Source organism: Streptomyces sp. NPDC019224, from assembly GCF_040632605.1.
Classification (GTDB): Bacteria; Actinomycetota; Actinomycetes; order Streptomycetales; family Streptomycetaceae; genus Streptomyces.
In genome coordinates this window covers 114109-171779 of record NZ_JBEYCF010000008.1, presented here as the reverse complement: position 1 = coordinate 171779, position 57671 = coordinate 114109, and the positions used below count along the sequence as shown (strand labels likewise).

Here is a 57671-nt window from a genome sequence, read left to right as displayed (position 1 = left end):
TCGTCCGCCGCCTGGAACGCCACCCCGAAGTGGCGCCCCGCCGTGGCGAGGGCGTCGGCCTCCGTGCGCCCGGCCCCGCCGAGCAGGGCGCCCAGGCCGGCGGCGCAGCCCAGCAGCGCACCGGTCTTGTGCTCGGCCATCAGCCGGTACTCGTGCGGCTGCACGGCGTCCGGACCGGTCCAGGGCCGCGACTCGAAGAGCAGGTCGTCGGCCTGGCCGTGCACCAGGTCGGTGAGGGTGCCCGCGAGCAGCCGGACCGCCGGCACGCAGTGCCCGCCCGGCGCCTCGGCCAGCGTCCGCACCGCCTGCGCGAACAACGCGTCCCCCGCGAGGACGGCGGGGCCGGTCCCGTAGGCCTTCCAGGCGGTGGCGCGCCGTCTGCGTGTCTCGTCGCCGTCCATGATGTCGTCGTGGAGGAGGGAGAAGGTGTGGACGAGCTCGACGGCGACCGCGCCGGGGACCGCGCTGCGGGCCTCCGCTCCGACGGCCTCCGCGCCGAGTACGGCCAACGCCTGGCGCACTCCCTTGCCCTGGGCGCCGGGCACGTCCCCGCCGTCCACCCCGTCCCACCCCAGCGAGAAGGCGGCGATCTCGCCGTGCCACGGGTGCAGTCGGCGCACGGCCCGGTACAGGGCGGGCCGGACCAGGGCGCGGCAGCGGGCCAGTGTCCGCGGTGCGGTGGCCGGTGAGGCCGTGGGAGACGTCATCGGCGTCCGCCCGCACCCGGTGCCGTGTCCCCGGCCGGTTCCACGTCCAGCTCCCGGTACGCCCGGTCGACCATGTCCCGGGCGTTGAGCAGCCCGATCCGGTCGAGCGTGGCCCGCAGCGCGTCCAGGTCGGCGGCCGTCTCCCGGGCCTCGCGGCCGAGTCGGGCGAGCGACTTGACCAGACCCAGCCGCGCCAGCGCCTCGCCCCGGGGCTCCGCCATCGCCCGGAACTCCTCCAGCGCCCCCGCGTAGCCCTGCCCGGCCTCCTCGTAACGTCCGGTGCGGTAGAGCACATTGGCGCGCATCTTGTGGTTGTACGCCAGGGCACTCGACAAGTTCATCTCGCGGCACGTGACTTCGGCCTCCGCGAGCAGTTCCAGCGCCCGGTCCGGGTCGTTGTCGCGTACGGAGACGATGTCGGCCATGCCGCGCAGCGCCCAGGCGCGGCCCCGCCGGTCGTCGGCGGCACCGGCCAGCTCGGCCGCCTCCTCGAACATCGCCAGGGCGGTGTCGAAGGAACCGGTGTTGCGGTGGATCTGCGCGATGCCCTCCAGCGCCCAGACGGTGTGCCGTGCCTCGCCGCGTGCCCGGGCCTCGGCGAGCAGCTGCTCGTGCAGCGCCGCGGCCGTCCGGTAGTCGCCCTGGATGCGCCCGGTCTCCGCGAGCCCGGCGAGCGAGTAGCCCCGGGCGACCACGTCCCCGCCCTTCTTGCCCATGTCCGCCGCCAGCCCCAGCAGCCGGAACGCCAGCCGGAGCCGGCCGCGCTGCCGGGCGAGGGTGCCGCCGCTCCACAGTGCCCAGGCCATCGCCCCGGCGTCGTCCGCCGAGCGAGCCGCGCGGTAACTCGCCTTCCACGCGAGATCGGCCTCCCGCACCTGTCCGAGCCTGCGGTGTGCCTCGGCCACGGCGAGACCTGCCCGGGCCACCTCCTGGGGCGAGCCGGAGAGTTCGGCCTCCGCCAAGTGGCGTACGCCCTCGGCCAGTACGTCGGTGAGGGCGGCGTTCACGGACATCTTGGTGAGGGCGCCTTGATATTCGGGCGCCAGTGCCTTGCTGTGCATGGGAGCCTTTCGCGCGGGTGCGGGCCGGTTCGGCGGACAACTATACATTGCATGTATACACATAGCGCATAGTTGGTCGGTGTTCCGGCCCGCACTGAGGGGGATCATCGGGTGTGCGGCGTGCCGCCTTGCTGTGGATCAAGACCGCGTATCGGCGCCGCGGGTTGCTTCGCGACGGGAAAAGCGAACGGGACGACCGGGCGCCCTCGCGTCAGGCGGCCCCGCCGGCCAGATGGGCGACGAACCACGCGCGGGCCCGTTCGGCGACCTCGTCCAGCGTGCCCGGTTCCTCGAAGAGGTGCGTCGCGCCGGGGATGACGTCGAGCCGGCTCTCGCAGCGCAGCTCCGCCTGCGCCCGGCGGTTCAGCTCCAGCACCCGGGTGTCCCGGCTTCCCACGAGGAGCAGGGTCGGGGAGCGGACCTCGCCCAGGCGGGCACCCGCGAGGTCGGGCCGGCCGCCGCGCGAGACGACCGCGCCGATGCCCGTGTCCCGGTCCGCGCCGACGACGGCCGCCGCTTGCAGCGCCGCGGCGGCGCCCGTGCTGGCGCCGAACACGCCGAGGGGCCCGGGGGCGCGGCCCCGCACCCAGGCCGCGGCGTCCGCCAGGCGCCCGGCGAGGGCCGATACGTCGAAGACGTGGCCGCCCTCGGCCTCCTCGTCCGCGGTGAGCAGGTCGAACAGCAGCGTGCCGAGGCCGGCCCGGTTCAGCGTCGCCGCGACCGACCGGTTGCGCGGGCTGTGCCTGCTGCTCCCGGAGCCGTGGGCGAACACCACGAGCGCCCCGGAGCCACCGGCCGGGGTGAGGGTGCCCGGCAGCTCCACCCCGCCGGCCTCCACCAGCACATCGCTGGTCAGCCGGGGCCCGGCCCGGCGGGCCGCCCGGGCCAGGAGCGTGACGACTTCCTCGTCCGGAGTCTGGTCGAAGTCCCGGTACCACTCGCCCACCGCGGAGAACCCGGCCGGCGCGGACAGACACACCAGCTCGTCCGCCTCCTCCCGCAGCCGGGCCGCGGCGGCCGGCGGTGCGACCGGCACGGCCAGCACCACATGGGCGGCGCCCTGCGCCCGGGCCACCGCACAGGCGGCGAGTGCGGTCGCCCCGGTGGCGACGCCGTCGTCCACGAGCACCACCGTGCGCCCTTCGAGGGGGATGCGCGGCCGGTCGCCCCGGAACGCCTGGGCCCGGCGCAGGAGTTCGGTCTCCTCGGCCTGCTGGACGGAGGCGATGTCGGACTCCGGCACACCGGCCCGGCGCACGATGTCGTCGCTGATGATCCGGACCCCGCCCTCCCCGATGGCGCCGAAACCCAGCTCGGGTTGGCGCGGGACGCCCAGCTTGCGCACCACGATCACATCGAGCGGGGCGTCGAGCTCCCGCGCGACGTGGAAGGCCACCGGCACGCCGCCGCGTGGCAGGCCCAGCACCACGGGGTCGCTCTGCGCGAGGGGCCGGAGGGCTTCGGCGAGCCGCCTGCCCGCGTCGGCCCGGTCGGTGAACAGCACGGGAACACCCCCAGACCGGGGGAGGGGAGGAAGGAATCGTCCACCTCGTTCCAGTCAAGGCCACGCCCCGGCCGCCTGCAAGCCGGCACCGGGGGCCCGGCGCCGGCTTGCGGGCCGCACGGTCCGGACCCGGCCGGGGAGCGTGCACCGGTGGGGCGCGTCGCGTCAGCCGTCCCCGGTCTCCAGTGCCTTGATGAGGAGCAGCGCGATGTCGTCGCTGCCGGGCGTGGAGTCCTTCGCGTACCGGACGAGGCTGTCCGCGACGGCGTCCATGGGCCGGCCGGCGCTCCGGGTGAGCCGGCGGGCGAGCGCCGCGGTCGACTCGTCGGGATCGATGCCGGGCACTTCCACGAGCCCGTCCGTGTACAGCGCGAGCACGGCGTCCGGCGGCAGCGGGATCTCGGTCGTCGGGTAGCGCGCGTCCCGGTCGATGCCCAGCAGCAGCCCGGGAGGCAGCCGCAGCACCTCGGTGTGCCCGCCGGGGTGGCGCAGCAGCGGCGGCGGGTGGCCGGCGGTGGCCAGCAGGGCGCGGTGGCCGGCCAGGTCCAGATGGACGTAGAGACAGCTGGTGAAGAGGCCGGGGTCGAGATCGGCGAGCAGCCGGTTGGTGCGGGCCAGCACCTCGGCGGGCGGTGCGCCGGCCGTGGCGTGCACCGCCGTGCGTACCTGCCCCATCAGGGCGGCGGCCGTCACGTTGTGGCCCTGCACGTCGCCGATGGCCGCGGCGGCGGTGGTGGCGTCGAGCGGGATGACGTCGTAGAAGTCACCGCCGATGCCCATGCCGCGGGTGGCGGGCAGATAGCGGGCGGCCACGTCCAGGCCGCTGATCCGGGGCAGGGTGTGGGGCAGCAGATGGGCTTGGAGGCTGTGGGCGAGCTGTTCCTTCGTGTCGTACAGACGGGCCCGGTCCAGGGCCTGGGCGATGAGTCCGGCGATCGAGGTGAGAAGCGCCCGTTCCTCCGGTTCGAAGGGGCGCGTACGGTCGTAGCCGAACACCAGCGTGCCGACCGGGCGTCCGGAGGCGAAGAGCGGCAGGAAGGCCCACGCCGCCAGGCCTTCCTGGAGCGAGGCGGGCCAAAAGACACGCCGGAACTCCTCGAAGGTCCGGTAGAAGGCGGGCGCGCCGGTCGTCAGGACGTGGGTGACGGGGGCGCGTGAGGTCAGCGGTGCGCCCTCGAAGCACTCCATCAGTTCGTCGCTGAAACCGCGGTGTCCCTCGATGCGCAGCCGTCCCTCCGCCACCGTCAGCACGGCGAGCGCCTGGATGCGGAAGGCGGGGACCAGCTGCTCGGAGATCAGCTCGACCACGTCCTGGATCCCCACGGCCTCGGTGAGCGTCGCGGCCAGATGCATCAGGTGGTAGAGCGCGACGGCGCGACCCGGAGTGCTCGGCGAGGCGGGGGTACGGCCCGGAGTGCTCGGCGAGGCGACGGCGCCGGTGACCGTGGGAAGCGCAGGCGCGTGCGGCCCGCTGACGGGTGTGATGTACACGCTGATGCCGGACGCGTCGGGGCAGAGCCGGAAGCACAGCCACCGGTCCGGCGGCCGCAGGGCCACGAAGGACATCGGCTCCCGGCTGATCATCGCCCCCCGGTACTGGTCCTCGAAGAGCGGATCGGCCATCCAGCGCAGCGACTCCCAGGGCAGCGTCCCCACCAGCTCCTCCACGCTCCCCCCGAGCAGGGCGGCGGCGGTGTCCGTGAGGTAGGTGATCCTGCCGTGCGTGTTCAGCGTGCAGCAGCCGCCGGGCAGCCGGGCGACGAATTCCGCCGCGGCGGCCGCCGCGGCGCGGGAGGGCGGCGGCGCGATGACCGGAGGCAGCACCCGCGGCTCGGTGCCGGCGGTCACCGGCCGGCCCCGCTCCCGCGCCTCGTGCAGCACCCGCGCCGCGTCGTGACAGCAGTCCTCGACCGCCGCACGCTCCTGCGGCGTCAGCTGCGCGGGGTGGGAGCCGGGCCACAGCAGCACGAGGCCGCCGAGGACCTCGGCCGCGCCGACGAGAGGTGCGGCGGCGAGGGCGAAGCGGTACGGCAGGACGAGCGCGGGGCGCGGATACCGCCTGGCCAGCTCCTCCTGGCTGCCGAGCCACACCAGGTGCCGGTCCTTCACCGCGTCCGACACCGGCATGGGCGCGGACAACGGCACCCGGAGCCAGGGGTTGGCGATCTCCCCCGGGATCCCGGCGAGCACGGCGAGCCGGAGCGTCGATCCGCCGGGCGGCAGCAGGTACAGCATCGCCACGGTGGCGCCCGTCTCCCGCACCGCACACGCCACCGCCGCGTCCAGAAGGTCCTCCGCGGAGTCCATGGCGGGCCCGACATTGTCCATAACCGGACAATACGCCCGCACCTTGCTCGGTACCGCGAGGGCGGCCACCGTGACACGCTCCCCGGTGCGCCTTCCCGGCCGCGCTCCCACGCCCGGCCGGCCGCCTCCCCGGGTGCTTCCGGCCGGGCCGGCCTGCCGATGCCTCACCAGGGCCTGAACGCCACCGGGCCGGTGCGGACGACGTCCTCGGCCGGCGCCGCATCGACCGCCCGCCGCATCGTGTGCTCGACCGCCTTGCGAAAGGAGGGCATTCTGCGCGGCCGTGCGCAGCGGGTGGGGCCGACCAGCCGGTTCACCGTCGTCGTGGTGGTGGCCTGCCGCAGCCCGAAGGGCCTACCAGGTGACCGGTTTCCCCGGCGACCTCGAAGGACAGCTCGCCGACCGCGCTCGCGCAGTCCGGACAGACCTGCTCGACCCGGATCGTGCACTGCACGGCAGGAGCCGGACGCCCCGGGCGCACACGGGCCGCGACCGTCCGGGGAACACCGGTGTGCTGAACTGTCCGGGAACCGTCCGATCCAGGAGCACCCTTGAACAGCTACCGGCAGCCCGGCCTCGTCCTCACCGACCACCGATTCACCGTCCCGCTCGACCACGCCGACCCCGGCGGTGAGCAGATCGAGATCTTCGGCCGGGAGATCGTGGCCGCTTCCAAGGCCGGCCAGGAGCTGCCCTGGCTGCTCTATCTGGAGGGCGGCCCCGGCTTCGGCGCCCGGCGCTTCACCGGCGCGGAGGCATGGCTCGGACGGGCGGTGCGGGAATTCCGGGTCCTCCTGCTCGACCAGCGCGGCACAGGCCTGTCCACCCCGGCCAACCGGCAGACCCTGCCGTTGCGGGGCGGGCCGCGCGAACAGGCCGACTACCTCGCGCACTTCCGCGCGGACAGCATCGTGCGCGACTGCGAGTCCATCCGCCCGCGGCTGACCGGCGGTGCCCCCTGGACGGTCCTCGGCCAGTCCTTCGGCGGCTTCTGCGCCGTCCGCTACCTCTCGGCCGCACCCGAGGGGCTGAGCACCGTCCTGATCACCGGTGGCCTGCCCTCGCTGGACGCCCACGCGGACGATGTCTACCGGGCCGCGTACCCGCGGATCGAGCGCAAGGTGGCAGCGCACTACGCCCGCTACCCGCAGGACGTCGAACGGGCCCGGGAGATCACCGCTCACCTCGCGGAGCACCGCCCCGAGAGCGCCGGGCACCGGCTGACGCCCGAGGGCTTCCAGTCCCTCGGCATCATGCTCGGCGGCGGCAGCGGCAGCCACCAGCTGCACTACCTCCTGGAGAACGCCTTCGTGCGCACTCCGCACGGTCCCGACCTCTCCGACGCCTTCCAGGAGGCCATGCGCAACGCGACCTCCTTCGCCGGCCACCCGCTCTACGCCCTCATGCACGAGGCCATCTACGGCCAGGGCGGGCGTCCCACCGCCTGGGCGGCCGAGCGGGTCCGCGCCGAGTTCCCGCAGTTCGACGCCGCGACGGCGCTGAAGGGCGACGGCCCGGTCCTGTTCACGGGCGAGTCCATCCACCCCTGGCACTTCGAGATCGACCCCGCGCTGCGCCCGCTGCGCGAGACGGCCGTACTCCTCGCGGACCGCACCGACTGGGAGCCGCTGTACGACCCCGAGCGCCTGGCCTCCAACGAGGTCCCGGTGGCCGCCGCCGTCTACCACGACGACATGTACGTGGACACCGCCCACGCCCTGCGTACCGCGTCCGCGATCCGCGGGCTGCGCACCTGGGTGACCGACGAGTTCGAGCACGACGGGCTGCGCGCGGGCGGCCCGCGCGTGCTGGACCGGCTGCTCGCGGTGGTCCGCGACGAGGTCTGACACCTGGCGATACGCGCGCGGGGGCGGCCGCAGATCCGGGCGGCCGCTCCCGCGCGTCGTGCCGTCTCAGGCCTGGAGGGCGTCCAGCGTCGCGTCCAGGTCCGTCGCCGAGCGCGGCGCGCGGTTGTGCGGAAGCTTCGACAGGACCGCCGCCATGCCGCAGGTGTTGGTGACGGCGGAGAAGACGAGGCCCGACCCCACGCCGGCGGACAGCCAGCGCGCGGCGGGGTACTTGACACCCGCCAGCAGCCCGGCCACCACGAGCGACCCGGCGGCCAGCCGCACCTGGCGCTCCATGGGCCAGACGGCCCGCGCCCCCTCCGGGCGCTCCAGGCCGTGGCCCTCGCTCTCCCAGGCGGAGGTGCCGCCGCTCAGCGTCGCCGCGTCGATGTCGGCCGCCGAGAGGATGTCGCAGGCGCGCGTCGAGCGGACACCCGAGGCGCAGACCACGAGCAGCGCGCCGCGGGCGGAGGCGGACTTCAGGGCGGGCAGCGCCTCGTCGAGACGGTCGAGCGGGATGTTCAACGCCCCCGGCACATGGCCTGCGGCGTACTCACCGGGTCCCCGCACGTCGATCACGGTGAACTCCGCGAGCCGGGCGGCGGCCTGGGCGGGAGAGAGGGATACGGGGCTGGTCACGAGCTGTGGTCCTTTCGTTCACCGGGTACGGGGCAGGTCTCGCTCTCTCCTGCCCCGAACGGCCCAGGATACCCCCCTGGGTATCAAGGCCGTCGTGTCACGGGTCTCTCCGTCGCCTTGCCCGTTAGCCTGCGGACATGACCGAGCAGCTGAAGCCCATGCCCGAGGACTGGCGGCGCGCGCTCGCCGTGGTCGCACACCCCGACGACCTGGAGTACGGCTGCGCGGCAGCGGTGGCAGGCTGGACCGACGCCGGGCGCGAGGTCACTTATCTGCTCGCCACCAGGGGCGAGGCCGGCATCGACACGCTGGACCCGGAGACGTGCGGGCCGTTGCGCGAGCGGGAGCAGCGGGCGAGCGCGGCGGCCGTCGGCGTCTCCCGCGTCGAGTTCCTGGACCACCGCGACGGGGTGATCGAGTACGGCGTCCCGCTGCGCCGCGACATCGCGGCGGCGATCCGCCGGCACCGGCCCGAGCTGGTGATCACGCTCAACCACCGGGACACCTGGGGCGGGGCCGTCTGGAACACGCCCGACCACCGTGCCGTCGGCCGCGCCACCCTCGACGCGGCGGCCGACGCGGGCAACCGATGGATCTTCCCGGAGTTGACGGAGCAGGGGCTCCAGCCGTGGGACGGTGTGCGCTGGGTGGCCGTGGCGGGATCGTCCACCCCCACCCACGCGGTGGACGCGACCGCCGGTCTGGAACGGTCCGTGCAGTCCCTCCTGGCTCATCGCACCTACATCGAAGTCCTCACGGACGAGGACCCCGAGACGTACTGCCGGACCTTCCTCACCGGTAACGCCGAGGGGGCTGCGGAGCGCTTCGGCGGACGCCCGGCCGTCCCGTTCGAGCTCTTCGCCCGCTAGTCGCGCAGGGGGTCCGACGGTCCGCTCTCTTTGATGCAGGAGGGCGGTTCCTGGAGGCAAAACCGCAGGTCCACGCATTAATGTTGTCCAGACCATTGACATGTAAGCGCCATGATGTTGAATTCAGTCCCGTTGTGCTGCGCGACTCTGGTGACTTGAGTGACCAATGGAGGATCTGTGACGCCTCGCCCGCCCCGCATCACCGCACTTACCGCCGCGGCGACCCTGCTCGCAGGCGGCATGCTGGCCGCCGGACCGTCCGCCCAGGCGGCCGGCGCCCCGCCCGCACCGGTCAAGGCCCAGGACACACCGCCCATCACCCCCACCCCGCAGTCGGTCGAGAACCGCCAGGACCGGGTGATCGTCACCCCCACCGTCACCCTCATCGCCGGTGAGACCGCCGACGGACCCACGCTCGACGTGGTGGAGACGGCCCTGCGCAAAGCGGGCGCCCGGCAGGTGGTCCGCGCGAAGCGCCCTGCCCCCGGCAGACTCACGGTGTACGCCGGTGACGCCGCAGCGACGGCTGCGCAGAAGCTGGAAGGACCCGCCGCACTGCCCGCCGAGGGCTACGTCCTCGGGATCGGCGCCGGCCGTATCGTTCTCGCCGGCAAGGACACCACCGGCACCTACTACGCGGCACAGACCCTGCGCCAGGTGCTGCCGCACCGCGGACAGCCGGGCGGCGAGGTCGCCGGCCTCGCCGTACGCGACTGGCCCGGCACCGCGCTGCGCGGGGTCATCGAGGGGTTCTACGGAACCCCGTGGTCGCACGAGGCCCGTCTCGACCAGCTCGACTACTACGGCGAGCACAAGATGAACATCTACGTGTACTCGCCCAAGGACGACGACTACCTCCGGGCCAAGTGGCGCGATCCCTACCCCGCCGACCGGCTGGCCCAGATCAAGGACCTCGCCGACCGCGCGGCCCTGCGCCACGTCGAGTTCACCTACGCCCTCTCGCCCGGCCTCTCGGTGTGCTACAGCTCCGACGCGGACGTGAAGGCGCTCATCGACAAGTTCCAGACGATGTGGGACATCGGCGTCCGCACCTTCGCGGTCCCGCTCGACGACATCAGCTACACCAACTGGAACTGCGACGCCGACAAGGCGAAGTGGGGGACCGGCGGCGGCGCGGCAGGTGCCGCCCAGGCCCATCTGCTGAACCGGGTCAACCGGGAGTTCATCGCCACCCACCCCGGCGCCCAGCCGCTCCAGATGGTCCCCACCGAGTACTACAACGTCAACTCCTCGGCGTACAAGAAGGCCCTGTCCGAGCAACTCGACCCCAATGTGCTCGTCGAGTGGACCGGCGTCGGCGTCGTCGCCCCCACCATGACGGTGGCTCAGGCGGACGCGGCCCGGAAGGTGTTCGGGCACCCGATCCTGACCTGGGACAACTACCCGGTCAACGACTACGCCACCAACCGCCTCCTGCTCGGTCCGTTCAACGGCCGCGAGAAGGGGCTCCCGGGACGGCTCGCCGGGATCACCGCCAACCCGATGATCCAGTCGTACGCCTCCAAGCTCTCGCTGTACACCGTTGCCGACTACGCCTGGAACGACGCCGCCTACGACCCCCGCGAGTCCTGGGGCAAGGGCATCGAGGAGTACGCGGGCGGCGACGCCCGGACCGCGAAGGCGCTGCGGGCCTTCGCGGACGTCAACTACAGCTCCGCGCTCAACACCGACAAGGCGCCCGAGCTGTCCGCCGCATTCACCCGCTACTGGGAGTCCGGGGACGCGAGGCGGCTCGACTCCGCCCTGGCCTCGCTGGGCGCGGCCCCCGCCCGGCTGCGCGCGGCGCTCCCGGACCGGGGCTTCATCGAGGACTCGGGCCCCTGGCTGGACGCCACCGAGTCCTGGGCGACCGCCACGCGCACCGCCCTGCGCATGGTCGAGGCCGCCCGAGCCGGGGAGGGGGCCCAGGCATGGGAGCTCCGGCAGCAGCTGCCCGCACAGGTCGAGCGTGCCGCCTCGTTCACGTACACCGGGCTCGGCGGAGGCAAGGTGCCGGTCCTGGTCGGGGACGGGCAGCTGGACGGGTTCGTCGACGCGGCCACCGCCGAGTACGACCGGCTGCTCGGCGTGAGCGGCAGGCCCACGGCCTCGACGAGCCTCGGCACGTACCAGAGCAACACCGTCGCCCGGATGCTCGACGGCGACGACTCCACGTACTTCTGGAGCGACGGGGCGCCCGCGGCCGGTGACCAGCTGACCGTCGATCTCGGCGAGTCCCGGGCCATCGGCTCCATCACGCTCGCCATGGCCAAGCCCGGCAGTACCGACGACTACCTCCACGAGGGCGTCCTGGAGTACTCGGCCGACGGCAAGAGCTGGCAGAAGCTCGCGGACTTCTCCGGAAAACCCGATGTCACGGCGGCCCCGCCCGCCGGCACGAAGGCGCGCTATGTGCGGGCCCGGGCGACCGCCGGACAGAACAGCTGGCTCGTCGTCCGCGAGTTCCAGGTCGCGACCACGGACGGCGCGGTCACCGGCAATCCCCCCGCCGCCACCGGCTCCTCGCTGCGCGCCGCCGCCGACGGCGACCCGGGCACCGTGTACCGGGGGGCGCGTGCGGCCGCGAACGGGGAATCGCTCGAGGTGGACCTCGTCGCAGCGCGGGCGGTCGGGTCGGTGACGGTGCTGCGGCCGTCCGGCTCCGAGGGCGCCGCCGATGTCCAGCTGCGTACGGCGGACGGCACCTGGCACACCGTCGGTGCCCTGCACGGCGCGTACACCGCCATCGACACCGCCGGGCGCACCGCCGACGCGGTGCGGCTGGCCTGGCGGGCCGGGGCGGCAGCACCGCAGGTCGCCGAGGTGGTGGTGGGCGAGTAGTCCGGCCGTAGAACCGTGCGCCCGGCGCCCCCGCAGCCTCCGCGGGCGGAGCCGGGCGCACGGTCGTGTTCCGGGCGGTGCGGATCCGTCGCCCGAGGGTTGTTCCCACAGGGGCAAGCGACCGCTTAGTATGCGCCGGAGCAGTGGTAATGCCGACAGTGTTGTGGAGGCCCCTCATGCAGGCATGGCGAGTGCACCGGAACGGTGAGCCGAGCGAGGTGATGCGGCTGGAGGAGACGGACCGGCCGGTGCCCGGCGACGGGCAGGTGACCGTCGAGGTGCTCGCGGCGAACATCAACTTCCCCGAAGCGCTGCTCTGCCGCGGCCAGTACCAGGTGCGGCCCCCGCTCCCGTTCACCCCCGGCGTCGAGATCTGCGGGCGCACCGAGGACGGACGCCGGGTGCTCGCGACCCCCGCCCTGCCGCACGGCGGATTCGCCCAGTACGTCGTCGCCGACGAGGCGGCCCTGCTGCCGGCCCCGGAAGCCCTCGACGACGCGGAGGCCGCGGCCCTGCACATCGGCTACCAGACCGGCTGGTTCGGGCTCCACCGCCGCGCGCACCTGAAGGCGGGGGAGACCCTGCTCGTGCACGCCGCCGCCGGCGGGGTCGGCAGCGCCGCCGTCCAGCTCGGCAAGGCCGTCGGCGCCACCGTCATCGGCGTCGTCGGCGGACCGGAGAAGGCGAAGACCGCCACCGCGCTCGGCTGCGACCTCGTCATCGACCGGCGTACCGAGGACATCGTGGCGGCGGTCAAGGGGTTCACCGGCGGGCGGGGCGCCGACGTCGTCTACGACCCGGTCGGGGGCGACGCGTACGCCAAGTCCGTGAAGTGCATCGCCTTCGAGGGACGGATCGTCGTCGTCGGCTTCGCCTCCGGCACCATCCCCACGCCCGCGCTCAACCACGCCCTCGTGAAGAACTACTCCGTCCTCGGGCTCCACTGGGGCCTCTACAACACCAAGGACCCGCAGGCGGTACGTGACTGTCACCAGGAGCTGACCCGGCTCGCCGCCGAAGGCGTCGTCAAGCCGCTGATCAGCGAGCGGGTCGCGATGGAGGAGGCGGCCGCCGCCGTCCAGCGCGTCGCCGACGGCACCAGCACCGGCCGCATCGTCGTCCTCCCGTCAGGAGTCTCCCGATGACCGCACCCGACGCGGCCGAACTGCGCCGCCGCACCCGTGAACTGCTCGCCGCGCACCCGCCGGCGAGCACCGGGCGCACCGACTTCCTCAAGGCGCGCTTCGACGCCGGACTCGCCTGGGTGCACTACCCCGTGGGCCTCGGCGGCCTGGACGCCCCCCGCTCCCTCCAGCCCGTCGTCGACGCCGAACTCGCCGCCGCGAACGCCCCGGACAACGACCCCCGCCGCATCGGCATCGGTCTCGGCATGGCCGCTCCGACCATCCTCGGCTTCGGCACGGACGAGCAGAAGGAGCGGTTCCTGAGGCCCCTGTGGGTGGGCGAGGAGGTCTGGTGCCAGCTCTTCAGCGAACCGGGAGCCGGCTCCGACCTCGCCGCCCTCGGTACGCGCGCCGTGCGCGAAGGCGAGGACTGGGTGGTCGACGGACAGAAGGTGTGGACCTCCAGCGCCCACCTCGCGCGCTGGGCGATCCTCATCGCCCGCACCGACCCCGACGTGCCCAAGCACCGCGGCATCAGCTACTTCATCTGCGACATGACCGACCCCGGCGTCGAGGTCCGGCCGCTGCGCCAGATCACCGGCGAGGCCGAGTTCAACGAGGTCTTCCTCACCGGTGTGCGCATCCCCGACAGCCGCAGGCTGGGGCCCGTCGGCGACGGTTGGAAGGTCGCGCAGACCACCCTCATGAACGAACGCGTCTCCATCGGCGGCTCCCGCATCCCCCGCGAGGGCGGCATGATCGGCCCGGTCGCCAGGACCTGGCGCGAACGCCCCGAGCTGCGCACCCACGACCTGCACCAGCGCCTGCTGACCCTGTGGGTCGAGGCGGAGGTCGCCCGCCTCACCGGGGAGCGGCTGCGCCAGCAGCTCGTCGCCGGTCAGCCCGGCCCCGAGGGCTCCGGCATGAAGCTCGCCTTCGCCCGGCTCAACCAGGAGATCAGCGGCCTCGAAGTCGAACTCCTCGGCGACGAAGGCCTGCTCTACGGCGACTGGACCATGCGGCGGCCCGAACTCGTCGACTTCACCGGCCGCGACGCCGGCTACCGCTACCTCCGCTCCAAGGGCAACTCCATCGAGGGCGGGACCAGCGAGGTCCTGCTCAACATCGTCGCCGAACGCGTCCTCGGTCTGCCCGCCGAGCCGCGTAACGACAAGGACGTCGCCTGGAAGGACCTCTCCCGATGACCGAACGGACCGAAACGGGCCAGGCGCCCGACCTCCTCTACTCCGAGGCCGAGGAGGACCTGCGCGCCGCCGTCCGTTCCCTGCTGGCGGACCGGGCCGACGCGCCGTCGGTGATCGACCGCACCGAGTCCGGCACGCCGTACGACCCGCAGTTGTGGAAGGCGCTCGCCACCGGCATCGGGGCCGCCGGCCTCCTCGTGCCCGAGGAGCTGGGCGGCCAGGGCGCCACGCACCGCGAGGCCGCCGTCGTCCTGGAGGAGCTGGGCCGCAGCGTGGCGCCCGCGCCGTATCTGACCAGCTCCGTCGTCGCCACCGAGACGCTGTTGGCGCTCGGTGCGCAGGACGGGCCGGCCGCCGGGCTTCTCGCCGAACTCGCCGAGGGACGCAAGGTCGCGGTGCCGGCGGTTCCGTTCTCGGCGTCGTCGCTCTCCGGGCTTTCGTCGGACCCGCGGGCCGGGGCGGACGGCCTGGACGCGAGGCTCGGCCCGGTCGCCGACGCGGCAGCTGCCGACGTGCTGCTGGTGCCTGCCGCCGACGGTCTCTACGCCGTCGCCACCGACGCGCCCGGTGTGCGCGTCGAGCCGCTCGTCGCGCTCGACCTCACCCGCCCGCTGGCCACCGTCACGCTCGACGGCGCTCCCGGAACCCGCCTCGCCGATGCCGGGGCGGCGGCGCGTGCGGTGGACCGAGGACTGCTGGCCGGCGCCGGACTGCTCGCCTCGGAGCAACTGGGACTCGCCGAGTGGTGCCTCACCGAGACGGTGCGACACACCCGGGAGCGCCACCAGTTCAACAGGCCGGTCGGCTCCTTCCAGGCGCTCAAGCACCGCATGGCGCAGCTCTGGCTGGAGGTCGTCTCGGCCCGGGCCGCCGCGCGAAACGCCGCCGACTCCCTGGCCACGGGCAGCCCCGACACACCGTTGGCCGTGGCCGTCGCGCAGGCGTACTGCTCCAAGGTCGCGGTCCACGCCGCCGAGGAGTGCGTGCAGTTGCACGGCGGGATCGGGATGACGTGGGAGCACCCCGCACACCTCTACCTGAAGCGGGCCAAGGCCGATGCCACCGCGTACGGCACGGCGGGACGCCACCGCGAAACCGTCGCCGCCCTGATGGAGCTGCCGGCCCCCTGAGGTTTCGCCGCGGGGGGTGGGGGAACGGACCCGCGCCCCCACCCCCCGCGGTGTGAGCGGCGCCCCCTTTCCCCGCTTCGCGGGGCTCGACTCAAGGCTTACCCGTTTGGCGGACACGCCAGTGCGCCGAACGGCCCCCGGGCTACGCCACACTGACGCCGAATGCCGCAAATCAGACGCGGCGAAGGAGGTTGGTCATGGCTATTTCGATCTCAGTGGTGCTGCTTCTGCTGATTCTCGCGGTGGTCTTCCTCCGCAGCGGCGGACTGAAGCTCTCCCACGCGCTGGTGTGCGCACTGCTCGGGTTCTTCCTGGCGGGTACGAGCATGGCCCCCACCATCCAGGACGGCATCATGGCCACCGCCGACGTGGTGGGCAGCATCAGGCCCTGAGCCGGCGCGCACGGCTGTGCGGCGCGGGGCCCGTGTACGGGGACGGACCCGCGTCACTCCGCGGCGGCTTCGCCCGCAGGTTGCTCCGAGCCGGGTTGCACCAGGGGAACCGTGGCCCCCGAGCCCTGCCGTACGGCCTCCACCGCGGCCGCATGCAGCGCACGGCTCGCTTCCTCCGACGGACAGGGCACGGGACTGCCCGCCATGGTGAACCAGTCGGCCGCATCGGTGTACTGCACGGTGATCTGTGCCGTGCCCTCGGCCCAAGTGGTGTGGATGGTCAGGTCACCGGACAGCGGCCCGACCTCCTCGGTGAGCACGCCGCCGTGCCCCGAATACACTCCGCGTGTTGTCCAGGACGCCCAGGTCATGCATTCAGGCTCGCACCAAAGCAGCCGGATCGCGAGCCGCGTGAGCAGGGAATTCGGACTGTCGTCGCATCCTCGCCCGCAGTGCGTGAAATCCCCTGATCTCCCGGGGCCACGCAGGCCGGTGCGGGATGGCGGTCGATCGGGTGACACTGCCCGGTCATCCCACATGCCGGAGCCGTACGGCGGTTAAGCATGCGGGCATGACACGTGACTCCCACTCCAAGAACACCGGATTCCTCCGTGCTCACCGCCTGCGTGCCGCCGGCGTCGCGTGCGTCGCGCTCACCGCGGCCCTGCTGACCGGCTGCGGCCAGGACAGCGGCAGCACGTCCACGACCACGAAGACCTCGGAGGCGGCCCGCGCCGTGCCCGAGGCGACGAGCCCGTCCCCCAGCGGGAGCGAGAGCGCCTCGCCCGGCCAGATGACCGAGGACCAGAAGGAACGCAAGGAGCTGATCTCCGCCACCAAGGTCACCTACGACAAGGCCATCACCACGGCCGAGGGCGCGGTCAAGGGAAGCAAGCTCATCGAGCTCGAACTCATGAGCGCCGAGGACGCGGCCAATGAGGACGGCGCGAGCTCCAGCCCTTCGCCGACCGGCAGCCCTTCGCCGACCGGCAGCCCCTCGCCGACCGGCAGCGCTTCGCCGACCGGCAGCGCTTCGCCGACCGGCAGCGCCTCGCCCGGTTCCGGACCGCAGTGGGTCGCGACCGTCGCCGCCAAGACCGGGACGAAGCACAAGGTCCACATCGACGCCGTGTCGGGCAAGGTCGTCAGCTCCGCCGAGGACTCCGGCCAGGAGACCGCCGACAAGGCCAGGACGGTCAAGCAGATGACCGAGGCCAAGCAGACGCCGGAGCAGGCCGCGCAGGCCGCCACGGCGAAGAAGAAGGGCACGGTCACGTCCCTCGAGCTGGACGAGAACGACCAGGGCACCCTCGTCTGGAAGACCGATGTCGTGACCGAGGACTGGAAGAAGACGACCTTCGACATCGACGCGTCCAACGGCTCGGTCACCCACGAGGAGACCGACACCGACTGAAGCGGTTCCCGCTCCGAGCAGCCCCCGGTCCGCACGGACCGGGGGCTGCTCACGTCAGGCGGGCCGCACGGCCTCCTGCTGCTGCTCCGGCGCGTCCGGTGACGCGAACTGAGTCCGGTACAGCTCCTCGTACCGGCCGCCCGCCGCCAGCAGTTCGGTGTGCGTGCCCCGCTCGACCACCCTGCCCTCCTCGACGACCAGGATCAGATCGGCGGCCCGCACCGTCGACAGCCGGTGCGCGATCACCACGGCAGTGCGCCCCTCCAGCGCCTCGGCCAAGGCCTCCTGCACGACCGCCTCGGACGTGGAGTCGAGGTGTGCGGTCGCCTCGTCCAGGATGACCACGCGCTGCCGGGCCAGGAGCAGCCGGGCGATCGTCAGCCGCTGGCGCTCACCGCCGGAGAGCCGGTAGCCACGCTCGCCCACGACCGTGTCGAGACCGTCGGGCAGCGAGGCCACCAGACCGTCGAGGCGGGAGCGCCGCAGCGCGTCCCAGATCTCGTCCTCGGATGCGCCGGGCCTGGCCAGCAGAAGATTGGCGCGCACCGAATCGTGGAAGAGGTGCCCGTCCTGGGTGACCATGCCGAGCGTTTCACGGATCGACTCGGCGGTCAGATCGCGTACGTCGACGCCGTTCAGCCGCACCGCCCCTTCCTCGGTGTCGTAGAGCCGGGGCAGCAGTTGGGCGATCGTCGACTTGCCGGCCCCCGATGAACCGACCAGGGCGACCATCCGGCCGGGCTCGGCCCGGAAGGAGACGTCGTGCAGCACCCGCGTACCTCCCCGGGAGTCCAGCGTCGCGACCTCCTCCAGCGAGGCCAGCGAGACCTTGTCGGCGGAGGGATAACCGAAGGAGACCCCGTCGAACTCCACGGAGACGGGCCCCTCGGGCACCGGGCGGGCGTCCGGCTTCTCCGCGATCAGCGGCTTCAGGTCCAGGATCTCGAAGACCCGCTCGAAGCTCACCAGCGCGCTCATCACCTCGACCCGGGCACCGGCGAGCGCCGTCAGCGGGGCGTAGAGCCGGGTGAGGAGCAGAGCCAGCGTCACGACCGCACCCGGCTCCAGGCTCCCGCGCAGCGCGTAGTAGCCGCCCAGCCCGTAGACGAGCGCCAGGGCCAGCGCGGACACGAGGGTCAGCGCCGTGATGAACGTGGACTGCGCCATCGCCGTACGGATGCCGATGTCCCGTACCCGCCCGGCCCGCGCCGCGAACTCGGCGGACTCGTCCGCGGGCCGGCCGAAGAGCTTCACCAGCGTGGCACCGGGCGCCGAGAACCGCTCGGTCATCTGCGTGCTCATCGCCGCGTTGTGCGCGGCCGCCTCGCGCTGCATCCGCGCCATGCGCGAGCCCATCCGCCGGGCCGGCACGACGAACACCGGCAGCAGCACCAGCGCGAGCAGGGTGATCTGCCAGGAGATGGTCAGCATCACCGCGAGCGTCAGCACCAGTGTCACCACATTGGAGACCACCCCGGACAGGGTGTTGCTGAACGCCCGCTGCGCCCCGATGACATCGTTGTTGAGCCGGCTCACCAGTGCCCCGGTCCGGGTCCGGGTGAAGAACGCGACCGGCATCCGCTGGACGTGGTCGAACACCGCGGTGCGCAGGTCCAGGATCAGCCCTTCGCCGAGCGTCGCCGACAGCAGCCGGGTCAGCAGGCCGAGACCGGCCTCCGCCACGGCGATCACGGCGATCAGCAGGGCCAGCCGTACTACGGTGCCGCTCTCCTTCCCCTGCACGATCGCGTCGACGACCCGGCCGGCCAGCATCGGCGTCGCCACGGCCAGCAGTGCCGTGATCACGCTGAGCAGCAGGAACCGGTAGAGCTGCCGACGGCGCGGCCGGGCGAAGGAGGCGATCCGGCGCACAGTGGCCCGGGAGAACGGTCTGCGGTCCGCTTGTGCGTTGATCGCGCTGTGCAGCGACGACCAAGCGGTGACTTCCATGCTCATGCGGTGCCTCCGGGGCAGACGGGTCGATACGGCCCCGGGCGGCCGACTCGGACGACGGGGTGTGGAACAGAAGGCTAGGAGCTCAAGCGAACTTGAGGTCAATTCTTTCGGTGCCCGGTGCGGACCCGGCTTCGAACCTGCGTAGAATCGGCCCCTGTTTCCGGCCGGACGACGGCAGACACGACCGATTGAGGCAGTTCGACGTGAGTTTCACAGACAGTTCCGAAGCACCGATCTACGCCGGTCTCGTGAAGGAGCACGGGGACGTGCCGGCCGAGGTGCGCCGGGTGGCTGAAGAGACCATGCGCGAGGCCGACCGCGCCATCGACTTCAGCGATATTCGCAGGTCAGCGGCGTACCGGTAATCCCTGAAGCGTCCCCGTCAGGCTTCCTTCCCAGCTTCCGCCGAGCCCTCGGCACCCCCGGCCCCGGCCCGCGCGGACGGGCCTCCCGTGTCATGCCCGTATCCACCGTCCGACACAGGCCGGCGGCGGGGCGGTGACGTCTCGTCCTGCGGACCCGGCTCTCCCGTCGGAGCATGGAACGAACAGTCGCCGACGACTTCGGGACGAAGGGAAGCGGGATGGGTGGTGAACGGCATGAGCCACCGACCGACGCGTTCGAGGCCGAGCTGGATCAGATCGAGGCACTGAACCGGCTGCAGGCGCCGGGCCCCGACCCCGCGTCCCCTCCGGGGACGGCCGAGGGGACCCGGGCCGGTGGCACGTCGGAGGAGGCACGGCGCCGAGACTCCCTGCTGCTCTCGGCCGGACACGCGGTGGCCGCGGCCGACACCCTCGATGAGGCCCTGCGACTCGCCGCCGGCCTGTACGCCCCTGACTTCCCGCTCGACGGCCAGTGCGTCTTCGGCGTCGCCGACGGCAACCTGACGGCACTCGGGCAGTACGGATTCCGGCCCGGCGGAGCGGCCCGCGGCTTCCGCATGCCGATGAACACCGGCTACCCGGCGGCCGAAGTGGCCAGGACCGGGCGCGCCGTCTATCTCGGCTCCACCCAGGAGTACCGCCGCCGCTTCCCGGCGACCTGGCACATGTCCGCCCGCAAGAACCGCGAGGCCTGGGCCTTCCTGCCCCTGGTGACCGCAGGGCGGGTCGTCGGGGCCTGGCTGGCCGCCTTCCGCACGCCCATGGACTTCACGGCGAGCGAGCGCGCCCTGCTCACCGTCACCGGACGCATGATCGCCCAGGTGCTCGAACGGGCCCGGGCCAGCCGCGCCGAACTGGAACTCTCCCGGGGCCTGCGCCGCAGCATGCACACCGCCGGCGCGGCCCTGACCGGACTGACCGTCGCCACCCGCTACGTGCCGACCGGCGGGGGGCTCATGGTCGGCGGGGACTGGTACGACAGCATCGACCTGCCGAACGGCCGGTTGGCTGTCGTCATAGGAGACGTCCAGGGCCACGATGTGCACGCCGCCGGGCTGATGGCCCAGCTGCGCACCGCCGTGCACGCGTACGCCGCCGAAGGGCACGGCCCGGACGCCGTACTGGCACGGGCGTCCCGCTTCCTGACCACCCTCGACGAGGACCGCTTCGCGACCTGCCTCTACATCGAGGCCGACCCCTCCACCGGCAACCTGCACATCGCGCGCGCGGGGCACCCGCACCCCGTCCTGCGCATGCCCGACGGCACCTGCGTCCTCAAGCACGTCAGCGGCGGGCTGCCGCTCGGACTGATGCCCGGCGAGGAGGACTACCCCGTCGACACCGTGCGGCTGCACGAGGGCGAGATCCTCATGCTGTGCACCGACGGGCTGATCGAGAACGGCGGCCACGACATGTACACCGGCTGGGTGCGGGTGCGTGACGCGTTCTCGCCCGGACCCGACGACGACCTGGAGGGCATGGCCGACCGGATCATGGCGGCCGTCCTCAGCCCCCGCCCCGGCGCGCGGGAGGACGCCGTCGCACGCGACGGCGACGACATCGCACTCCTGCTGCTGCGGCGCGACGCCGTCCACGCCCGCGCCGAGGTCAGCCGGCGCCGGCTCGTGCTCACCGTCGACCAGGACCAGGGGGAGGGGCTGGCCGAGGCCCGCGCCGAGCTGAAGGCGCTGCTGCACGACTGGGCGCGCCCCGACCAGATCGACACCGCGGTGCTCCTGGCGACCGAACTCCTCGGCAACGTCCTCGTGCACACCGACCAGGACGGTGCCCTCAACGCCACCGTCTCCGGCGAGGCGGGCACGCGCCGGCTGCTCGTCGAGGTCATGGACCGCGGCGACGAACTGCCCCACCAGCGCACCCCGGGCGAACTCGCCTCCTCGGGCCGTGGCCTGCTCCTGCTGGACATCCTCGCCGACCAATGGGGCGTGCGGCCCGAACCCGAGGGGAAGACCGCCTGGTTCGCGCTGAACGAGGCCGCCCCGGACGACGCCGACGGCACGCCCGGCAGCTGAGACCGGGCCGCTGCGGCCCCGTCCCTCAGGCGCCGGCGCCGTCCGGCCGCTGCGCCAGGACCGCGCCCAGGAGCAGCCCGGTGCCGATCGCCGTCACGACGGTGACCAGTTCGGTCAGGTCACGGAAGCCCTCGATCGCGTACCCGCCCGCCAGGGCCGTCAGCCCGCGCATGCCCAGCGAACCCACCGTCAGGGTGAAGAAGCCCGGCAGCACCAGGACCAGCCGCGGCGGGCGGCCGGGCCGTCGCGCCAGCCAGGTGGCCGCGGCACCGAGCACGACCGCCGCCGTGAACGTACCCCCCACGTCACCGAGCAGCCGCGTGAAGCCCGTCTGCACACCCACTGTCAGATACACGAGAACCAGGAGCATGCCCAGCAGGCGTGCGGGAACGGCGAAGGCCAGCAGGGCGCCGACGGTGAAGACGACCCAGCTCGCGAAGAGCACCCAGCGCGGCAGATCAGCCCCGGCCGCCACGTCGAACAGGTCCTGGCGGGGGCGGCCGGTGATGACGAGACCCAGGACCACGCCCACGTAGAGCTGGACCAGGAGCGCGACCGCGTACACGAGGCGCACGGCGCCGGTCGTGAGGTAGCCGGCGGCGAGCTCGGCCGCCGCCGCACTGAGGTAGTCCCCGGGGACGAAGAAGAACAGGGCGGGAAGCATCAGCAGCACGGGGCCGCCGTGCGCGGGGGAGCGGGCGAACAGCTCCAGGGCGAGCAGCGAGACGGTGACCGCTGCGATCAGGGGGAGCACCTTCGCCAGCCGGGGCAGCCGGTCCGCCGCGACGGCCAGGCACGCCGCTACGGTGGCCAGCACCGCCGTACTCCCGACCTCGTACCAGGTCGGCTGTACCAGCGGGGCGAAACCCACCGAGAACAGCACGACCCCCACCAGTTTCGCCCACCAGGGATACGGGGGAGCGGCGCGGGCGATCGCGGCGAGCCGGCCGCCGGCCCGCCGGACGTCCAGCCGGCCCGCCGCCACCTCGTCCATGAGCGGCTTGAGCGCCACCACCCGGTCCATCCGGAAGACCTCGGGGGAGGCGCGCACGACGATCGTCGAACTCCTGCCGTGCGAGGTCACGACGACCGTGGCGGCGTCGGGCAGCACGGCCACCGACGCGGTGCCGCCCAGGCCGCGGGCCGCCACGACGACGGAGCGTTCGACCCGCTCCGCCCCCTCGCCGCTGCTCCCGAGCAACAGCCGGGTCAGTCCGGCGAGAAAGCCGGTGAGAGCGTCGTGGTCGTCCTCCCGGTCCGCTCCCGCCGCCTCGCCCATCGGTCTCGCCCCCTCAACGCGCTGAGCGCCGGGCGCGGGCGAACGCGTGGAGGAAGAGGGCCTCCACGTGCGCCATGTGCTCGATCTCCGTCGGGTCGACGCTCTCGTTGGGCGCGTGGATCAGGCACTGCGGTTCCTCGACGCCCATCAGGATGATCTCGGCCGATGGGCAGGCGTCCGCGAGGACGTTGCAGAGCGGAATGGACCCGCCCTGTCCGAGGTACGTCATCGGCTTGCCGTACACCGACTGCATCGCCTCGCCGAGCGCCCGGTACGCGGGACCGTCGGTTGCCGCGCGGAACGGCGCGCCGGCGGACTCCGGTTCCACCCCGACCCGTACGCCCCACGGAGCGGCGCCGGTCAGATGGTCCGTCAGCGCGCGCTGGGCGGCCTCCGGGGCGGTCCCCGGCGGGATGCGCAGGCTCACCCGGGCTCTGGCCGTCGGCGGGACCGCCGCGGACGACCCCACCACCGGTGGACAGTCGATGCCGAGGACGGTGACGGCCGGCCTGGCCCACAGCAGATCGGACACCGAACCGGTGCCGGTGAGGGGGACCCCGTCGAGGACTCCCGCGTCCTGGCGGAACTGCTCCTCCTCGTAGTGCGCGCCCTCCCAGGTTCCGGTGGAGTCCAGCTTCTGAATCCGCGTCGCCCCGGTTTCGGGGTCGCGCAGGGTGGAGAGCAGCTGGATCAGTGCCGCCAGCGCGTCGGGCGCCGGGCCGCCGAACATCCCGGAGTGCACTTCGCCGGCCAGGGTGTCGACGGTGACCACGACGTTCACCAGTCCGCGCAGCGAGGTGGTGGCGGTACCGACGCCGACGGCCGCGTTCCCGGTGTCGCAGATCAGCAGGGCGTCGGCGGTGAACTCCTCGGGGTGCTCGGCCACGTACGCTTCGAGGCCACCGGTGCCCTGCTCCTCCGATCCCTCGGCCACGAACCTCAGCCCGACGGGGATGTCGTCGCCGAGGGCGCGCAGGGCGGTGAGGTGCATGACGATGTTGCCCTTGCAGTCGGCGGTGCCCCGCCCGTACCAGCGGCCATCCCGCTCCGTCAGGGTGAAGGGCGGCGTGGTCCACGCGTCGTCGTCGAGCGGGGGCTGCACGTCGTAGTGGCAGTAGAGCAGCACGGTCGGGGCGCCCGGTGGGGGCGGCCGGTGCCCGATCACAGCGTTGCTGCCGTCCGGGGTCTCGACGAGGCGTACGTCCCGCAGACCGGCCTCGGTGAAGGCGTCGGCGACCCACTGGGCGGCCCGCACGCACTCCTCGGGCGGGTACTGCCGCGGATCGGCCACGGAGGGGATGGAGACCAGTTCGGTCAGGTCGGTCCGCGCGTGGGACATCAGCCCGGCGATACGGCCGGCGAGTGCGTCGGCAGCCATCAGTGCCTCACGGTGTTCTCGGTCTTGAGGTCGTCGAGCTTGTCCTCGATCTGGTCGAGCTTGTCCGGGCAGTAGATCTCCAGGATCTTCGCCTCCGCCCTGACCGCCTGGGTGTCCCCGATCACGGGGCGGGTGCCGGGGCCGGTGGCCCCGTTGGCCAGGCTGATCTTCCACAGCGCCGACTTGAGCGCGGAGCCGGGCTTCTCGCAGACCTGGCCGCCGTCGTCGCCCAGGGTGCGCTCGATGGTGCCGACGTCGGGCCGGGGGTAGCCGGCCGCCTCGGCGGCGTCGGCGAGCTGCTCGGCCTTCTTCGTCGCCTGGTTGTTCGTCTTGACCTTCTCGTACCGGATGATTCCGGCGATGGCGAGCGCCACTAGGACGGCGATCGCGCCGAGATAGAGCCAGCGGTGCTCGGAGGCGAAGCGGGTGGGGCTCATGACGTGGCCTCCTCACCGGCCGCTGCCGTGCGCCAGCCGGGTTTGCGCAGCTTCAGGAACAGCCACGGGATCAGCAGGCCGAGGACGAAGAGACCGCCGCCGATGATGGCCACGTACGCGCCGACGCTGCCGTTGCCGAACTGCGAGGGCGGTACGAACCCGATGACCAGGGCCGCGAGCGAGGCCAGCAGGCCGACCACGCACAGCAGGCCGAGCGCGGGGACGCGGTAGCCGCGCGGGTGGTCCGGCTGGGTCTTCCGCAGCCGGACGGCCGCCACGAACATCAGCAGGTAGACGATGAGGTACACCTGCGTGGTGATGGTGGAGAAGATCCAGTAGACGCTGGAGACGTCCGGGACCAGCGCGTACAGCAGCGCGATGACCGTGGTGACGACGCCCTGCGTGACCAGGATGTTCTGCTGGATGCCGTTCTTGTTGAGCCGCTGGAGGTAGGGCGGCAGGTAGCCCTCGCTCCGGGAGATCTCCAGCAGGCCCTTGGACGGTCCCGCCAGCCATGTCAGCATGCCGCCGAGTGCCGCCGACACCAGCATCACCGCGGCGATCGGTGTCATCCAGCCGACGTGGAAGTGGGCGAAGAACGCGTCGAACGCCTGCATGACCCCGGCCGTCAGGCTGAGCTGGCTGGAGGGCACCACCCAGCTGATCGCCAGCGCCGGCAGGATGAAGATCAGCAGCACCAGGCCCATCGCCAGGAACATCGACTTCGGGTACTCCTTCGCCGGGTCGCGCAGCGAGGAGACGTGTACGGCGTTCATCTCCATGCCGGAGTACGACAGGAAGTTGTTGACGATCAGTACGAGGCTGGCGAGCCCGGTCCACTGAGGGAGCAGGTGCGCGGAGGTCATCGGCGCGGCGGACTCGTTCCCCTGTCCGAGGAAGACGATGCCGAGCACGACCAGCACGGTGCCGGGCACCAGCGTCCCGATGACGAGGCCCCAGGAGGAGAGCCCCGCCAGGGCCTTGGTGCCCCGGGACGAGACCCAGACGCCGGTCCAGTAGAGCACCATGATCACGATCGCCGTGTACACGCCGTTGGACGCCAGCGAAGGATCGATGACGTAGGCGATGGTGGACGCCACGAATGCCAGGAGGCTCGGGTAGTAGAAGATCGTCATCGCGAACTGGCACCATACGGCGAGGAAGCCGAGCGGCTTGGACAGCCCTTCGCTCACCCAGCGGTAGACGCCGCCGGGCCAGCCCGAGGCCAGTTCCGCCGAGACCAGCGCGGTCGGCAGCAGGAACACGATGGCCGGGATGAGATAGAGGAAGACGCAGGCCAGCCCGTAGACCGCCATCGTCGGCGCGGCCCGCAGACTCGCCACCGAGGCCGTGGTCATCAGGGCGAGCGTCAGCCAGCTGATTTTGGGCGCCGTGGGCCGGGCCCTGGCTACGGTCCGTGCCGAGTCCTTCGGCAGATCCGCCGGCATGTCCATCGCGCTCATGAGTACCTCCGGTCGCGACGCCACAGGTGCGGGCGTTCAGAACGCAAGCCTTGGCCGGTTCGCCCCGTTCCGCGCGCGGGGTCACCCGAACGGGTGGCCGGACTGGTGTTTGCGGGTGGCCATTACGCCAAATGGGTTGTGTCGCAACCGTTGACAGCTCTCCCGGCAACTGGCTTCATGAGCAACGCCCTTGGGAGCGCTCCCACGCCCTGGGGGCCTCCGCACCCCGCATCCGCCCGGCACCCCCACCGACGTGACGAAGGGACAGTTCCGTTGCGCTCGTTCACTCTCCCCACCCTGCGAAGAGGATCCCGCAGGCCCCGCCCTCTCGAAGCCGTCGCACTGGCGCTCGCGGTCGGCGCCGGCCTCCTGCTGCCGCTGTCACTGCCGACCGGGGCCGCGGCCGCCCCGGCCTTCGACTACGGCGAGGCACTGCAGAAATCCGTGCTCTTCTACGAGGCGCAGCAGTCCGGAAAGCTGCCCGACACCAACCGGGTCGCCTGGCGCGGCGACTCCGCGCTCGATGACGGCAAGGACGTCGGCCTGGACCTGACGGGCGGCTGGTACGACGCCGGCGACCACGTGAAGTTCGGCCTCCCCATGGCGTACTCGGCCACCATGCTGGCCTGGGGCGGCGCGGAACAGAAGGCGGCGTACGAAGCGTCCGGCCAGCTGCCGTACCTGCGCGACAACCTGCGCTTCGTCGACGACTACCTCCTCAAGGCCCACCCCTCGCCCAACGTGCTGTACGGACAGGTCGGCAACGGTGGGGACGACCACAAGTGGTGGGGCCCGGCCGAAGTGATGCCGATGGAGCGTCCGGCGTACAGGATCGACGCCTCCTGTCCCGGCAGCGACCTGGCCGGCCAGACGGCGGCGGCCCTGGCCTCCTCCTCGATCGTGTTCGCCGAGAGCGACCCCTCGTACGCCACGAAGCTGATCACCCACGCGAAACAGCTGTACACCTTCGCGGACACCTACCGGGGGAAGTACAGCGACTGCATCACCGACGCGAAGAGTTACTACAACTCCTGGAGCGGGTACAACGACGAGCTCGTCTGGGGTGCGATCTGGCTGTACAAGGCGACCGGCGATGCCGCGTACCTCGCCAAGGCGGAGTCGTACTACGACAACCTCTCGACCGAGCCGCAGAGCACCACCCGGTCCTACCGCTGGACGCTCTCCTGGGACGACACCTCCTACGGGGCCTATGTGCTGCTCGCCCAGCTGACCGGCAAGCAGAAGTACATCGACGACGCCAACCGTTGGCTGGACTGGTGGACGGTCGGCGTCAACGGACAGCGGGTGCCCTACTCACCCGGCGGCCAGGCGGTGCTGGACAGCTGGGGATCGCTCAGATACGCGGCGAACACCGCTTTCGCGGCCCTGAGTTACTCCGACTGGCTGGCCGGTGACGCCACCCGCAAGGCTCGCTACCACGACTTCGCGGTCCGTCAGATCAACTACGCGCTCGGCGACAACCCGCGCAAGTCGAGTTATGTGGTGGGCTTCGGCGAGAACCCGCCGGCCAAGCCGCACCACCGCACGGCCCACGGCTCGTGGACCGACCAGATGAACAACCCCGTGGAGAGCCGGCACACCCTGTACGGGGCGCTGGTGGGCGGCCCGAGCGCCGCCGACGACTCGTACACCGACGACCGCTCCAACTACGTCAACAACGAGGTCGCCACCGACTACAACGCCGCCTTCACCGGAGCCCTGGCCCGGCTCTACGCGGAATACGGAGGCGCTCCGCTCGCGGACTTCCCGCAGCCGGAACAGCCGGACGGCCCGGAGATCTCCGTCCAGGCATCCGTGAACGCGACAGGCGGCAACTTCACCGAGATCAAGGCGTACCTGATCAACCGGTCCGCATGGCCTGCCCGCACGCTCACCGACGCCTCGGTGCGCTACTACTTCACGCTGGAGCCGGGCGTCACGCCCGACGACATCGGCTTCAGCACCAACTACAACCAGTGCGGCGAGGTGACCGGCCCCACGCACCTGGAGGGCGACGTCTACTACGCGACGGTGGACTGCTCGGGCACGGACATCGCACCGGCCGGCCAGTCCGCGTACCGCAAGGAGGTGCAGTTCCGGATCACCTCGGCCGGTGCCTGGGACCCGTCGAACGACTGGTCCTACCCCTCCTCGGCGACGACTCCGGGCAGCACCCCGGTCGACGCGCCGCACATGGTGCTCCTTGAGGGCTCGGCGCCCCAGTGGGGGAGCGCGCCGGACGGCACGGACCCCGGGCCCGGCCCCGACCCCACGACCACCCCGGACCCGACGACGACGCCCGACCCGTCTCCGACACCCGATCCGACGGACACGCCCGGCCCCGTGCCGGGGGCATGTGAGGTCACCTACCGGGTAAGCCAGGCGTGGGGCACAGGTTTCACCGCCGATGTGACGGTGAAGAACACCGGCTCGACGCCGCTCGACGGCTGGCAGCTGGCCTTCGACTTCCAGGGTGCCGAGAGCCTCAGCAACGCGTGGAACGCGACCGCCGCACAGAGCGGCACCCGGGTCACGGTCAAGAACGCGGCCCATACCGGGGCCGTACCGGCGGGTGGCAGCGTCTCCTTCGGGTTCCAGGCGAACGGTGCACCGGCGGCCGACCCGGCCGTCTTCACGCTCAACGGGAAGGAGTGCCGCTGACCGGCCCGTCCGGCACATCTCACCGGCCGCTCACCGGGGGCAGATCCAGTGTCCCTTCACCCAGTGCGTGTCCCAGTGCCCGGGGACGTACACCGTGGCCCAGTGCCCCTTGTGCCACTGGACGTGATGGGTCCAGTGGCCGGGCTGCCAGTGTCCGTTCCGGTCGTAGTGTCCGGGGTGCCAGACCTTGTGGTCGGTGTAGTGGCCCTTGACCCACTGCTTCGCCCAGTGGCCCTTGACCCACTGCTTCTGCCAGTGGCCCTGCTGCCAGGTGCAGTGGTCGTGGTGGTGGGTGGTCACGGCGGACGTGGCGGCCGGGGCGGGGGCCGAAGCCGGGGCGGCCGAGGCCGCCCCGGCGGTCCCCAGGGCGGCTCCGCCGGCGAGCAGGCCGGTCGCGGTGGCGCCTGCCAGCAAGTGGCGGATTCGGGTGGAAGCGGTCATCGGACACACCATCCTCGTGTCGGAACGGACCCCCGAGCCCAATGAAGGGGAAAGCCGAGAAGACATAAATATAGCCCGAATGGGGGAATATGGCCGTTCCGTCGAAATGAGCCATCCGTCGCCGGTCACGCCCGGGTCGGTGTCCTGAGCGCCGCGTACGTACCGGAGATCGCCGCCAGAAGCATCACACAGCCGGTGAAGACGAGCCCGGCGTCGCGCAGCCCCAGCCAGGTGGCCATCGCACCCACGCCCACCACCGGCACGGAGATCCCGGCGTACGCGACGACGAAGAACGCCGAGATGGTGCCGCCCCGGTGCTCTGCGGGAGCGGCCTCGCTGATCAGGGTGAGGGCGGACCGGAACGCGAGCCCCTGCCCGATGCCTCCGCAGACGGCGCCCAGGACGAGTACGACCAGCGACTTGGCCAGCAACGACGACGTCACCAGCAGAAGCCCGGCGATCAGGACGGCGCAGCCGAGCGGCAGCGCGCGACGGACCCCCATGCGCGGGGCGAGCGACTGTCCGATCGTCGAGGCGCAGAACACCGAGAACACCACCGCACCCGTCACCGCCAGGTTGTGCACGCCCAGCGTCTTCGCCGCGAAGCTCGGCGCCACAGCGGTGAACAGGCCGAGCAGCGCGAACCCGGCGAAGGCGGCCAGCGCGGCAGGCACGAACACGCCCTTCACCTCCGCGGGCACCCTGACACCCTGCGGTTCGAGGCGGGGCCACCGCTGTGGCTCGGCCACGGTCTCCGCCAGCCGCCAGGTGATGACACACGCCACGGCGACCAGACCCAGGTGAACCCAGAACGGCAGGGACAGTGGCCAGGGCGTGTACTCGGCCAGCAGACCGGAGAGCAGTGGGCCGCAGCCCAGACCACCCATGTTCGCGGCCGTGGCGGCGAACCCGGCACGTGCCTTCTGCCCGGGGCCCGCCAGCTCGATGACCGCCGCCGTCGCCGCGCCGCTCAGCAGCCCGGCCGCGCCGCCGGACAGCACCCGGCCGGCGAAGAGCAGGGGCAGCCCACTCTCCAGCAGGAAGCAGCCCGCACTCGCGGCGGACAGAGCCATCGCGGCCAGCAGCACGGGTCTGCGGCCCACCTTGTCCGAGTAGTTGCCCGCCACCAGGAGCACGGAGATCACCGCGACCGCGTACACGGCGAAGACCACGGTCACCATCAGCTCGGAGAAGCCGATCTCCTTCTGGTAGAGCCCGTAGAGAGGGGTCGGTAGCGTGGTGCCGGCCATTCCGACGGCGAACACGATCGCCGCTGCCGCGTACCCCGCCCGGCGGCCGCTCACTCGTCCCGTATCCTCACGCACCATCACGCACGTCACTCTATGCAGCGGGGCCCCGGTCAGGGCGACGGGTCGCCATCCGTCGCAGCCCGAAAGAGAGCCCTCATGAGGATCGTCGACGCGAAGGTCGTCGTCACCAGCCCCGGCCGCAACTTCGTGACGCTGAAACTGACGACCGACGAAGGAATCACCGGTCTCGGTGACGCCACGCTCAACGGCCGGGAGCTCGCCGTCGTCAGCTACCTCACCGACCACGTGGCGCCCCTGCTCACCGGCCTGGACCCGCACCGGATCGAGGACACCTGGCAGTACCTCTACCGGGGCGCTTACTGGCGGCGCGGCCCGGTCACTATGGCCGCCGTCGCCGCCGTCGACGTAGCACTGTGGGACATCAAGGCGAAGGCCGCGGGCCTGCCGCTCTACCAGCTGCTCGGCGGCGCCTCCCGCGACCGCATCGCCACCTACGGCCACGCAAACGGGCGCGACATCCCCGAACTCCTCGACTCCGTGCGGGAGCGGCTGGCCGAGGGCTACCCCGCCGTCCGCATCCAGACGGGCATCCCCGGTCTCAAGGCCGTCTACGGGGTGCATACCACCGACGAGCACGGTGCGCCCGTCCTTCACCAGCAGACCCGGCCCCTGGTCGAGGACTGGGACACGGACGCCTACCTGCGGCACACCCCGGCCGTGTTCGAGGCGGTACGAGCCGAGTTCGGCGCCGAAATACCGCTGCTCCACGACGCGCACCACCGGCTCACACCCATTCAGGCGGCCCGCCTCGGCAAGGACCTGGAGCCGTACCGCCCCTTCTGGCTGGAGGACTGCACCCCCGCCGAGAACCAGGAGGCCCTGCGGCTGGTGCGCATGCACACGACCACGCCCCTCGCGCTCGGCGAGGTCTTCAACACGGTGCACGACTACCAGACACTGATCACCGAGCAGCTGATCGACTACGTGCGCTCCGCGGTCACCCACTTCGGCGGCGTCACGCCGTTGCGCAAACTCTTCGACTTCGCCGCGCAGTACCAGATCAAGAGCGCGATCCACGGGCCGGAGGACATCTCCCCGGTCGGGATGGCCGCGGCCCTCCACCTCGATCTCGCCGTCCACAACTTCGGCATCCAGGAGTACTCGGGCCACAACGCCCTCACCGAGGAGGTGTTCCGGCACGCGTACACCTTCACCGACGGCTTCCTGCACCCCGGCGAGACGCCCGGCATCGGTGTCGAGCTGGACGAGGAACTCGCGGCGGCCCACCCGTACGAGCAGACCTATCTGCCGGTCAACCGGCTCCGGGACGGCACCGTGCACGACTGGTGACCGGAGGAGGGGGCCCGGACGCCCGGGACCCCTTCGCCTTTACGGGAACGCCGGCTGGAGGCCCGCGTACACCCCGCGACGGTTCAGCAGTTCCTCGTGCGTGCCGACCTCCGCGATCCGGCCGCTCTCCATGACCACGATGCGGTCGGCGCCCTGGATGGTGGAGAGGCGGTGGGCGACGACGAAGACGGTCCGGCCGTGCACGAGCCGGGACAGCGCCTCCTGCACGAGCGCCTCGGAACGGTTGTCCAGCGCGGAGGTGGCTTCGTCCAGCACCAGGACCCTCGGATCGCGGATCAGCGCCCTGGCGATGGCGAGCCGCTGCTTCTGGCCGCCCGAGAGGCGGGCGCCGCGCTCACCGACCACCGTGTCCAGGCCCTGGGGCAGGTGGCGGACGAACTCCATGGCGTTGGCGTCCTCCAGGGCGCGCAGCAAGGTCGCCTCGTCCGTGTGCCCGAGGCCGTACGTGACGTTGTCGCGGATGCTGCCCTCGAAGAGGATCGACTCCTGCGGCACGACCGACAGGAACCGCCGGTAGCTGCGCAGGTCGAGCCCGGCCATGTCGGTGCCGTCGAGCAGGATGCGGCCCGAGGTGGGGCGGATGAAACCGATGAGGAGGTTGAGCACGGTCGACTTGCCCGCCCCCGACGCACCCACCAGGGCGATCGTCTCGCCCGGTCGCGCGGACAGCGTGAACCCGTCGACGGCGGACTGGGCGTCGTCGTACGCGAAGGCGACATCCTCGAAGTCGATGCGGCCGGTGACCTGTTCCACCTGCGCCTTGCCCGCGTTGTGCTCCAGGTCGGGCGCCTGAAGGACCTCGCCTGCCGAACGCACCGACTCCAGCCCTTTGGTGAGGATGGGGGCCAGCCCGAGAAGGGTGGTCACCGAGCCGGTCAGGACGGTGAAGAAGGCGCTCAGCATGACGACGTCACCGGCGGTGACGGGCATCCAGCCGTGGTACGCCACCAGCGCGGACCCGGTCAGGCACAGCACACCGAGCGTGTTGAGGAGCACCCAGGCCAGCGATCCGAAGCGGCCGTTGAGCATGTCCAGGCGCAGACCGGCGGCGAACACCTGCCGCAGCGAGCCGTCCACGCGGCCCAGTGCGGTCCGCTCCAGGCCGTGGGCGCGGGTGATGGGGATGAGGGTGGTCATCTCGCCGACGCGGGAGGACAGCTGCTCGACCTCGCGACGGAAGGACTCGTTGTGGCTGCGCAGCCGGCCGCGCAGCTTCATCACGAGGAACCCGGCGGCGGGGACGACGATCAGGAAGACGGGCAGGAAGGAAGGCACCCGGACGCCGATGACGACGAGCCCGCCGACCAGTGTCACGACGGCCCCGAGTCCCATGTCGGCGCTCTGCTGCACCATCTGTTCCACCGCTTCGACGTCGCGGACCACCTTGGCCTGCAGCACGCTCGAACTGACCCGGGCGTGGTAGCCGACGGAAAGCTGCTGCATCCGGCGGCACAGTGCCGAGCGCAGGGTGATGCCCATGCGGCGGATGCTGCCGCCGAGGCACCGTACGTACCACTGGTGGAGCGGGTAGTTGAGGACGAGGATGAACAGGAGGAGGCCGGTGGCCTGCCACAGTTCGGACTCCTGGCCGTGCTGGACCACCACGTCCAGCACCGTCGCGGTGATCAGTGGCAGCAGCCATATGGGGCTGTGCTTCACGGTGAAGAGGACGACGGCGAGGGCCAGCCGCCCCCGGTCCGGGCGGAAGAGCAGAGCGAGGGTGCGGACCGGGTGTTCGCCGCGGTAGCGGTGGTCCAGGTGATCGAAGGGTGCCAGGGATTCGGCGGAGGGTGGGGATACCGCTTTCTGCATGGCACCATCCCACCCCGCGACCGAGGCCCGGGGCAACTGTGTTCCACGGACAGGACGCGGATGCGGGCGCGGTCACGTAAGCGGTTGGCGGACGGGGAGTTCGCGGGGTTGCTTCTCCGGCGTCGGGCCTGTGCGGCCGGGGCGCCCGAGCGAGGCGATCGCGCTGGTGACGAGCCCGGCCAGCAGCCCCCAGAACGCCGAGCCGATACCCAGCAGCGTCACGCCCGAGGCGGTGGCGAGGAAGGTCACCACGGCCGCCTCGCGCGACTCCTTGTCGGAGAGCGCCGAGGTCAGCGAGGACTCGATCGTCGCGAGCAGGCCGATGCCCGCGATCGCCATGACTAGTTCGTGCGGCATGGCCGTGAGGAGCGAGGCGACGGTCGCCCCGAGCAGCCCCACGCAGAGGTAGAAGAACCCCGCCCACACGGCGGCCAGATAGCGTTTGTCCCGGTCGGGATGGGCCTCCTCGCCCGTGCAGATGGCGGCCGTGATGGCGGCGAGGTTGAGCCCGAACGCCCCGAAGGGGGCCAACATCGCATTGGCCGCGCCGGTCCACGTCATCAGCGGGGACACCGGCACGTCGTACCCGGAGGCGCGCAGCACGGCGATCCCGGGCAGGTTCTGCGAGGCCATCGTGACGACGAACAGCGGCGCGCCGACGCTGACGAGGACCTTCCAGTCGAACTCGGGTGCGGTGAAGACCGGTGTGGCCAGGGCGAGGTGGACCCGGCCCGTCTGCCAGCCGCCCGTGAACAGGGTGGCCACGACGCCCGCCGCGAGCGCCAGCAGCACCGCGTAACGCGGCAGCAGACGGCGGCCCAGGAGATAGATGACGAACATCGGGAAGGCGACTGCGAAGCTGTGGTGCATGGTGCTGAACAGGCCCGTACCGAACCGCAGCAGTACCCCGGCGAGCAGGGCGGCGGCCAGCGGGACGGGGATGCGGCTCATGACCCGGGCGAACCACCCCGTGACACCGCTCACCAGGATGAGCAGCGCGGAGAAAATGAACGCGCCGACGGCTTGGGGCATGGAGACGCCGGTCAGGCCCGTCGTCAGGAGTGCCGCGCCGGGCGTCGACCACGCGGTCACCACCGGGGCCCGGTGGCGCAGCGACAGACCGGCACAGGTGCAGGCCAGACCGATACCGAGCGCGAGCATCCAGGAGGAGATCTCGCGCGCGTCGGCCCCGGCGGCCTTCGCGGCGGTGAACACCAGCGCCGCCGAGCTGGTGACCCCGACCATCACGGCGATCAGTCCAGCGGCCACGGCGGAGAGGGGCGCGGCCGAACGTATGCGGGTCAACGCGGACATGAGTGAGCCACTTTCGGAATGCGGTGCGGTGCGAGACCGGTGGTCCGGCATGCCCGCGAGGTGTTCCGTATACGGAACGTTCTGTTTGTGGAACACTAGAGACGCGGGCCCGGGCCCGTCAACCACGACAGCGAGCGGGCGGACGGCGATGGGGCTGAACGAAGACGTGGGGCGAAGGCTGCGCGCCCTACGGCACGGCATGGACGTGTCCCTGTCGGAGCTGTCCAGGCGCTCCGGGGTCGGCAAGGGCACGCTCTCCGAGCTGGAGAGCGGCCGCCGCAACCCCACCCTGGAAACCCTGTACGCCCTCACCACCGCCCTGGGCCGCCCCCTCAGCGCGGTACTGAGTGATCCGCCGGACGGTGCCCCCGCCGAGAGCCTGTCGGGCGTCTCGGGCAGCGCGGTCACCGCGGTCCTGCTGGAGCGGTACGAGGACGGGGAGGCGGTCACCGACGTGTTCCGGGTGACCATTCGCGCCGGGGCCGTCCAGGAGTCGGAGGCTCATGTGCCGGGTACGTCGGAGAGCCTGATGGTGCTGGCGGGCACCGCGGTCGTCGGGCGACCTGGTGACCTCAGCACGGTCGGGCCCGGGGTATCCGCCCGGTGGAGGGCCGACGCGCCCCATGTCTACAGCGCGCCCGACGGCGATGTGCAGGGCGTCCTCTTCGTGCGCAGTCCGGTCGTGAGGGAGGGGCGGAGCTGAGCGCCGCCGGGCCCCGCCCCCCCCGGAGCGTCGCTCAGCCGGTGCCGAGGAGATTGACCAGACGGATGTAGCGGACCCAGTCCCAGTGGGTGCCCGGGTCGGTGTGGTCGGTGCCCGGCACCTCGACATGGCCGAGAATGTGGGCCCGGTCCTTGGGGATCTTGTAGCGGTCGCAGATGGAGGCCGTCAGCAGCGCCGACTGCTCGTACATGGAGTCGGTGAAGTACGAGGGCTGATCCACCCACCCCTCGTGCTCGATGCCGATGCTGCGCGTGTTGTAGTTCCAGTTGCCCGCGTGCCATGCGATGTCCTTCTCCCGCACGCACTGGTCGATGTATCCGTCGCCCGAGCGCACCACATAGTGCGCGGACACCTGCTTCGCCGGGTTCTGGAAGATGGACACCGTGTCGGAGAACGTCTCCTGGGTGACATGGATGACGACGTACTGGACGGGGTACGCCGAAGGACGCGAGGACACCGTGTAGTTGGACGTCGAGGCGGGTACCCAGTGCGCCGCCGGGTAATCCGTGGCGCCCGTCGTCGCGGCAGCGGCCCGGACGGAAGCGGGAAGCAGCACGCCTGCCGCCGCGACCGCGGCGCCCTGGAGGATTCTTCTGCGTTCCATGCGTACTCCTGTGGGGGGTGGGGCGGTCAGGGGGATACGGATGGTGCGGTGCCGCGGGTGGTCACCGGGCAGCCCGTCCGGTGACCGGAACGCGCTGTCCGCGGCACCAGCCGTGTGCGGGCCCTACCGTACGGGCGCCGCGCATGTCGCGGAAGACGGGAGGATACCCAAATCCTTTTGAAGAACAGGCATGTGACGGCGCGTCGAAGAAGTGTCGGCCCGCCGTCAGATGCCTTCCGCCTCAGCCCAGGCAGCCGCCGGGTCCTCGTCGGCCGGACCCGCCGGGAACCACTGACCGTCCTCCCTGCGGTACGGATACCAGCGTCCGTCGGGCCCGTAGCGGAGCTGGATCCTGCCGTCCACCGACGTCCAGCGGTTGTGCTCGGCCAGCAGCCGGGGTGCCTCGTCCTCCTCCCACGCCTCGGCCAGCCGGGTCCTCGCCCGGGCCAGGACCTCGCCCTCCAGGGGCCGGTCCTCGTCGAGCACGGACAGCGCGGTCGCGCCCCCGTACCGCCAGGCCGCGACGGCGGCCGGGAAACCGGCGCGGGGGCGCCCCGAGCCGGTTGCCAGCCGGTTCATGATCCACGGTTCGGGGTGGGCGTCGGCGGCCAGCCGGACCGCGTCCTGGCGCACGGTCAGGCCCTCGGCCACCGGCCGGTGCTCATGGCCCGGCGCCAGCGCGTCAGCCAGCAGCCGGTGGGCCCGGGCTGCGGCGTCCCTCGCCAGCATCTCCAGCGCCGTCGGGTCCACCCCCGCCTCGGGGTCGGTCTCCGTGTCGAGCGAAGGGGCCGTGCCCAGCGCCTCGGGAAGCTCCGGTGGCGTCGGCAGCGCGGGCAGGATGCCGCCCGTGGCATACGCCTGAGCTGCCGGTACGCCGGTCACCTCCGGGCCAGCCGTCCGCTCCTCGGGGGCGGCCGCGTCCTCCTGTGCCCCGGACGGGACCGCGATCCGCTCCTGGAGCTCGTCCAGCAGCCTCCGCTCACCGCGCCCGCGCATCAGCAGCAGCACGAACGGGTCCTGGTCGAGCAGCCGCGCCACCTGGTAACACAGGGCTGCGGTGTGCGGACAGTGGTCCCATGCCTCGCACGTGCACTCCGGTTCGAGGTCACCTATGCCCGGAAGCAGGTCCGCCCCGGCCGCCGCCGCGTCCTCGACCAGATGCGGCGGCATCTCGCGGTCGAGCAGCGCCGCGATGTGCCCCGCCCGCTCGACCGCCATGTCCAGGAAGCGGTCCCACTCCTGCTCGTCCAGCTCCTGGAGCAGCACGTCGCTGCGGTACGTGCTCCCGTCCCGCTCGCTCACCACCGCCGTGATCCGGCCGGGCCGCACCGATACGGCGCCGACCCGGCCCTCCCGGGCCACCCGGCGCCCCTCCTTCAGCTGCCGGCCGTCCAGAGCGGTGTCCTCCAGCGCCTTCAGCCACGCCTTGCCCCACCATGAAGCGGCGAAACCACGGCCGGGAGCCGGAGGGAGAGCGGCGAAGGTGCGCTCCTGCGCGGAGACCCCCTCCTCCCGTTCCTCGCCCCTCTCGGCGAAATCGTCGGCCTCGTATCCGTCCCTCATCGCGTCCCCCCTCGAAGCTCCACCAGATCGGCCAGTTCCGCGTCGCTGAGCTCGGTCAGCGCGCTCTCGCCGGAACCCAGCACCGCGTCCGCGAGACCCTGCTTGCGGGCCAGCATGTCCGCGATCCGGTCCTCGATCGTCCCCTCGGCGATCAGCCGGTGGACCTGCACCGGCTGGGTCTGCCCGATCCGGTACGCGCGGTCGGTGGCCTGCGCCTCGACCGCCGGGTTCCACCAGCGGTCGAAGTGCACCACATGGCCCGCCCGGGTCAGGTTGAGCCCGGTGCCGGCAGCCTTCAACGACAACAGGAACACGGGCGCCTCACCCGCCTGGAACCGGTTCACCATCGCCTCCCGCGCGGTGACCGGTGTGCCGCCGTGCAGGAACTGCGTACCGATGCCGCGCGCCGCCAGATGCCGTTCGAGCAGCCGGGCCATCGCGACGTACTGCGTGAACACGAGGACCCCGGTCCCCTCCGCCACCATGGTGTCCAGCAGCTCGTCCAGCAGTTCCAGCTTTCCCGAACGGCCCGCGATCCGCGGTTCCTCCTCCTTGAGGTACTGCGCCGGGTGGTTGCAGATCTGCTTGAGCGAGGTAAGCAGCTTCACCACGAGCCCGCGCCTGGCCATGCCGTCGGCATCCGCGATCGCCGCCAGCGTCTCCCGGACCACCGCCTCGTAGAGACCCGCCTGTTCCGGCGTCAGCGACACCGCCCGGTCCGTCTCCGTCTTCGGCGGCAGCTCCGGGGCGATACCGGGATCGGACTTGCGCCGGCGCAGCAGGAACGGACGCACCAGCGCGCCCAGCCGTTCGGCCGCGGCCGGGTCGCCGCCCTCCACGGCCCGCGCGTACCGGGTGCGGAACGCGCCGAGCCGGCCCAGCAGCCCGGGCGTCGTCCAGTCGAGGATCGCCCACAGCTCGGAGAGGTTGTTCTCCACCGGGGTGCCGGTCAGCGCCACCCGCGCCCCGGCGCCGATGGTGCGCAGCGCGCGGGCCGTCGCCGAGTACGGGTTCTTCACGTGCTGCGCCTCGTCCGCGACGACCATGCCCCACCGCGTGGCGGCGAGCTTCGGCGCGTCCAGCCGCATCGTCCCGTACGTGGTGAGGACGAAACCGCCCTCCGCCAGGTCCTCCAGACCGCGCGAGGAACCGTGGAAGCGGCGGACCGGAGTGCCAGGGGCGAACTTCTCGATCTCGCGCTGCCAGTTGCCCATCAGCGAGGTCGGGCAGACCACGAGCGTCGGTCCGGCGCCGCCTTCGACGGTCTGGCGGTGCAGGTGCAGGGCGATCAGGGTGATCGTCTTGCCGAGCCCCATGTCGTCGGCGAGGCAGCCGCCCAGTCCGAGCGAGGTCATGCTGTGCAGCCAGTTCAGACCACGGAGCTGATAGTCCCGCAAGGTCGCGGTGAGCGCGGCCGGCTGACCGGCAGCCGGCTCGTCGTCCTGCGGGGCGGCGGGGTCGGCGACCCGCTCGCGCAGCCGCTCCAGCCAGCCTGTCGCCCTGACCTCGACCTGTCGGCCGCCGACCTCGGCGGAACCGGTGAGTGCCGCGCCCAGCGCGTCGATCGGGGTGATCTTGCGGTCCTGGGTCTCCCGGGCGCGCCGCGCCTCGTCGGGATCGATGAGCACCCACTGGTCTCGCAGCCGCACCAGTGGCCTGCCCGCCTCGGCCAGCCGGTCCAGCTCCTCGCGGCTGAGCTGCTGGTCGCCGAGCGCGAACCACCAGTTGAAGGTCAGCAGGGCGTCGGACGACAGCAGGGGCGCGGCGTCCGACGCACTCCGCGAAAGACCCCGGGGCGCGCCGTGGTCCTCCTCGCCGTCCGGTCCGATCACCGCGCACGCCGTGAGCTTGCGGGCTGTCAGCTCCCTGGGCCAGTGGACCTTGACCCCCGTCGCGGAGAGCGCCCGGGCGGCGCTGCCCAGCAGTTCGGTGATCTCCTCGTCGGCCGGCTCCACCGCGTCGGGCACGGCCGCCGACAGCAGCGGGGTCAGCGTGGGCCAGGCTCGGGCCGCCCGGCGCAGCATCAGCAGGGCGTCCATCCGGGCACGCGGTCCGAAGGCCGTCGCGGCCGGGCCGCCGCCCGCCCAGATCTCGGCGGCGTCGGCGACCACGGCCGGATCGTTGACGCTGTGGATCTGCGGAACCACGCGGAACGACGGGCCGGTCCCCGCTTCGTCGTCCCGGTCGAGGCCCGTAACCTCCACGCGCAGCGACAGCCGCACGCCCGCGTCATGGCCGGCCGCGACATCGGCGGCCCAGGCGCGATGGCCGGGCAGATGCTGCGGCTGCGACGCGGTGAACCCCGGAGAGCCTGCGGCCAGCGGCGCGGCGGGGGTCCGGGGCAGGCAGTCGGCGACCGCGTCGAGGAACGCCCGTACCAGCCGCTCCGGTTCGGGCAGGAGCAGCGGCCGGGCCGCCGCGTCGAGGGGCACGGCGTGGGCCGTGGGCGGCATGGAGGCGGCCAGGGTGCGGATGCGTAGCTGGTCGTCCGCGTTCAGCGGGGCGGCCCGCCAGGTGTCGTAGTCCGTCGCGCTCAGTCCCGGCAGGAGCAGACCACGGGCGGCGAACTGCAGGGCCAGCAGTGCTGCCGAGCCCCAGAACGCCATAGCTTCGGAGGTATCGGCCGCTGCCCGTGCACGCGTCAGCACGGGCAGCGCGTCACTTACCGGCAGCAGGCGCGCAGGCACCTCGTACGGGAGGGCATCGGCGCCGGCCACCGTCAGCCCCACGGTCTCCCCAGGGCCTTCGGGAGGGCTGCTGCCGTCGGGGTGCCAGAAGGCGAGGTGGCCGGTGCGGGAGGGATCCGAGGGCAGGAAGACCACGGAACAGCCGGTGAGCGCGGAGATCTCGGAGAGGGAAACGGAGGAGAGGCTGTGCACAGCGATGTCAGAGTCCTCAAATTTGACTAGTCGGCCGAGTCGCCGAGGGTACTCCAAGTCTCGCGACGAAGACCCCTTCCCATGTGTGACCTGCGACACGCTGTTGGTTGTGTGTGGGGCACCCGGTGCGGGCGGACCCCCATGCCCTCGGGGGGTTGGCACCAGCACACCTCGGGTGGTGGCGCCATGGTTCCCCCGGCCCCTCCAGCCGTACGTTTCGTGAGGTCGGAGCGGATTCGAGACCGGAGACACCATGCCCCAGGCCACCCTTGCCCTCGCGGAACGAACACGCGACGGAGCCGGAAACACAGGAAGCGACTTCGCGCCCCTGCTGCGCGCAGTCAAGGCGAGGGGACTCCTCGAACGGCGCACCGGCTGGTACGCAGCGGGCATCACCGTCAATCTCCTCGCCCTGACAGCCGTGGTCACCGGTATGGCCCTGCTGGGCGACACCTGGTGGGTTCTGCTGCTCGCCCTGCCTCTCGCCCTCGTCTGGTCCCGCACCGCGTTCGTCGGACACGATGCGGGGCACGCCCAGATATCCGGCAACCGCCGGGCGAGTCGCGCCATCGGCCTGTTCCACGCCAACCTGCTGCTCGGCATGAACGAGGCATGGTGGAACGACAAGCACGTACGCCACCACGCCAACCCCAACCACGTCGACAAGGACCCGGACGTCGGCGTGGGCGCGCTCGTCTGGACCCAGAAGCAGGCCGCGCAGCGTGAGGGCTTCGCCCGCTGGCTCACCCGCAACCAGGCCCGCCTGTTCTTCCCGATGCTGCTTCTCGAAGGCATCGCGCTCAAGATCTCCGGATTCCAGTACCTGAAGCAGCAGCCCGTGCGCGAGCGCGCCCTCTCCGCCCTCCTGCTCACCGCGCACCTCGGCCTCTACGCCACCCTTCTGCTCGGTGTCATGTCCCCGGGCAAGGCGGTCGTCTTCGCGCTGGTGCACCACGCGCTCTTCGGCCTCCACCTCGGCATGGCCTTCGCCCCGAACCACAAGGGCATGGAGATGCCCGACCCCGACGGGGACCGATGGGACCACCTGCGGCGCCAGGTCCTCACCTCGCGCAACGTACGGGGAGCGGCCCTTACCGACTGGTTCCTCGGCGGTCTCAACTACCAGATCGAACACCATCTCTTCCCGAGCATGCCCCGCCCGCACCTGCGCCTGGCCCAGCCCCTGGTCAAGGCCCACTGCGAGGCGCTCGGCCTGCCGTACGCGGAGACCGGACCCGTCGAGTCCTACCGGCAGGCGCTCGCCCATATGCACGAGGTCGGTGCGCCGCTGCGGTGACCGGCCGCACGCGGACGAGGAAGCGGGGAACCAGGAACCGATGAGGACGTACAGACGTTCTTTCCATCAGAGGCGGCCGCGGGCCGCGAAGGAGGCACGGACGATGTCGAACAGCGCAAAGGTAGCCATCGGGGGAGTCGTCGTCGCAGTCGTCCTGATGCCGTTCATCGGGTTCTGGCTGTCCCTGCTGGTGCTCGTCGGAGTTCCCACGCTCGCCTATCTCGCCCTGGACCCGGGCCAGCGCCGGCGGCTCCGTAGGATCACACGCAAGGAGATCGGCCGCTGAAGGCCGGCTGCCGAGAGGAGAAGCCCGCCATGAGTGGCACCGTCACCGCTGTCAGCAGGAACGAGACCTACACCTTCACCAAGCCGAACCGCGACAGTGTGACGCTGCTGGCCGGCCTCGGGGTGGAAGGGGACGTGCACGCGGGGGTGACGGTCAAGCATCGCTCCAGGGTCGCCCAGGACCCCAAGCAGCCGAACCTGCGCCAGGTCCACCTCATCCACGAGGAGTTGTTCGACGAGGTCCGCGCGGCGGGCTTCGACGTGGCGCCGGGCGAGCTCGGGGAGAACATAACGACGCGCGGCATCGATCTGCTGGCGCTGCCCGTCGGCACGCGGCTGCACCTCGGTGACGAGGCCGTCGTCGAGGTCACCGGGCTGCGCAACCCGTGCCTGCAGATCGACAACTTCCAGAACGGTCTCCTCAAGCAGGTCATCGGTCGGGACGAGACGGGCGACATCGTTCGCAAGGCCGGGATCATGAGCGTCGTTGTCACGGGCGGCGTGGTCGGCCCCGGCGACCCGGTCGAGGTCGAACTCCCCGCCGAGCCCCACCGCCCGCTCGAACGCGTCTGACCCCTTGATCCCTCCGCCGGTCAGGACGGCCGCACGGCCAGCGCGTCCAGCCCCGTGAGCAGCCCCGGCAGTTCGGGTCCGCGCCCGACCGGCAGGATCTCGCCCGGTACCTCGTCCAGGAGCAGGAAGGCGATGTCGTCGGTCCTGGCCACCATCGACCAGCCGGGCCCGTCGGCCCGGATCAGCCGGGCGTCCCCGGCTGCGAAGGAGGACCGGACTCGGCCGGGCGGCGGCGGATCGTCCAGATAGGCGCGGGCCGAGGCCAGAGCCCGCCGAATGCCGGGGTGCGGGCCCGAAGCGCCGGCGGCGGCCGACGGCTGGGGTTCGCCGTCGGGGGCGGTTGCTTCGCCGTCGGTTGCTTCGGGGCGGGCAGTCGCGGCCTCGGCACCGTGGTCGCCGTCCCGCTCTGAGACACCCTCCGCGTCCCCTCGGGCGGCCTCCGTGTCGCCCCCAGCCCCAGCCTCTGCCTCCATTGCCGTCCTGGCCGCCCCGCCCGCCGCTGCGAAATCCGTCGCGTCGTCGATCTGGTCGCGCCAGGCGGCCCACTGCGAGGCGATGGCGTCCGCGCCCAGCCGACGCTGGGCCGGCCCCCACGTGGAGGTGTCCGGCGGCGAGAGCGGAACCAGGTCCTCGCCGTCCGCCTCCGGATCGTGCACGGGGTCGTGCGGCGCGGGTACCCCCGGCGCGGCGACGGCGAGGTCGAGCGGCCAGCCGGGGAGCGCGCAGACCACCGAGCGGTCGTCCGGCGACAGGTCGTACTCCATGCCGCAGTCCCAGGACGCGATGGCCACCGCCACCAGGGACACGTCGTCGACGACGACGGTCCACCGGGCGCCGTCGCCGTCCTGGCCCAGGACCAGCCCGTACCCCTCGGCATACGGCTCCAGCCGCAGCGCTGCGCACGCAGCCGGATAGTCGTCACCGAGCACACCGGGAAACTGCGCGGGGGTCAGCAGGATCGCGGTCAGCACAAACAGTGCGTCGTCGGCGACCGTGTCGTCCGTCCCGGCCACTGCACCCTCCTCATCCGTCACGGTTTCCGTCGGCGCACCCTAACCAGTGAGTAACCCCCTCGTCGAGGCCCTGACAAGGCAGAACATCCGGCTGGGTGCGCACCGACGCCACCAGGCTCAGGCGTCGGACAGCCCGAGCAGCTCCCGCGCCACCGTCTGCGGTGACGCGCCCCGCTCCCGGGCCAGCGCTATCAGCGCACGGCAGGCCAGCTCACTGACACCGAAGGACAACTGCTCCGGCGACACCCATTCGCTGGCCTCGTCCATCCGCTCCTCGTCGTCCTCGGCCGACGCCGCGACGAACGTCGCCGCCGCCTCGAAGAGATTGTGCTGCCGGCGTACGGGAGCAGGCGGGGCCGCAGCCGTACGACCGCCTCTACGGCCCGGGGCCACGGCTCTGCGCAGGGCGCCGAATATCTCGGTCATGGGGAACCGCCTTCCGTCAACCCGTCAACGCGCGTGCGTCGCGTGTACTCACCGTCCTGCCCCCGGACATAGGCTGGGACACTCGACCTGACCAAGGGAGACGGTGCGGTGAAGCGTTACGACCGGCTGAAGGAGATCCAACGCCTCGATCCGGAGAGGGACTTCCTGGAGATCTACCGGATCACCGCGACGTACGAGTTCCCGTGGGACATCACCCGCGCTCTCGAACTCGCCCTGTACCGCACCTACGCCGTCCCGAGCATCGGCAGACTCCTGGCCCGGACGGCGGAACTGACGGGCCGTTCGCAGAAGCGGTACGACGACACCGCGCTGCTTCTGGACACGGTCGTCGAGCACGGCTTCGACAGCGATCCGGGGCGCACGGCTCTCCGCCGGATCAACCGGATGCACGCCGCCTACGACATCAGTAACGACGACATGCGCTACGTCCTGTGCACCTTTGTCGTCACCCCGAAACGGTGGCTCGACGCGTACGGCTGGCGCCGGCTGTGCGACCACGAGCTGAGGGCGCTCGCCGCGTACTACAGAACGCTCGGTACCCGCATGGGCATCAAGGACCTGCCGCAGACGTACGAGGACTTCGAGCGCACCCTCGACACCTACGAGGAAGCGCACTTCGGCTGGGACGAGGGCGCGCGGGCGGTCTCGGACGCCACGCTGGACCTGATGGCCTCCTGGTACCCGCGGCCCCTCGCACCGCTCGTACGCGGCGCGAGCCTCGCGCTCCTGGACGACTCCCTGCTGCGCGCCTTCCGTTACGAGTGCCCGGCACCCGTGGCCCGAACCCTCACCAGGGGAGCGCTGCGGCTGCGCGCCCGCGCCGTACGTCTCCTGCCGCCGCGCACCACGCCGCACTACGCACGGCAGAACCCGGAGATCAAGGGCTACCCGGGCGGATACGAGGTCGCCGCGCTCGGCACGTTCCCCACCCCCGGCGTCCGTGGCTGCCCGGTCCGCGAGCTCGCCGAACCGGAGGCCAGGACGGAGTGACGAGGAGCCGGGGTCGCGGGCCCTGCCCGCTCCTGCCGCCCCAGGCTCTACGGCCTGGGCTCGGCGCGGCGCAACTGCCCCAGCTCCTCGTTCATCGCCCGCAGGAAACGGAGCACGACGAGCAGTTCCTCCTCGTTGAACTGCCTGCGCGCTGCCTCCGTGCCCGCCGCCAGCGGCTTGAAGAAATCACGCGCCACATGTTTCGCCGCGGCCGCGTAGTGAAGATGCACCACCCGCCGGTCGCTGCCGTCCCGCACCCGCCGGATGTGTCCCGCGCGTTCCAACCGGTCCAGACACGCCGTCACCGCCCCCGAGGTGAGATCCAGCTGTTCACGCAACCGTCCCGGAGTCATGACGCCCCCTCCCTCATCCCGGTCCGCGTCGAGGATGGCGACGAGGGCCTGCACATCCGTCGGGTGCAGCCCCTGGGCGTGCGCGAACTCATGCGTGATGCGATTGAACTCACCGTTCATACGGCGCAGCAGCACAGCGAACGCCTGGAGGCCCGTGGGCCCGCCGTCCGTGCCTCTGTCCGGGCTTTCGTCTGCGATGCGCATGCCCCTACAGTAATATCTCTTGATCATTGAGATAATGAATGACTGAGAGACCTTCGCAATGTGTCACGCGTCGACCCCTGGGGAAGCAATGAAGCCCGCACCTCGGCACCGCGTCGTCCGATGGCTGGTGCCCGTAGCGCTTTTGGTCATCTGGCTCGGCATCGGCGGGGCCCTCGGCCCGTACGCCGGAAAGCTCGGCGAGGTAGCAACCAACGACCGGGCGGCGTTCCTGCCGCGCAGCGCCGAGTCGACCAAGGTCGCGGAGGAGCAGAAGGCCTTCCAGCAGGCCGGTACCGTGCCCGCGATCGTCGTATGGACGGGCGACGGCGACGGGCTGCCGGGCGACGCCCGGGCATCGGCTACCCGGGCACTCGCCTCCCTCTCGGGAAAGACCGGCGTGGTCGGCACACCCTCGCCCGCGTTGCCGTCCGAGGACGGCGAGGCACTGTCGGGTGTTGTGCAACTGCGCTCCGACCTCGGCGACGAACTACCGGCCACGCTCGACCAGGTGCGCGACGCGGCCCGCTCGGTGACGGGCACGACCGTCGGGATCGCGGGACCCGCCGCGACCCAGGCCGACCTCAAGGACGCCTTCGCCGGAATCGACGGGCTCCTTCTGGGGGTGGCACTGGTCGCCGTGCTCCTCATCCTGCTGCTGGTCTACCGGAGTGTGCTGCTGCCCTTCCTGATCATCATCAGCGCCGTCTTCGCGCTCGCGCTCGCCTGTGCGATCGTCTACGTCCTCGCGGACCACGGCATCGTCCTCGTGGACGGCCAGGTCCAGGGCATCCTGTCGATTCTGGTGATCGGCGCGGCCACCGACTACGCACTCCTGCTCACCGCGCGTTTCCGGGAGGAGCTGGCGGGGCACGGCGACCGGACGACCGCCGCTCTCGCCGCGCTGCGCCGCTCCTTCGGCGCGATCACCGCGAGCGCCGCCACGGTGGCACTGGGCCTCCTCGCTCTGCTGCTCAGTGATCTGACGAACAACCGCGCTCTGGGTCCCGTCGGCGCCATCGGCATCGTCTGTGCGGTGCTGAGCACCATGACGTTCCTGCCCGCCGTGCTGGTGCTGTGCGGCCGGGGGGCGTACTGGCCGGCCAAGCCGCGCTCCGTCGACGAGGCGACCGGCGGGCACGGAATCTGGCGCCGGGTCGCGGCGCGCGTCGACGGTTCCCCGCGCAAGGTGTGGCTGTCCTGTGCGGTGGTGCTGGTCGCCTGCGCCGCGTTCGCGCCCACCCTGAAGTCCCAGGGCGTCCCGCTGGACGAGATCTTCGTGAACGACGCCCCGTCCGTCTCCGCCCAGGCCACGCTCAGCAAGCATTTCCCGGGCGGCTCCGGAAACCCGGCCGTCGTCATCGCCGAGGCCGACCGGGCCGACGAGGTGACCGCGGCGGCCGAGGCGACACCCGGCGTGGCCGCCGCCGCGCCCGTCACGGCATCGGGCCGGCCCGGTGGAGGGAAGCCCCTCGTCGTCGACGGCCGGGTGCGCATCGACGTAACCCTGGAGGACGCGGCGGACAGCAACGCGGCCACGGAGACCGTCAAGCGTCTGCGTACCGCGGTTCACGCCGTACCCGGTGCGGACGCGCTCGTCGGCGGCTACACGGCGCAGCAGTACGACACCCAGCGCACCGCCGAGCGCGACCGAGGCATCATCGTGCCGGTGGTGCTCGTGATCATCCTGCTGATCCTCATGGGCCTGCTGAGGTCCGTCCTGGTGCCGGTGCTGCTGGTGGCCACCGTGGGCCTCAACTTCCTGGCGACCCTCGGGGTCTCGGCCCTGGTCTTCAAGCACGCCTTCGGCTTCAGCGGCACGGACGCCTCGGTGCCCCTGTACGGATTCGTGTTCCTGGTGGCCCTCGGCGTCGACTACAACATCTTCCTGATGTCACGGGTCCGCGAGGAGGCCTTGGAGCACGGGGCGCACCAGGGGATGCTGAGGGGACTCGTCAGTACCGGTGGCGTCATCACATCGGCGGGCGTGGTGCTGGCCGCCACCTTCGCCGCGCTGATCGTCATTCCGCTCGCGTTCCTCGCGCAGATCGCGTTCATCGTGGCCTTCGGTGTCCTCCTGGACACGCTGGTGGTCCGGTCCCTGCTGGCTCCGGCCCTGGTCGTGGACATCGGCCCCAGGGCCTGGTGGCCGAGCGCCATCAGCCGTACCCCGCGGGAAGCGGAACCAGCGGCCTCCGCCTGATGGCCGCGGACAGGGAACCGGCCCGGCCGCCGCTGACGCGGAGCCGGGCCGGTGAGCGGTCACCCTCAGACGTTGACGCCGTAGTCCTTTGCGATACCCGCCAGGCCGGAGGCGTACCCCTGGCCGACCGCACGGAACTTCCACTCGCCACCGTGCCGGTACAGCTCGCCGAACACCATCGCGGTCTCCGTCGACGCGTCCTCACTGAGGTCGTACCGGGCGAGCTCCACACCGTTGGCCTGGTTCACGACGCGGATGAACGCGTTGCGCACCTGGCCGAAACTCTGCCCCCGGCTCTGCGCGTCATGGATGGAGACCGGGAAGACTATCTTCGCGACCTCGGCGGGGACCGTCGAGAGGTTCACGTTGATGGACTCGTCGTCGCCGTCGCCCTCACCCGTCAGGTTGTCCCCGGTGTGCTGGACGGAGCCGTCCGGGCTGGTGAGGTTGTTGTAGAAGACGAAGTGCAGGTCCGAGACGACCTTGCCGGCCTCCGTGCACAGCAGCGCGCTGGCGTCGAGGTCGTGGTCGGCGCCCGTCGTCGTTCGTACGTCCCAGCCCAGGCCGACCGTCACCGCGGTCAGGCCGGGCGCCTCCTTCGACAAGGAGACGTTGCCGCCCTTGGCCAGGGTCACACCCATGAACTTCCTCCAATGATCCAGTGGTTCACCGACCGGTGCTCGCGCGTTCCCGGCGGGTGATGGTCCGGCCGTCGCGCGGAACGAACGGCGGCTGTGCCCCACTCTTCAGGAATCACGAGGATTTTCCCAGGGCGCGGACAGTGTCCGGCCCGATTGCTCGGCGGGTGGACGGGGAAGACGCTCGTTCCTCCGTCGTCTCCCGGTTTCTTCCGGTCAATGTTTCCGATGACCCTGTGGGGACAGGGGATCGGATCGACGATGGTGAAGTGCGGTGGGGCATGAGACCACCGCACTTCACGACCAGAAATACCGCACAACCGCACGACCGTGCGGGCGCCGCAGGAAGGCCGCCCCGCGCGGTAGCCGTACGAACGGGGTGGCCCATGACAAGCAGGAACAGAGCGACAGGAGCAGGCGGGAGGGGAAGCCGTCTGAGGCGGACGATGGTGTCCACCCTGTCCTTCCTCGTCCTGCTGGTCGCCGGGGTGGGCTGGGGGTACCTGAAACTGACCGGCAGCATCGACACGTTCAGCGCCGACGGCGTCTCCGGTGACCGGCCGCCCGGCTCGTCCGGCGGGCAGAACGTCCTCGTCATCGGGTCGGACACCCGCTCGGGGAACAACAAAGGACTCGGCGGCCGAACGGGAGCGGTCGGCCGCTCGGACACCGTGCTCCTTCTTCACGTCTACGCCGACCGTAAACATGCCGTGGCCGTATCCGTCCCCCGCGACGCCATGGTGGACATCCCCGCCTGCCGGAAGCCCGACGGCAGTTGGACGACGCCGCAGCATCACAGTCAGTTCAACGGGGCGTTCTCGGTGGGGGAGACCGCCGAGGGCAATCCGGCCTGCACCCAGAACACCGTCGAGCAGCTGACCGGACTGCGCGTCGATCACACGGTCGTCATCGACTTCGCCGGGTTCTCCGCGCTGACCTCGGCCGTCGGCGGAGTGCCGGTGTGTGTGCCACAGGACGTGTACCAGCGCGATCTGAACCCGAAGCGCACAACCCGGGGCTCCCTGGTCTTCGCGAAGGGCCCGCAGACGGTTTCCGGACAGCGTGCTCTCGACTACGTACGGCTGCGGCACGGCATCGGTGACGGCTCCGACATGGGGCGGATCAAGAGGCAGCAGGCATTCGTCGCCTCGTTGGTGAAGAAGGTCAAGTCCCGTGGCATGGACCCAGCCACGCTGCTGCCGCTGGCCGACGCCGCGACCGAAGCGATGACCGTCGACCCGGGGCTCGGATCGGCTGACAAGCTGCTCTCCTTCGCCCTGTCGATGAAGAACATCGATCTGCACAACACCAAGTTCGTCACCGTGCCCTGGCGCTACGAGGGCGAGCGCGTCGCCGTCGTGGAGCCGGACGCGGACGCGCTATGGGCCGCCCTGAAGGCCGACCGTCCCCTCGACGGCAAAACGAAGGCCGGGGCGCCCCCCGAGGCTTCGCAGTCCCCCGTCTCGGGTACGGGCATCGAGGTCGCCGTCTACAACGGCACCACGGTGTCCGGGCTTGCGGCCAGGGCCGCCGGGGTCCTGCGCGCACACGGCTTCACCGTCACCGGCACGGCCACCGCACAGGATCAGACCCGCTCCGAAACCGTCGTCGTCCACGGCCCCGGTCTGCAGGAGGAGGCCCGCACGACAGCAAGGCTCTTCCCGGACGCACGGATCACCGAGTCCGCCGGCGCCGGGAGCGGAATCCAGGTCACCGTCGGACAGGATTACGCGGACGAGCCGTCGGCCGCACCGAACACCGCCTCCACCACACCGGCGCAGGGAGTTCCGGCCGGCATCGCCGACGAGGCCCGTTCGGCGGACGACGACCCGTGCGAGAACCTCTCCTACGGCTGAGGCCGGCGATCGCTTCCGGCCCGGTGGCGTGAGCGGGGTGCTTGCCCGTACGTGACCTGTGCGCAAGGCTTGCACACGAGCGAGGCACGGGGAACGCGTGAACGGGGAGGAAACAGAATGGCGCTGGACAGGGGACTCGACTGGCTCCTTGACGATCTCACCAACCGGGTGGAGCACATACGGCACGCCTTGGTGCTGTCGAATGACGGTCTGGTGACCGGTGCGAGCACCGGACTGGCCCGCGAGGACGCCGAACATCTGGCGGCCGTCTCGTCCGGGCTGCACAGTCTGGCTCGCGGGTCGGGGCGTCACTTCCGCGCCGGCAAGGCCCGGCAGACCATGGTGGAGTTCGACGAGGCACTGCTCTTCGTGACGGCGGCGGGGGAAGGCAGTTGTCTGTGTGTGCTGAGTGAGGCGGAGTCGGACGTCGGTCAGGTGGCGTACGAGATGACGCTTCTGGTCAACCGGGTGGGAAAACACCTGGGTGTGGACTCGCGACAGGACGGGAGCGGGGGATTCAACCGGCTCTGACGGGATCGAGAGGAACTGCCGCCGCCGGGTCCGTGGAGTTATCCACAGGCTTGGCGGCGGTGGACTTTCCCGAGCTACTCTGATCGCGGAGAGTAATCACGACTCGCGGGGGAGTTGCATCATGTCGACGACGAAAGCACTTGCGGGCAGGGGATTTGGGGCCGAAGTGCACATGGAAGAGGTGTCAGGGCTCGATACCGTGCGTGACAACCTTGCGTCCACGGTCGCTGCGAGCCGCGCTGCGACGGAACTCGAACTCAAACGGAGGGAGTTCGACCTCGCGGTATACCTGGGGGCGGTCAGGGTGAGGAGTGGACCGGGCGGCCGACCCAGGGTCCACCGCGAGGAGATCGCGCGTCTGCGGGCCCAGGACGGTTTTCCCGGCAAGCTCCGCGAACGGGTGCGCACGGTGGGGACGGCGGAGGGTGCCCGGTTGCTCGGGATCAGCCCGGTTCGTTTCACCAGGCTGGCCCGGGCCGGGTGCCTCACACCCGTCGCGTTCTACCTCAACCGCTATCGGGCGGTCGTATGGGTCTATCTCGCCCAAGAGGTCGAGGGGTTGGCAGCCCTGTCACCGGAGTTGTTGGTGGACAACAGTCCGCCCTGGATGCGCAGGCGGCTGGCGGCCGGGGGTGACTGGCGCCCGCGCAACTGGCGCTCGCGCCGGATCGAGCGCCTGCTGGCGCTCACCGAGGACCCCTGGGTGCGCGCGGCGATCGTGGCGCAGGGCCTGGACCCGGCCCAGCTGGCGGAGGTGGTGGACGACCCCTACGAGCGGGCCCACTTCGGCAGGGTCGGGCCGGAAGCCGTATTCGGCCGAAGGGGATCGGCTGTCGGGCGTGAAGCCATGGCCCGGCTGATGCCCGCGGACGAACCGGACGAGATCCTCTGGCGCCGGATCAGCCTGATCGCGGAGCTGGACGCCGCCCGCGAGATGCGGCCGGCACCACGCCCCGGCGACGAGATGCGGGCGGGGCCGGACGGGGCGCCTGCCTTGGCTGCGGCCTCGGCGCGGCCGCCTGCGCCGGGCCGGTCGGCGGGGCCCGGCGAGCCGGTGGAGGCCTGCCAGGAGGCGTCTGGATCGCTCAGTGCACCCGAGGCGGTGGCCGGAGTACGGGACGTTTCGGCTGTGCCCGGCAGCCTTGCGGCGATGCCCACATCCACGGGGCGCTCCGGGCCGGGCGACCCCGTCCGGCCGCCCGTTCCCGGCAGTCCCGCCGCGCCACCCGCGCCCGCGCGTCGCCCCCGCCCCGGGGGTGCGCCGGGGCTGCTGGCCCGGCTGCGGTCACGGGCGGCCGAGGCGATGGGGCTTCGCAGGGCCCGGCGCGGTGCGGCACCTCACGCAATGCCGCACGCGGCGTCTCACGCAATGCCTCACGCGGTCTCCCGGGCGGCACGTCCCGGCGGGCGCCGGAAGGGGAGGGCCGGGAGCCGTTCGTTCGCCGGGTGGGGTGGAGGGCCCGGGCGTGGCGGTGCGGGGCGCCTCAGATAACCGTTGGTGGCGCCGGGCCGGGCCGGGCATTCTGTGCGCCATGTTGATCAGGGAAGCCACCCCCGGGGACTGGCCCGCCATCTGGCCGTTCTTCCACGAAATCGTCGCCGCCGGCGAGACCTTCACCTACCCGCTCGATCTCCAGGAGGCCGACGCCGCCGACTGGTGGCTCCTGAAGCCGCCGAACCGGACCGTGATCGCGGTCGCCGACGACGGGACCGTCCTCGGCACGGCGAAAATGAACAAGAACCACATGGGCAACGGATCGCACATCGCCAGTGCCAGTTACATGGTCGACTCCCGGCATGCCGGGCAGGGTGTTGGGCGGGCCCTGTGCGAGTACACCATCGACTGGGCGCGCACGGCCGGGTACCGGGCCATGCAGTTCAACGCGGTGGTGGAGACCAATACAGCGGCGGTCAGGCTGTACGAGGCGCTCGGCTTCGAGATCCTGGGCACGCTGCCCGAGGGGTTCGACCACCCGGCCAAGGGCTTCGTGGGACTGCACATCATGCACCGCAGGCTCTGACCGTGTGGCGAAGGCGCCACCTCCGCGGGCCGGACGGTGAAGCCGCCAACCGGCCGGCACTGTCCGGCGCCAGGCACTCACTTCACGCCACTGCCCGGTCGGCGCCCGGTGCCGGCCAATGTCCGGCATGCCCCAACCGGCGGCGATGTGGGGGCTGTTGTGACACGGAATCGGTTGTGGGGCGGGTGCACGCGTCGAGGGAGCGGGCAGTACTGTGCGCTGCACCGCCCATTCGGGCGCGAAACATCTGCGGAGGAAAAGAATCCATGACCATACCCAGGAGATCGTGGCGCGTTGCGGGGACTCTCGCCGCCGCCGCGATGGTCGGCCTGTCCGGCGCGGTCCTCACCGCCGGTCCGGCCGCAGCTCACACCCCCACCTGGGACGTGACCTGTGACGAAGTGAACCTGCACCTCACCCAGTACAACGCCGGCGTCACCAACGAGGTGACCGTCACCGTCGACGGCAAGGACCTGCTGCCGACGGAGAAGTTCGGCGGGGATTTCGAGAAGACGATCGCCCTGCCGGAGCACGACCAGCCCTTGACGGTGCATCTGGTCGTCAAGGCCGGTGACGGCGAGGACTACTCGAAGAATGACACCAAGCAGGCGCCGGTCTGCGAGGAGAGCGCGCCGTCGACGCCCACGCCCCCTCCGGCCGAGACGAAGCCGTCCGAGACGCCGGCCACCGCGTCTCCCAGCCCGGCCGGCACGCCGAGCGAGTCCGCTTCGCCGGCTGCGCCCGCCGCAGCCACGCCGAGCCCCAGCTCGCCGGATCTGGCCGAGACCGGTTCCTCGTCCGCCACGCCGATCATCGGGGGCGCGGCCGTTGCCGTGCTGCTGGCCGGCGGCGGCATCATGTGGTCGGTACGCAAGCGCCGTACCGCGCAGCACTGACGTAGTCGGCCCGCCCGGATGCGTACAGCGTCCGGAGAGGCAGGGGGGTGTACGGTCACGCACGGCGTGGCGGTGCGCCCCTTGCCGCTGCTGTACCCCTCACCGCCGCTCTCGCGCTCAGATTTCGCACCAGACCGCCTTTCCTCCCCTCGGGGTTCGATGCCCCCGTGCGGCGACGGCGTCCAGCAGGAGCAGTCCGCGCCCCGAGGTCGCGGTCTCGCCCGGTGACCGGCGGCGGGGCCCCGCCCTGGAGCGGTCCTGCGCCGAGAGCCGCACCCGGCGTACCGGCTCGGGCAGCACCTCCAGGGTGAGGACGGCACCGCCCTCCGTGTGCAGCAGCACGTTCACCAGGAGCTCCCCGGTCATCAGCTCGGCGTCGTCGGCGAGTTCGGCCATGTCCCAGTCGGTCAGGGCCTGGCGCACGATGGTCCGGCCCTCGGGCAGCCCCTCCGGGTCGGCCTGGTGGATGTACTGGTGCAACCTCGGTTCCCGGGGCGATCCGGGGGCCGGGCTGCGGCGCAGTACCAACAGCGCGACGTCGTCACCGGAGCCCCAGCGCTCCCACAGTCGGTCCGACAGATGGTCGGCCAACGCCTCGGCGTCCGCCGGTCCCGCGCTGACCTCGGTGATGAGGGTGCGCACCCCCGCGTCGATGTCGCCGCCCGGCTCCTTCACAAGCCCATCGGTGTACAGGGCCAGAGTCTCACCCGGCACCAGATCGAGCCGGGTCTCCTGGTACTCCTCGTCGTCGAAGTCGGTCGAGATGCCCAGCGGCAGGCCGCCACGCACCCGCGGGCTGTCCACCCGGCCGTCCACGTGCCGGATCAGCGGCCCGAAGTGGCCGGCTCGTACGACCCGCACGGTCCGGTCTCCAGGTCGACCTGGGCGTACGCGCACGTGGCGAACCGGTCCGTGTCCAGTTCGGCGAGGAACCGGGAGGCCCGGGCCAGTACCGTCGAGGGTGGATGCCCCTCGGCGGCATAGGCGCGCAGCGCGATCCGGAGCCGGCCCATGATCGCCGCCGCACGCGTGTCATGCCCCTGGAAGTCGCCCACCACGATCCCGACGCGGTTCTTCGGCAGGGAGATCACGTCGTACCAGTCACCGCCGACCTGGCGCCCGCTCCACGCCGCGTGGTAGCGGACGGCGATCTCGCCGCCCACGATGTCGAGGATGTGGCGCGGCAGCATCGTGGACTGGAGCCCCGCGGCGAACTCGCGTTCCTCGTCGAACAGCTTGGCCCGTTGCAGGGGCTGGACGACGATCGCGGCAAGCCCAGGCACAGATTGCGCTCGTCGGCCGTGAACGCGCTGTCCTGGCGGTAGAAGAGGGCCAGTCCGCCGAGCGTGCGGCCCTGGGCGACGAGCGGCAGATAGGCCGCCGCCTGGAACCCGAGCCCTCCCGCGTGCGGCTCCAGCACCGGCTAGCGCCGCCAGGGAGCCGACGAACCGGGGGCGTCCGCTGAGGACGGTGCGGCCAGCGGGAATTCCGGATCGAGACGGACCGGACTCAGATCGTCCAGGCCCTCCAGGCAGTCGCCGCTCAGTGCGATGACGTTCAGCGCCGCGTTGTCCAGCAGCCCGACCACGAGCCCGTCCGCGCCAGCCCGCCGGGACCGGTCAGGGCGGCGGTCCCATCGTCCACCGTCACCGCGCGCGACGTGGACGAAAGGCAGTCGTCGTGCGTTCAACTATGTTGGTTTGGCGGCGGCGCTTTTCCAGTTCCAGCACGAAGGCCGAAGGGGTGACCTCGGCCGTCGCGGCCCGCACCAGGCCGATCACCCGGCGCGCCTTCAGGGCCGCACTGCGCAGGATGCGCCCCTGGACATGTGTCCACTGATCCCGGCCGTCAGCGAGCGGAATCCAGAAGTGGACGCTGTACGAGCTGTCGCCGCCCTTGAAAGCCTCGTCCGTCGCCGCATCCAGGCGGGCCCGCTCCTCCGGCTCCAGCAGCTCCGCCAGCGACTCCGGACGAGCGTCGAACGAGGCCGGCTCCAGGCCGAAGACCAGCAGGCCCGCCTCGTCGATGTCCAGCGTCCGGGCATCGAGGGCCCACTCGAAACCGCCGGCCCGGTTCAGGGCAAGCTGTTCCGCCGTACCGGGCCCACCGGCGGGTGTCCGGCCCTCCGGCCGGCCTGGCGGGCCGGGGACGACCGGCGGCCGGTTCTGGTCGGTCATGCCAGCTCCGAGGATCGTCCGGCGTGTCCGCCGTCCGGCGTGCCTCAATTGTCCGGCCGGTCCCGCACGCCTGCCACAGCGGCCCCGCGCCGCACGCCACCCCCCGGTCCCCGCCCCACAGGGCGCCGCGCACAATGTCAGCGGAAGATCGTCCCCCGCCGGTGGACGGTACGGCACCAGGGCTGACCGGAGCGCACGCATGAACCACGAGGACCCCGTCCTGCTGCACACCGAAGGACGCGTCCGCCGCCTCACGCTCAACCGGCCCCGCGCCCTGAACGCGCTGAACCACGCCATGGTACGGCTCATGGCCGACGCGCTCGACGCGGCGGCGAGCGACGACACCGTCGTCTCCGTGCTGCTCACCGGCGCGGGGGAGCGCGGTCTGTGCGCGGGCGGCGACATCCGCGCGGTCCGCGACGACGCCCTGGCGGGGGGCAGCGCCTCACTGGACTTCTGGCGGGACGAGTACCGGCTCAACGCACGGATCGCCCGTTTCCCCAAGCCGTACGTCGCTCTGATGGACGGCATCGTGATGGGCGGCGGGGTCGGGGTCTCCTCCCACGGCTCCGTCCGGATCGTCACGGAACGCTCCCGCATCGCCATGCCGGAGACCGGAATCGGATTCGTCCCGGACGTCGGCGGAACGTATCTGCTGGGGGCCGCGCCCGGCGAACTCGGTACGCACCTGGCACTCACCGGCGAGTCGGTCGGCGCGGCCGACGCACTGCTCTGCGGACTCGCCGACCACTTCGTGCCCGCCGATGGCCTCGCCGCCCTCGTCGCCGCCCTGGCCGACTGCGCCAACCCCGAGGCCGTCACCGCGGCAGTCGAGCAGCACGCCCGCCCCGCCCCCGGTGGTGTGCTCGCCGCCCACCGCGGCTGGATCGACTCCTGCTACGCGGCGGACACGGTCGAGGAGATCGTCGACCGCCTCGCCGGCCACGGGGACCCCGCCGCCAAGCAGGCCGCGGCGACCATCCTCGCCAAGGCACCCACCTCGCTCAAGGTGACGCTCGAAGCCGTGCGCCGGGCACGCCGCATCGGCGGTCTCGAAGCGGTCCTTGACCAGGAGTACCGCGTCTCGACCGCCGCCTTCGCCGGACCCGACCTGGTGGAAGGGGTGCGCGCCCAGATCGTGGACAAGGACCGCGACCCCCGCTGGCACCCGGCGGAACTCTCCCAGGTCACCGACGAGGACGTGGCCCGGCACTTCGCGCCGCTCGGTGACCGCGAACTCGGCCTCGCACCGCTGTCGGAGGCCGGCTGAGGCCCGGCGGCCACCGAGGCGTCCGGGAGCGGTGCCCTGAACGCCTCAGGGGCCGCCGCCCGGCGGACTCGACCGGAGCGAGTCGACCAGTTCGAAGAGGCGGGTCTCGTTGCCCGAGAACCCCGCGCTCCGGAGCGCGCCGTCGGCCTCCTCCATCGGCGAGGTGAGCAACGGCAGATACAGCGGGGCGTCCTCCGGGTCGGAGAGGGCCGCCCGGGTCGCCTGCAGTAGACGGACATACGCCTGCGCCGCGGCGAGTTCGTCCTTGCGCATCTCAGCATCTCCAGGTCAGAGGTGTGGGGCCCCAC

The 57671-nt window shown here is 71.7% G+C and carries 46 protein-coding genes and 2 pseudogenes (1 of these 48 running past the window's edge); 24 read left to right on the top strand and 24 right to left on the bottom strand.

Translation table 11 applies throughout. The annotated features are described in order from the left end of the window. The 4 genes from ABZ564_RS07945 to ABZ564_RS07930 form a co-directional block, all read right to left on the bottom strand. Positions 1-707: the 5' portion of a polyprenyl synthetase family protein gene (locus ABZ564_RS07945; protein ID WP_360851289.1), read on the bottom strand. It extends 340 nt beyond the left edge of the window; 707 of the gene's 1047 nt are visible here — the first part of the coding sequence; its start codon is at positions 705-707; its stop codon lies off the left edge, out of view. Then, a complete protein-coding gene (locus ABZ564_RS07940; RefSeq protein ID WP_360851286.1) occupies positions 704-1768 on the bottom strand; it encodes a tetratricopeptide repeat protein in 1065 nt (354 codons plus the stop codon). The genes ABZ564_RS07945 and ABZ564_RS07940 overlap by 4 nt, the downstream gene beginning before the upstream one ends. Positions 1769-1979: 211 nt before the next feature. Next, positions 1980-3272 (bottom strand): alpha/beta family hydrolase, encoded by a 1293-nt coding sequence (locus tag ABZ564_RS07935; protein ID WP_360851282.1) that lies wholly within the window; start codon positions 3270-3272, stop codon positions 1980-1982. A 165-nt stretch (positions 3273-3437) separates the two neighbouring features. After that, a complete protein-coding gene (locus ABZ564_RS07930; protein WP_360851279.1) occupies positions 3438-5600 on the bottom strand; it encodes a SpoIIE family protein phosphatase in 2163 nt (720 codons plus the stop codon). Between the two features lie 530 nt (positions 5601-6130). On the opposite strand from ABZ564_RS07930, the gene ABZ564_RS07925 reads away from it, so the two are divergent. Further along, positions 6131-7426 carry an alpha/beta fold hydrolase gene (locus tag ABZ564_RS07925; RefSeq protein ID WP_360851275.1) on the top strand — a complete coding sequence of 432 codons (1296 nt, stop codon included), beginning with the start codon at positions 6131-6133 and terminating at the stop codon, positions 7424-7426. Between the two features lie 66 nt (positions 7427-7492). On the opposite strand, the gene ABZ564_RS07920 is transcribed toward ABZ564_RS07925, so the two are convergent. After that, entirely contained in the window at positions 7493-8065 is a 573-nt protein-coding gene (locus tag ABZ564_RS07920) for a rhodanese-like domain-containing protein (protein ID WP_360851272.1), read from the bottom strand. 137 nt (positions 8066-8202) lie between these two features. On the opposite strand from ABZ564_RS07920, the gene ABZ564_RS07915 reads away from it, so the two are divergent. The 6 genes from ABZ564_RS07915 (at position 8203) to ABZ564_RS07890 (ending at position 15626) form a co-directional block, all read left to right on the top strand. Further along, entirely contained in the window at positions 8203-8934 is a 732-nt protein-coding gene (locus ABZ564_RS07915; RefSeq protein WP_360851270.1) for a PIG-L deacetylase family protein, read from the top strand. Positions 8935-9111: 177 nt separating this feature from the next. Then, complete coding sequence (locus ABZ564_RS07910; RefSeq protein WP_360851267.1) at positions 9112-11775, top strand: beta-N-acetylglucosaminidase domain-containing protein; 2664 nt, start codon at positions 9112-9114, stop codon at positions 11773-11775. Between the two features lie 176 nt (positions 11776-11951). Beyond that, positions 11952-12920, top strand: a complete 969-nt coding sequence (locus tag ABZ564_RS07905; protein WP_360851263.1) for an NADPH:quinone oxidoreductase family protein — start codon at positions 11952-11954, stop codon at positions 12918-12920. After that, positions 12917-14104: an acyl-CoA dehydrogenase family protein gene (locus tag ABZ564_RS07900; RefSeq protein WP_360851260.1), complete on the top strand. Its 1188-nt coding sequence runs from the start codon at positions 12917-12919 to the stop codon at positions 14102-14104. The genes ABZ564_RS07905 and ABZ564_RS07900 overlap by 4 nt, the downstream gene beginning before the upstream one ends. Then, on the top strand, positions 14101-15234 hold the full coding sequence (locus ABZ564_RS07895) for an acyl-CoA dehydrogenase family protein (RefSeq protein ID WP_360851257.1): 1134 nt from the start codon (positions 14101-14103) through the stop codon (positions 15232-15234). The genes ABZ564_RS07900 and ABZ564_RS07895 overlap by 4 nt, the downstream gene beginning before the upstream one ends. A 197-nt stretch (positions 15235-15431) precedes the next feature. After that, positions 15432-15626: a hypothetical protein gene (locus ABZ564_RS07890; RefSeq protein ID WP_360851254.1), complete on the top strand. Its 195-nt coding sequence runs from the start codon at positions 15432-15434 to the stop codon at positions 15624-15626. A gap of 53 nt (positions 15627-15679) precedes the next feature. Here ABZ564_RS07890 and ABZ564_RS07885 read toward each other — a convergent pair whose 3' ends face one another. Continuing rightward, a complete protein-coding gene (locus ABZ564_RS07885) occupies positions 15680-15997 on the bottom strand; it encodes a hypothetical protein (RefSeq protein WP_360851251.1) in 318 nt (105 codons plus the stop codon). Between the two features lie 200 nt (positions 15998-16197). Here ABZ564_RS07885 and ABZ564_RS07880 point away from each other — a divergent pair, with 200 nt between their 5' ends. After that, positions 16198-17040, top strand: a complete 843-nt coding sequence (locus ABZ564_RS07880; RefSeq protein WP_360851248.1) for a PepSY domain-containing protein — start codon at positions 16198-16200, stop codon at positions 17038-17040. A gap of 54 nt (positions 17041-17094) precedes the next feature. Here ABZ564_RS07880 and ABZ564_RS07875 read toward each other — a convergent pair whose 3' ends face one another. Further along, entirely contained in the window at positions 17095-18996 is a 1902-nt protein-coding gene (locus ABZ564_RS07875; RefSeq protein ID WP_360851245.1) for an ABC transporter ATP-binding protein, read from the bottom strand. Positions 18997-19199: 203 nt separating this feature from the next. Between ABZ564_RS07875 and ABZ564_RS07870 the strand changes: the two genes are divergently transcribed. Then, positions 19200-19361 (top strand): hypothetical protein, encoded by a 162-nt coding sequence (locus tag ABZ564_RS07870; protein ID WP_360851242.1) that lies wholly within the window; start codon positions 19200-19202, stop codon positions 19359-19361. A 218-nt stretch (positions 19362-19579) separates the two neighbouring features. Further along, positions 19580-21415 carry a SpoIIE family protein phosphatase gene (locus ABZ564_RS07865; protein WP_360851323.1) on the top strand — a complete coding sequence of 612 codons (1836 nt, stop codon included), beginning with the start codon at positions 19580-19582 and terminating at the stop codon, positions 21413-21415. 25 nt (positions 21416-21440) lie between these two features. Here ABZ564_RS07865 and ABZ564_RS07860 read toward each other — a convergent pair whose 3' ends face one another. Genes ABZ564_RS07860 through ABZ564_RS07845 form a run of 4 tightly spaced genes read right to left on the bottom strand, consistent with a single transcriptional unit; the run spans position 21441 to position 25972 of the window. After that, positions 21441-22694 carry a threonine/serine exporter family protein gene (locus ABZ564_RS07860; RefSeq protein ID WP_360851239.1) on the bottom strand — a complete coding sequence of 418 codons (1254 nt, stop codon included), beginning with the start codon at positions 22692-22694 and terminating at the stop codon, positions 21441-21443. A gap of 13 nt (positions 22695-22707) precedes the next feature. After that, on the bottom strand, positions 22708-24072 hold the full coding sequence (locus ABZ564_RS07855) for a dipeptidase (protein ID WP_360851236.1): 1365 nt from the start codon (positions 24070-24072) through the stop codon (positions 22708-22710). Continuing rightward, the gene (locus ABZ564_RS07850) at positions 24072-24509 is read right to left on the bottom strand and encodes a hypothetical protein (protein WP_360851233.1); all 438 of its coding nucleotides are present in this window, start codon (positions 24507-24509) and stop codon (positions 24072-24074) included. The genes ABZ564_RS07855 and ABZ564_RS07850 overlap by 1 nt, the downstream gene beginning before the upstream one ends. After that, positions 24506-25972: an APC family permease gene (locus ABZ564_RS07845; RefSeq protein ID WP_360851230.1), complete on the bottom strand. Its 1467-nt coding sequence runs from the start codon at positions 25970-25972 to the stop codon at positions 24506-24508. Before ABZ564_RS07845 ends, ABZ564_RS07850 begins: the two co-directional genes overlap by 4 nt. A gap of 273 nt (positions 25973-26245) precedes the next feature. Here ABZ564_RS07845 and ABZ564_RS07840 point away from each other — a divergent pair, with 273 nt between their 5' ends. Further along, positions 26246-28633, top strand: a complete 2388-nt coding sequence (locus ABZ564_RS07840; RefSeq protein ID WP_360851227.1) for a glycoside hydrolase family 9 protein — start codon at positions 26246-26248, stop codon at positions 28631-28633. Between the two features lie 30 nt (positions 28634-28663). Here the strand turns inward: ABZ564_RS07840 and ABZ564_RS07835 are convergent, their stop codons facing one another. After that, complete coding sequence (locus ABZ564_RS07835) at positions 28664-29074, bottom strand: hypothetical protein (protein WP_360851224.1); 411 nt, start codon at positions 29072-29074, stop codon at positions 28664-28666. A 125-nt stretch (positions 29075-29199) separates the two neighbouring features. Then, positions 29200-30402 carry an MFS transporter gene (locus ABZ564_RS07830; protein WP_360851320.1) on the bottom strand — a complete coding sequence of 401 codons (1203 nt, stop codon included), beginning with the start codon at positions 30400-30402 and terminating at the stop codon, positions 29200-29202. A 78-nt stretch (positions 30403-30480) separates the two neighbouring features. Here ABZ564_RS07830 and manD point away from each other — a divergent pair, with 78 nt between their 5' ends. Continuing rightward, positions 30481-31695, top strand: coding sequence for a D-mannonate dehydratase ManD (gene manD / locus ABZ564_RS07825; protein WP_360851221.1), 1215 nt, complete (start codon positions 30481-30483; stop codon positions 31693-31695). Positions 31696-31734: 39 nt separating this feature from the next. Here the strand turns inward: manD and ABZ564_RS07820 are convergent, their stop codons facing one another. Then, complete coding sequence (locus ABZ564_RS07820) at positions 31735-33528, bottom strand: ABC transporter ATP-binding protein (RefSeq protein ID WP_360851218.1); 1794 nt, start codon at positions 33526-33528, stop codon at positions 31735-31737. Positions 33529-33600: 72 nt separating this feature from the next. Further along, on the bottom strand, positions 33601-34842 hold the full coding sequence (locus ABZ564_RS07815; protein WP_360851214.1) for a benzoate/H(+) symporter BenE family transporter: 1242 nt from the start codon (positions 34840-34842) through the stop codon (positions 33601-33603). A gap of 148 nt (positions 34843-34990) precedes the next feature. Between ABZ564_RS07815 and ABZ564_RS07810 the strand changes: the two genes are divergently transcribed. After that, entirely contained in the window at positions 34991-35545 is a 555-nt protein-coding gene (locus ABZ564_RS07810; protein WP_360851211.1) for a helix-turn-helix transcriptional regulator, read from the top strand. Positions 35546-35579: 34 nt separating this feature from the next. Here the strand turns inward: ABZ564_RS07810 and ABZ564_RS07805 are convergent, their stop codons facing one another. The 3 genes from ABZ564_RS07805 to ABZ564_RS07795 all read right to left on the bottom strand — a co-directional run bounded on the left by ABZ564_RS07805 (position 35580) and on the right by ABZ564_RS07795 (position 40612). Then, the gene (locus tag ABZ564_RS07805; RefSeq protein ID WP_360851207.1) at positions 35580-36170 is read right to left on the bottom strand and encodes a peptidoglycan recognition family protein; all 591 of its coding nucleotides are present in this window, start codon (positions 36168-36170) and stop codon (positions 35580-35582) included. A gap of 225 nt (positions 36171-36395) precedes the next feature. Beyond that, complete coding sequence (locus ABZ564_RS07800) at positions 36396-37733, bottom strand: SWF or SNF family helicase (RefSeq protein ID WP_360851203.1); 1338 nt, start codon at positions 37731-37733, stop codon at positions 36396-36398. After that, on the bottom strand, positions 37730-40612 hold the full coding sequence (locus ABZ564_RS07795) for a DEAD/DEAH box helicase (RefSeq protein ID WP_360851200.1): 2883 nt from the start codon (positions 40610-40612) through the stop codon (positions 37730-37732). Before ABZ564_RS07795 ends, ABZ564_RS07800 begins: the two co-directional genes overlap by 4 nt. Before the next feature lie 253 nt (positions 40613-40865). On the opposite strand from ABZ564_RS07795, the gene ABZ564_RS07790 reads away from it, so the two are divergent. The 3 genes from ABZ564_RS07790 (at position 40866) to ABZ564_RS07780 (ending at position 42767) form a co-directional block, all read left to right on the top strand. After that, a complete protein-coding gene (locus ABZ564_RS07790; RefSeq protein ID WP_360851197.1) occupies positions 40866-41909 on the top strand; it encodes an acyl-CoA desaturase in 1044 nt (347 codons plus the stop codon). A 103-nt stretch (positions 41910-42012) separates the two neighbouring features. Beyond that, positions 42013-42195, top strand: coding sequence for a hypothetical protein (locus ABZ564_RS07785; protein ID WP_073967032.1), 183 nt, complete (start codon positions 42013-42015; stop codon positions 42193-42195). A 29-nt stretch (positions 42196-42224) separates the two neighbouring features. After that, positions 42225-42767, top strand: a complete 543-nt coding sequence (locus ABZ564_RS07780) for an MOSC domain-containing protein (protein ID WP_360851193.1) — start codon at positions 42225-42227, stop codon at positions 42765-42767. A 20-nt stretch (positions 42768-42787) separates the two neighbouring features. Here ABZ564_RS07780 and ABZ564_RS07775 read toward each other — a convergent pair whose 3' ends face one another. Continuing rightward, complete coding sequence (locus tag ABZ564_RS07775; protein WP_360851190.1) at positions 42788-43780, bottom strand: hypothetical protein; 993 nt, start codon at positions 43778-43780, stop codon at positions 42788-42790. A gap of 117 nt (positions 43781-43897) precedes the next feature. Continuing rightward, positions 43898-44206, bottom strand: a complete 309-nt coding sequence (locus ABZ564_RS07770; RefSeq protein ID WP_360851186.1) for a hypothetical protein — start codon at positions 44204-44206, stop codon at positions 43898-43900. 108 nt (positions 44207-44314) lie between these two features. Between ABZ564_RS07770 and ABZ564_RS07765 the strand changes: the two genes are divergently transcribed. After that, on the top strand, positions 44315-45217 hold the full coding sequence (locus tag ABZ564_RS07765; RefSeq protein WP_360851183.1) for an oxygenase MpaB family protein: 903 nt from the start codon (positions 44315-44317) through the stop codon (positions 45215-45217). A gap of 47 nt (positions 45218-45264) precedes the next feature. Here ABZ564_RS07765 and ABZ564_RS07760 read toward each other — a convergent pair whose 3' ends face one another. Beyond that, positions 45265-45774, bottom strand: coding sequence for a MarR family winged helix-turn-helix transcriptional regulator (locus tag ABZ564_RS07760; protein ID WP_360851180.1), 510 nt, complete (start codon positions 45772-45774; stop codon positions 45265-45267). A gap of 88 nt (positions 45775-45862) precedes the next feature. Here ABZ564_RS07760 and ABZ564_RS07755 point away from each other — a divergent pair, with 88 nt between their 5' ends. Beyond that, on the top strand, positions 45863-47974 hold the full coding sequence (locus ABZ564_RS07755) for an MMPL family transporter (protein WP_360851176.1): 2112 nt from the start codon (positions 45863-45865) through the stop codon (positions 47972-47974). Positions 47975-48039: 65 nt separating this feature from the next. On the opposite strand, the gene ABZ564_RS07750 is transcribed toward ABZ564_RS07755, so the two are convergent. After that, the gene (locus tag ABZ564_RS07750; RefSeq protein WP_360851173.1) at positions 48040-48615 is read right to left on the bottom strand and encodes a TerD family protein; all 576 of its coding nucleotides are present in this window, start codon (positions 48613-48615) and stop codon (positions 48040-48042) included. A 446-nt stretch (positions 48616-49061) separates the two neighbouring features. Here ABZ564_RS07750 and ABZ564_RS07745 point away from each other — a divergent pair, with 446 nt between their 5' ends. The 5 genes and pseudogenes from ABZ564_RS07745 to ABZ564_RS07725 all read left to right on the top strand — a co-directional run bounded on the left by ABZ564_RS07745 (position 49062) and on the right by ABZ564_RS07725 (position 53916). Next, a complete protein-coding gene (locus tag ABZ564_RS07745) occupies positions 49062-50468 on the top strand; it encodes an LCP family protein (RefSeq protein ID WP_360851317.1) in 1407 nt (468 codons plus the stop codon). Positions 50469-50585: 117 nt separating this feature from the next. Continuing rightward, positions 50586-50999 carry a roadblock/LC7 domain-containing protein gene (locus tag ABZ564_RS07740; protein WP_360851170.1) on the top strand — a complete coding sequence of 138 codons (414 nt, stop codon included), beginning with the start codon at positions 50586-50588 and terminating at the stop codon, positions 50997-50999. A 172-nt stretch (positions 51000-51171) separates the two neighbouring features. Continuing rightward, positions 51172-51960, top strand: a pseudogene (locus tag ABZ564_RS07735) (DUF6397 family protein); the annotation flags it as partial. Between the two features lie 571 nt (positions 51961-52531). Beyond that, positions 52532-53020 carry a GNAT family N-acetyltransferase gene (locus tag ABZ564_RS07730; RefSeq protein ID WP_360851167.1) on the top strand — a complete coding sequence of 163 codons (489 nt, stop codon included), beginning with the start codon at positions 52532-52534 and terminating at the stop codon, positions 53018-53020. 266 nt (positions 53021-53286) lie between these two features. Beyond that, on the top strand, positions 53287-53916 hold the full coding sequence (locus tag ABZ564_RS07725) for an LAETG motif-containing sortase-dependent surface protein (RefSeq protein ID WP_360851163.1): 630 nt from the start codon (positions 53287-53289) through the stop codon (positions 53914-53916). A gap of 117 nt (positions 53917-54033) precedes the next feature. On the opposite strand, the pseudogene ABZ564_RS07720 reads toward ABZ564_RS07725, so the two are convergent. Further along, positions 54034-56093, bottom strand: a pseudogene (locus tag ABZ564_RS07720) (SpoIIE family protein phosphatase). Positions 56094-56292: 199 nt separating this feature from the next. Here ABZ564_RS07720 and ABZ564_RS07715 point away from each other — a divergent pair. Beyond that, on the top strand, positions 56293-57363 hold the full coding sequence (locus tag ABZ564_RS07715; RefSeq protein WP_360851160.1) for an enoyl-CoA hydratase/isomerase family protein: 1071 nt from the start codon (positions 56293-56295) through the stop codon (positions 57361-57363). Positions 57364-57408: 45 nt separating this feature from the next. Here the strand turns inward: ABZ564_RS07715 and ABZ564_RS07710 are convergent, their stop codons facing one another. After that, positions 57409-57636 carry a hypothetical protein gene (locus tag ABZ564_RS07710; RefSeq protein WP_360851157.1) on the bottom strand — a complete coding sequence of 76 codons (228 nt, stop codon included), beginning with the start codon at positions 57634-57636 and terminating at the stop codon, positions 57409-57411. Positions 57637-57671 lie beyond the last annotated feature (35 nt).

What these genes read in the sequence shown, in the direction of transcription:
- ABZ564_RS07845 (WP_360851230.1), bottom strand. Translation starts at nt 25,972, where the DNA reads ATGAGCGCGATGGACATGCCGGCGGATCTGCCGAAGGACTCGGCACGG.
- ABZ564_RS07940 (WP_360851286.1), bottom strand. Translation starts at nt 1,768, where the DNA reads ATGCACAGCAAGGCACTGGCGCCCGAATATCAAGGCGCCCTCACCAAG.
- ABZ564_RS07715 (WP_360851160.1), top strand. Translation starts at nt 56,293, where the DNA reads ATGAACCACGAGGACCCCGTCCTGCTGCACACCGAAGGACGCGTCCGC.
- ABZ564_RS07815 (WP_360851214.1), bottom strand. Translation starts at nt 34,842, where the DNA reads ATGTCCGCGTTGACCCGCATACGTTCGGCCGCGCCCCTCTCCGCCGTG.
- ABZ564_RS07780 (WP_360851193.1), top strand. Translation starts at nt 42,225, where the DNA reads ATGAGTGGCACCGTCACCGCTGTCAGCAGGAACGAGACCTACACCTTC.
- ABZ564_RS07730 (WP_360851167.1), top strand. Translation starts at nt 52,532, where the DNA reads ATGTTGATCAGGGAAGCCACCCCCGGGGACTGGCCCGCCATCTGGCCG.
- ABZ564_RS07905 (WP_360851263.1), top strand. Translation starts at nt 11,952, where the DNA reads ATGCAGGCATGGCGAGTGCACCGGAACGGTGAGCCGAGCGAGGTGATG.
- ABZ564_RS07880 (WP_360851248.1), top strand. Translation starts at nt 16,198, where the DNA reads ATGACACGTGACTCCCACTCCAAGAACACCGGATTCCTCCGTGCTCAC.
- ABZ564_RS07850 (WP_360851233.1), bottom strand. Translation starts at nt 24,509, where the DNA reads ATGAGCCCCACCCGCTTCGCCTCCGAGCACCGCTGGCTCTATCTCGGC.
- ABZ564_RS07740 (WP_360851170.1), top strand. Translation starts at nt 50,586, where the DNA reads ATGGCGCTGGACAGGGGACTCGACTGGCTCCTTGACGATCTCACCAAC.
- ABZ564_RS07805 (WP_360851207.1), bottom strand. Translation starts at nt 36,170, where the DNA reads ATGGAACGCAGAAGAATCCTCCAGGGCGCCGCGGTCGCGGCGGCAGGC.
- ABZ564_RS07930 (WP_360851279.1), bottom strand. Translation starts at nt 5,600, where the DNA reads ATGGACAATGTCGGGCCCGCCATGGACTCCGCGGAGGACCTTCTGGAC.
- ABZ564_RS07810 (WP_360851211.1), top strand. Translation starts at nt 34,991, where the DNA reads ATGGGGCTGAACGAAGACGTGGGGCGAAGGCTGCGCGCCCTACGGCAC.
- ABZ564_RS07895 (WP_360851257.1), top strand. Translation starts at nt 14,101, where the DNA reads ATGACCGAACGGACCGAAACGGGCCAGGCGCCCGACCTCCTCTACTCC.
- ABZ564_RS07790 (WP_360851197.1), top strand. Translation starts at nt 40,866, where the DNA reads ATGCCCCAGGCCACCCTTGCCCTCGCGGAACGAACACGCGACGGAGCC.
- manD (WP_360851221.1), top strand. Translation starts at nt 30,481, where the DNA reads ATGAGGATCGTCGACGCGAAGGTCGTCGTCACCAGCCCCGGCCGCAAC.
- ABZ564_RS07785 (WP_073967032.1), top strand. Translation starts at nt 42,013, where the DNA reads ATGTCGAACAGCGCAAAGGTAGCCATCGGGGGAGTCGTCGTCGCAGTC.
- ABZ564_RS07865 (WP_360851323.1), top strand. Translation starts at nt 19,580, where the DNA reads ATGGGTGGTGAACGGCATGAGCCACCGACCGACGCGTTCGAGGCCGAG.
- ABZ564_RS07835 (WP_360851224.1), bottom strand. Translation starts at nt 29,074, where the DNA reads ATGACCGCTTCCACCCGAATCCGCCACTTGCTGGCAGGCGCCACCGCG.
- ABZ564_RS07915 (WP_360851270.1), top strand. Translation starts at nt 8,203, where the DNA reads ATGACCGAGCAGCTGAAGCCCATGCCCGAGGACTGGCGGCGCGCGCTC.
- ABZ564_RS07760 (WP_360851180.1), bottom strand. Translation starts at nt 45,774, where the DNA reads ATGCGCATCGCAGACGAAAGCCCGGACAGAGGCACGGACGGCGGGCCC.
- ABZ564_RS07890 (WP_360851254.1), top strand. Translation starts at nt 15,432, where the DNA reads ATGGCTATTTCGATCTCAGTGGTGCTGCTTCTGCTGATTCTCGCGGTG.
- ABZ564_RS07820 (WP_360851218.1), bottom strand. Translation starts at nt 33,528, where the DNA reads ATGCAGAAAGCGGTATCCCCACCCTCCGCCGAATCCCTGGCACCCTTC.
- ABZ564_RS07860 (WP_360851239.1), bottom strand. Translation starts at nt 22,694, where the DNA reads ATGGGCGAGGCGGCGGGAGCGGACCGGGAGGACGACCACGACGCTCTC.
- ABZ564_RS07710 (WP_360851157.1), bottom strand. Translation starts at nt 57,636, where the DNA reads ATGCGCAAGGACGAACTCGCCGCGGCGCAGGCGTATGTCCGTCTACTG.
- ABZ564_RS07885 (WP_360851251.1), bottom strand. Translation starts at nt 15,997, where the DNA reads ATGACCTGGGCGTCCTGGACAACACGCGGAGTGTATTCGGGGCACGGC.
- ABZ564_RS07800 (WP_360851203.1), bottom strand. Translation starts at nt 37,733, where the DNA reads ATGAGGGACGGATACGAGGCCGACGATTTCGCCGAGAGGGGCGAGGAA.
- ABZ564_RS07750 (WP_360851173.1), bottom strand. Translation starts at nt 48,615, where the DNA reads ATGGGTGTGACCCTGGCCAAGGGCGGCAACGTCTCCTTGTCGAAGGAG.
- ABZ564_RS07855 (WP_360851236.1), bottom strand. Translation starts at nt 24,072, where the DNA reads ATGGCTGCCGACGCACTCGCCGGCCGTATCGCCGGGCTGATGTCCCAC.
- ABZ564_RS07725 (WP_360851163.1), top strand. Translation starts at nt 53,287, where the DNA reads ATGACCATACCCAGGAGATCGTGGCGCGTTGCGGGGACTCTCGCCGCC.
- ABZ564_RS07755 (WP_360851176.1), top strand. Translation starts at nt 45,863, where the DNA reads ATGAAGCCCGCACCTCGGCACCGCGTCGTCCGATGGCTGGTGCCCGTA.
- ABZ564_RS07875 (WP_360851245.1), bottom strand. Translation starts at nt 18,996, where the DNA reads ATGAGCATGGAAGTCACCGCTTGGTCGTCGCTGCACAGCGCGATCAAC.
- ABZ564_RS07830 (WP_360851320.1), bottom strand. Translation starts at nt 30,402, where the DNA reads ATGGTGCGTGAGGATACGGGACGAGTGAGCGGCCGCCGGGCGGGGTAC.
- ABZ564_RS07770 (WP_360851186.1), bottom strand. Translation starts at nt 44,206, where the DNA reads ATGACCGAGATATTCGGCGCCCTGCGCAGAGCCGTGGCCCCGGGCCGT.
- ABZ564_RS07900 (WP_360851260.1), top strand. Translation starts at nt 12,917, where the DNA reads ATGACCGCACCCGACGCGGCCGAACTGCGCCGCCGCACCCGTGAACTG.